This window comes from Streptomyces sp. NPDC060064 (assembly GCF_042736455.1).
Classification (GTDB): Bacteria; Actinomycetota; Actinomycetes; order Streptomycetales; family Streptomycetaceae; genus Streptomyces.
This window is the reverse complement of sequence record NZ_JBHWWF010000003.1, coordinates 341,345-395,813: the sequence shown is the minus strand read 5'-3', so window position 1 is coordinate 395,813 and position 54,469 is coordinate 341,345. Positions and strand designations below refer to the sequence as shown.

General features: G+C 68.7%; 59 protein-coding genes and 1 pseudogene (2 of these 60 cut by a window edge). 35 read left to right on the top strand and 25 right to left on the bottom strand.

The genetic code is table 11. The features are described from left to right. A protein-coding gene (locus ACFWDI_RS06115; RefSeq protein ID WP_385301590.1) for a dihydrofolate reductase family protein crosses the window boundary here: on the bottom strand, positions 1–494 show its 5' portion. Its footprint begins 124 nt before the window's first position; the window shows 494 of its 618 coding nt (coding positions 1–494); it begins with the start codon at positions 492–494; its stop codon lies beyond the left edge, outside the window. A 235-nt stretch (positions 495–729) separates the two neighbouring features. On the opposite strand from ACFWDI_RS06115, the gene ACFWDI_RS06110 reads away from it, so the two are divergent. Then, entirely contained in the window at positions 730–1,458 is a 729-nt protein-coding gene (locus ACFWDI_RS06110) for an SDR family NAD(P)-dependent oxidoreductase (RefSeq protein WP_385301589.1), read from the top strand. 109 nt (positions 1,459–1,567) lie between these two features. Here ACFWDI_RS06110 and alc read toward each other — a convergent pair whose 3' ends face one another. Together alc and allB are read right to left on the bottom strand one after the other, a co-directional pair. After that, positions 1,568–2,683, bottom strand: coding sequence for an allantoicase (gene alc, locus ACFWDI_RS06105; RefSeq protein WP_385301646.1), 1,116 nt, complete (start codon positions 2,681–2,683; stop codon positions 1,568–1,570). Continuing rightward, on the bottom strand, positions 2,683–4,026 hold the full coding sequence (gene allB / locus ACFWDI_RS06100; RefSeq protein WP_385301588.1) for an allantoinase AllB: 1,344 nt from the start codon (positions 4,024–4,026) through the stop codon (positions 2,683–2,685). The genes alc and allB overlap by 1 nt, the downstream gene beginning before the upstream one ends. Before the next feature lie 372 nt (positions 4,027–4,398). Here allB and ACFWDI_RS06095 point away from each other — a divergent pair, with 372 nt between their 5' ends. Beyond that, the gene (locus ACFWDI_RS06095) at positions 4,399–5,199 is read left to right on the top strand and encodes an IclR family transcriptional regulator (protein WP_385301587.1); all 801 of its coding nucleotides are present in this window, start codon (positions 4,399–4,401) and stop codon (positions 5,197–5,199) included. A 68-nt stretch (positions 5,200–5,267) separates the two neighbouring features. Here ACFWDI_RS06095 and ACFWDI_RS06090 read toward each other — a convergent pair whose 3' ends face one another. Further along, a complete protein-coding gene (locus tag ACFWDI_RS06090) occupies positions 5,268–5,840 on the bottom strand; it encodes a TetR/AcrR family transcriptional regulator (protein WP_385301586.1) in 573 nt (190 codons plus the stop codon). A gap of 92 nt (positions 5,841–5,932) precedes the next feature. On the opposite strand from ACFWDI_RS06090, the gene ACFWDI_RS06085 reads away from it, so the two are divergent. Beyond that, on the top strand, positions 5,933–6,352 hold the full coding sequence (locus ACFWDI_RS06085; protein WP_385301585.1) for a DUF1348 family protein: 420 nt from the start codon (positions 5,933–5,935) through the stop codon (positions 6,350–6,352). A gap of 67 nt (positions 6,353–6,419) precedes the next feature. Here ACFWDI_RS06085 and ACFWDI_RS06080 read toward each other — a convergent pair whose 3' ends face one another. Next, positions 6,420–6,743 carry a DUF5955 family protein gene (locus tag ACFWDI_RS06080; protein ID WP_385301583.1) on the bottom strand — a complete coding sequence of 108 codons (324 nt, stop codon included), beginning with the start codon at positions 6,741–6,743 and terminating at the stop codon, positions 6,420–6,422. Positions 6,744–6,861: 118 nt separating this feature from the next. Further along, on the bottom strand, positions 6,862–8,766 hold the full coding sequence (locus tag ACFWDI_RS06075) for a serine/threonine-protein kinase (RefSeq protein WP_385301582.1): 1,905 nt from the start codon (positions 8,764–8,766) through the stop codon (positions 6,862–6,864). Positions 8,767–8,933: 167 nt separating this feature from the next. On the opposite strand from ACFWDI_RS06075, the gene ACFWDI_RS06070 reads away from it, so the two are divergent. From ACFWDI_RS06070 to ACFWDI_RS06055, 4 genes are all read left to right on the top strand, one after another. Continuing rightward, the gene (locus ACFWDI_RS06070) at positions 8,934–9,539 is read left to right on the top strand and encodes an NTP transferase domain-containing protein (RefSeq protein ID WP_385301581.1); all 606 of its coding nucleotides are present in this window, start codon (positions 8,934–8,936) and stop codon (positions 9,537–9,539) included. Between the two features lie 213 nt (positions 9,540–9,752). Beyond that, the gene (gene aceB / locus ACFWDI_RS06065) at positions 9,753–11,375 is read left to right on the top strand and encodes a malate synthase A (RefSeq protein ID WP_385301580.1); all 1,623 of its coding nucleotides are present in this window, start codon (positions 9,753–9,755) and stop codon (positions 11,373–11,375) included. Positions 11,376–11,808: 433 nt separating this feature from the next. After that, positions 11,809–11,973, top strand: coding sequence for a hypothetical protein (locus ACFWDI_RS06060; protein WP_385301579.1), 165 nt, complete (start codon positions 11,809–11,811; stop codon positions 11,971–11,973). Positions 11,974–12,277: 304 nt separating this feature from the next. Then, complete coding sequence (locus ACFWDI_RS06055) at positions 12,278–13,654, top strand: hypothetical protein (RefSeq protein ID WP_385301578.1); 1,377 nt, start codon at positions 12,278–12,280, stop codon at positions 13,652–13,654. Between the two features lie 51 nt (positions 13,655–13,705). On the opposite strand, the gene ACFWDI_RS06050 is transcribed toward ACFWDI_RS06055, so the two are convergent. Together ACFWDI_RS06050 and ACFWDI_RS06045 are read right to left on the bottom strand one after the other, a co-directional pair. Next, positions 13,706–14,170 carry a hypothetical protein gene (locus ACFWDI_RS06050; protein WP_385301577.1) on the bottom strand — a complete coding sequence of 155 codons (465 nt, stop codon included), beginning with the start codon at positions 14,168–14,170 and terminating at the stop codon, positions 13,706–13,708. 247 nt (positions 14,171–14,417) lie between these two features. Continuing rightward, complete coding sequence (locus ACFWDI_RS06045; protein WP_385301645.1) at positions 14,418–14,708, bottom strand: ATP-binding protein; 291 nt, start codon at positions 14,706–14,708, stop codon at positions 14,418–14,420. A gap of 367 nt (positions 14,709–15,075) precedes the next feature. On the opposite strand from ACFWDI_RS06045, the gene ACFWDI_RS06040 reads away from it, so the two are divergent. The 3 genes from ACFWDI_RS06040 (at position 15,076) to ACFWDI_RS06030 (ending at position 16,377) form a co-directional block, all read left to right on the top strand. Next, entirely contained in the window at positions 15,076–15,909 is an 834-nt protein-coding gene (locus ACFWDI_RS06040) for a helix-turn-helix domain-containing protein (RefSeq protein ID WP_385301576.1), read from the top strand. Beyond that, positions 15,906–16,112 (top strand): DUF397 domain-containing protein, encoded by a 207-nt coding sequence (locus tag ACFWDI_RS06035; RefSeq protein ID WP_385301575.1) that lies wholly within the window; start codon positions 15,906–15,908, stop codon positions 16,110–16,112. Before ACFWDI_RS06040 ends, ACFWDI_RS06035 begins: the two co-directional genes overlap by 4 nt. A gap of 136 nt (positions 16,113–16,248) precedes the next feature. Continuing rightward, a complete protein-coding gene (locus ACFWDI_RS06030; protein ID WP_385301644.1) occupies positions 16,249–16,377 on the top strand; it encodes a hypothetical protein in 129 nt (42 codons plus the stop codon). On the opposite strand, the gene ACFWDI_RS06025 is transcribed toward ACFWDI_RS06030, so the two are convergent. Beyond that, entirely contained in the window at positions 16,374–17,321 is a 948-nt protein-coding gene (locus ACFWDI_RS06025; protein ID WP_385301574.1) for a fibronectin type III domain-containing protein, read from the bottom strand. The genes ACFWDI_RS06030 and ACFWDI_RS06025 overlap by 4 nt on opposite strands. Before the next feature lie 288 nt (positions 17,322–17,609). Then, complete coding sequence (locus ACFWDI_RS06020) at positions 17,610–17,825, bottom strand: DUF397 domain-containing protein (RefSeq protein ID WP_385301573.1); 216 nt, start codon at positions 17,823–17,825, stop codon at positions 17,610–17,612. A gap of 166 nt (positions 17,826–17,991) precedes the next feature. On the opposite strand from ACFWDI_RS06020, the gene ACFWDI_RS06015 reads away from it, so the two are divergent. The 3 genes from ACFWDI_RS06015 (at position 17,992) to ACFWDI_RS06005 (ending at position 20,365) form a co-directional block, all read left to right on the top strand. Next, positions 17,992–18,582: a hypothetical protein gene (locus tag ACFWDI_RS06015; RefSeq protein WP_385301571.1), complete on the top strand. Its 591-nt coding sequence runs from the start codon at positions 17,992–17,994 to the stop codon at positions 18,580–18,582. Then, entirely contained in the window at positions 18,536–19,621 is a 1,086-nt protein-coding gene (locus ACFWDI_RS06010; RefSeq protein WP_385301570.1) for a hypothetical protein, read from the top strand. Before ACFWDI_RS06015 ends, ACFWDI_RS06010 begins: the two co-directional genes overlap by 47 nt. A gap of 276 nt (positions 19,622–19,897) precedes the next feature. Then, the gene (locus ACFWDI_RS06005; RefSeq protein ID WP_385301568.1) at positions 19,898–20,365 is read left to right on the top strand and encodes an ATP-binding protein; all 468 of its coding nucleotides are present in this window, start codon (positions 19,898–19,900) and stop codon (positions 20,363–20,365) included. A 108-nt stretch (positions 20,366–20,473) separates the two neighbouring features. Here ACFWDI_RS06005 and ACFWDI_RS06000 read toward each other — a convergent pair whose 3' ends face one another. Both ACFWDI_RS06000 and ACFWDI_RS05995 read right to left on the bottom strand, forming a co-directional pair. Further along, positions 20,474–21,097 carry a hypothetical protein gene (locus ACFWDI_RS06000; RefSeq protein WP_385301567.1) on the bottom strand — a complete coding sequence of 208 codons (624 nt, stop codon included), beginning with the start codon at positions 21,095–21,097 and terminating at the stop codon, positions 20,474–20,476. 10 nt (positions 21,098–21,107) lie between these two features. Continuing rightward, positions 21,108–21,455 (bottom strand): hypothetical protein, encoded by a 348-nt coding sequence (locus ACFWDI_RS05995; RefSeq protein ID WP_385301566.1) that lies wholly within the window; start codon positions 21,453–21,455, stop codon positions 21,108–21,110. 301 nt (positions 21,456–21,756) lie between these two features. Between ACFWDI_RS05995 and ACFWDI_RS05990 the strand changes: the two are divergent. Together ACFWDI_RS05990 and ACFWDI_RS05985 are read left to right on the top strand one after the other, a co-directional pair. Next, positions 21,757–21,936, top strand: a pseudogene (locus ACFWDI_RS05990) (DNA helicase); the annotation flags it as partial. 221 nt (positions 21,937–22,157) lie between these two features. Continuing rightward, positions 22,158–22,994, top strand: a complete 837-nt coding sequence (locus ACFWDI_RS05985; protein WP_385301565.1) for a CAP domain-containing protein — start codon at positions 22,158–22,160, stop codon at positions 22,992–22,994. Positions 22,995–23,000: 6 nt separating this feature from the next. On the opposite strand, the gene ACFWDI_RS05980 is transcribed toward ACFWDI_RS05985, so the two are convergent. Genes ACFWDI_RS05980 through ACFWDI_RS05970 form a run of 3 tightly spaced genes read right to left on the bottom strand, consistent with a single transcriptional unit; the run spans position 23,001 to position 25,383 of the window. Then, positions 23,001–24,305, bottom strand: coding sequence for a sensor histidine kinase (locus tag ACFWDI_RS05980; RefSeq protein WP_385301564.1), 1,305 nt, complete (start codon positions 24,303–24,305; stop codon positions 23,001–23,003). After that, complete coding sequence (locus ACFWDI_RS05975) at positions 24,302–24,991, bottom strand: response regulator transcription factor (RefSeq protein ID WP_385301562.1); 690 nt, start codon at positions 24,989–24,991, stop codon at positions 24,302–24,304. The genes ACFWDI_RS05980 and ACFWDI_RS05975 overlap by 4 nt, the downstream gene beginning before the upstream one ends. A gap of 53 nt (positions 24,992–25,044) precedes the next feature. Further along, a complete protein-coding gene (locus ACFWDI_RS05970) occupies positions 25,045–25,383 on the bottom strand; it encodes a hypothetical protein (protein WP_385301561.1) in 339 nt (112 codons plus the stop codon). Here ACFWDI_RS05970 and ACFWDI_RS05965 point away from each other — a divergent pair. Next, on the top strand, positions 25,373–25,594 hold the full coding sequence (locus tag ACFWDI_RS05965; RefSeq protein WP_362677007.1) for a hypothetical protein: 222 nt from the start codon (positions 25,373–25,375) through the stop codon (positions 25,592–25,594). The two genes, ACFWDI_RS05970 and ACFWDI_RS05965, sit on opposite strands and share 11 nt — an antisense overlap. Before the next feature lie 105 nt (positions 25,595–25,699). Here ACFWDI_RS05965 and ACFWDI_RS05960 read toward each other — a convergent pair whose 3' ends face one another. After that, positions 25,700–26,284 (bottom strand): helix-turn-helix domain-containing protein, encoded by a 585-nt coding sequence (locus ACFWDI_RS05960; protein WP_385301559.1) that lies wholly within the window; start codon positions 26,282–26,284, stop codon positions 25,700–25,702. A gap of 77 nt (positions 26,285–26,361) precedes the next feature. On the opposite strand from ACFWDI_RS05960, the gene ACFWDI_RS05955 reads away from it, so the two are divergent. The 3 genes from ACFWDI_RS05955 to ACFWDI_RS05945 all read left to right on the top strand — a co-directional run bounded on the left by ACFWDI_RS05955 (position 26,362) and on the right by ACFWDI_RS05945 (position 29,731). After that, on the top strand, positions 26,362–27,276 hold the full coding sequence (locus ACFWDI_RS05955; protein ID WP_385301558.1) for a class I SAM-dependent methyltransferase: 915 nt from the start codon (positions 26,362–26,364) through the stop codon (positions 27,274–27,276). Positions 27,277–27,578: 302 nt separating this feature from the next. Beyond that, complete coding sequence (locus ACFWDI_RS05950; RefSeq protein ID WP_385301557.1) at positions 27,579–29,027, top strand: MFS transporter; 1,449 nt, start codon at positions 27,579–27,581, stop codon at positions 29,025–29,027. Between the two features lie 68 nt (positions 29,028–29,095). Next, entirely contained in the window at positions 29,096–29,731 is a 636-nt protein-coding gene (locus ACFWDI_RS05945) for a TIGR03086 family metal-binding protein (protein ID WP_385301556.1), read from the top strand. 32 nt (positions 29,732–29,763) lie between these two features. Here ACFWDI_RS05945 and ACFWDI_RS05940 read toward each other — a convergent pair whose 3' ends face one another. After that, on the bottom strand, positions 29,764–31,878 hold the full coding sequence (locus ACFWDI_RS05940; protein WP_385301554.1) for a HEAT repeat domain-containing protein: 2,115 nt from the start codon (positions 31,876–31,878) through the stop codon (positions 29,764–29,766). A 10-nt stretch (positions 31,879–31,888) separates the two neighbouring features. Between ACFWDI_RS05940 and ACFWDI_RS05935 the strand changes: the two genes are divergently transcribed. Both ACFWDI_RS05935 and ACFWDI_RS05930 read left to right on the top strand, forming a co-directional pair. After that, positions 31,889–32,203 (top strand): hypothetical protein, encoded by a 315-nt coding sequence (locus ACFWDI_RS05935; RefSeq protein ID WP_385301553.1) that lies wholly within the window; start codon positions 31,889–31,891, stop codon positions 32,201–32,203. 58 nt (positions 32,204–32,261) lie between these two features. Beyond that, positions 32,262–32,870, top strand: a complete 609-nt coding sequence (locus tag ACFWDI_RS05930) for an exonuclease domain-containing protein (protein WP_385301552.1) — start codon at positions 32,262–32,264, stop codon at positions 32,868–32,870. Positions 32,871–32,942: 72 nt separating this feature from the next. Here the strand turns inward: ACFWDI_RS05930 and ACFWDI_RS05925 are convergent, their stop codons facing one another. Then, on the bottom strand, positions 32,943–33,725 hold the full coding sequence (locus ACFWDI_RS05925; protein ID WP_385301551.1) for a hypothetical protein: 783 nt from the start codon (positions 33,723–33,725) through the stop codon (positions 32,943–32,945). 587 nt (positions 33,726–34,312) lie between these two features. Between ACFWDI_RS05925 and ACFWDI_RS05920 the strand changes: the two genes are divergently transcribed. From ACFWDI_RS05920 to ACFWDI_RS05905, 4 genes are all read left to right on the top strand, one after another. Continuing rightward, positions 34,313–35,119: a chitosanase gene (locus ACFWDI_RS05920; protein WP_385301550.1), complete on the top strand. Its 807-nt coding sequence runs from the start codon at positions 34,313–34,315 to the stop codon at positions 35,117–35,119. Positions 35,120–35,123: 4 nt separating this feature from the next. Beyond that, a complete protein-coding gene (locus tag ACFWDI_RS05915) occupies positions 35,124–35,561 on the top strand; it encodes a MarR family winged helix-turn-helix transcriptional regulator (protein ID WP_385301549.1) in 438 nt (145 codons plus the stop codon). Positions 35,562–35,729: 168 nt separating this feature from the next. Continuing rightward, entirely contained in the window at positions 35,730–36,839 is a 1,110-nt protein-coding gene (locus tag ACFWDI_RS05910; RefSeq protein ID WP_385301548.1) for a catalase family protein, read from the top strand. A 207-nt stretch (positions 36,840–37,046) separates the two neighbouring features. Then, positions 37,047–37,907, top strand: coding sequence for a chitosanase (locus tag ACFWDI_RS05905; protein WP_385301547.1), 861 nt, complete (start codon positions 37,047–37,049; stop codon positions 37,905–37,907). A 135-nt stretch (positions 37,908–38,042) separates the two neighbouring features. On the opposite strand, the gene ACFWDI_RS05900 is transcribed toward ACFWDI_RS05905, so the two are convergent. From ACFWDI_RS05900 to ACFWDI_RS05870, 7 genes are all read right to left on the bottom strand, one after another. Beyond that, entirely contained in the window at positions 38,043–39,461 is a 1,419-nt protein-coding gene (locus ACFWDI_RS05900; RefSeq protein WP_385301545.1) for a nucleobase:cation symporter-2 family protein, read from the bottom strand. Positions 39,462–39,693: 232 nt separating this feature from the next. Further along, on the bottom strand, positions 39,694–41,070 hold the full coding sequence (locus ACFWDI_RS05895; RefSeq protein WP_385301544.1) for an 8-oxoguanine deaminase: 1,377 nt from the start codon (positions 41,068–41,070) through the stop codon (positions 39,694–39,696). A 148-nt stretch (positions 41,071–41,218) separates the two neighbouring features. After that, the gene (gene pucL / locus ACFWDI_RS05890) at positions 41,219–42,142 is read right to left on the bottom strand and encodes a factor-independent urate hydroxylase (protein WP_385301543.1); all 924 of its coding nucleotides are present in this window, start codon (positions 42,140–42,142) and stop codon (positions 41,219–41,221) included. Positions 42,143–42,147: 5 nt separating this feature from the next. Next, positions 42,148–42,552, bottom strand: coding sequence for a hydroxyisourate hydrolase (gene uraH, locus ACFWDI_RS05885; protein WP_327326844.1), 405 nt, complete (start codon positions 42,550–42,552; stop codon positions 42,148–42,150). Positions 42,553–42,556: 4 nt separating this feature from the next. After that, complete coding sequence (gene uraD, locus ACFWDI_RS05880) at positions 42,557–43,096, bottom strand: 2-oxo-4-hydroxy-4-carboxy-5-ureidoimidazoline decarboxylase (protein ID WP_385301542.1); 540 nt, start codon at positions 43,094–43,096, stop codon at positions 42,557–42,559. Between the two features lie 151 nt (positions 43,097–43,247). Next, positions 43,248–43,625, bottom strand: coding sequence for a helix-turn-helix domain-containing protein (locus ACFWDI_RS05875; RefSeq protein WP_327326842.1), 378 nt, complete (start codon positions 43,623–43,625; stop codon positions 43,248–43,250). Further along, positions 43,622–43,870 (bottom strand): hypothetical protein, encoded by a 249-nt coding sequence (locus ACFWDI_RS05870; protein WP_327328539.1) that lies wholly within the window; start codon positions 43,868–43,870, stop codon positions 43,622–43,624. Before ACFWDI_RS05870 ends, ACFWDI_RS05875 begins: the two co-directional genes overlap by 4 nt. 149 nt (positions 43,871–44,019) lie before the next feature. On the opposite strand from ACFWDI_RS05870, the gene ACFWDI_RS05865 reads away from it, so the two are divergent. The 10 genes from ACFWDI_RS05865 to ACFWDI_RS05820 all read left to right on the top strand — a co-directional run. Continuing rightward, positions 44,020–45,093 (top strand): lytic transglycosylase domain-containing protein, encoded by a 1,074-nt coding sequence (locus ACFWDI_RS05865; RefSeq protein WP_385301541.1) that lies wholly within the window; start codon positions 44,020–44,022, stop codon positions 45,091–45,093. A gap of 56 nt (positions 45,094–45,149) precedes the next feature. Then, the gene (locus tag ACFWDI_RS05860) at positions 45,150–46,211 is read left to right on the top strand and encodes a sigma-70 family RNA polymerase sigma factor (RefSeq protein WP_385301540.1); all 1,062 of its coding nucleotides are present in this window, start codon (positions 45,150–45,152) and stop codon (positions 46,209–46,211) included. Between the two features lie 143 nt (positions 46,212–46,354). Then, positions 46,355–47,314: an ABC transporter ATP-binding protein gene (locus tag ACFWDI_RS05855; protein WP_362677041.1), complete on the top strand. Its 960-nt coding sequence runs from the start codon at positions 46,355–46,357 to the stop codon at positions 47,312–47,314. Then, entirely contained in the window at positions 47,311–48,081 is a 771-nt protein-coding gene (locus tag ACFWDI_RS05850) for an ABC transporter permease (protein ID WP_362677043.1), read from the top strand. Before ACFWDI_RS05855 ends, ACFWDI_RS05850 begins: the two co-directional genes overlap by 4 nt. Positions 48,082–48,083: 2 nt before the next feature. Continuing rightward, positions 48,084–48,911, top strand: a complete 828-nt coding sequence (locus ACFWDI_RS05845) for an ABC transporter permease (RefSeq protein ID WP_326653530.1) — start codon at positions 48,084–48,086, stop codon at positions 48,909–48,911. A gap of 5 nt (positions 48,912–48,916) precedes the next feature. After that, complete coding sequence (locus ACFWDI_RS05840; RefSeq protein ID WP_385301539.1) at positions 48,917–50,188, top strand: MCE family protein; 1,272 nt, start codon at positions 48,917–48,919, stop codon at positions 50,186–50,188. Next, a complete protein-coding gene (locus ACFWDI_RS05835) occupies positions 50,185–51,219 on the top strand; it encodes an MCE family protein (protein ID WP_385301538.1) in 1,035 nt (344 codons plus the stop codon). Before ACFWDI_RS05840 ends, ACFWDI_RS05835 begins: the two co-directional genes overlap by 4 nt. Further along, complete coding sequence (locus ACFWDI_RS05830; protein ID WP_385301537.1) at positions 51,216–52,199, top strand: MCE family protein; 984 nt, start codon at positions 51,216–51,218, stop codon at positions 52,197–52,199. The genes ACFWDI_RS05835 and ACFWDI_RS05830 overlap by 4 nt, the downstream gene beginning before the upstream one ends. 71 nt (positions 52,200–52,270) lie before the next feature. Beyond that, a complete protein-coding gene (locus ACFWDI_RS05825; protein WP_385301643.1) occupies positions 52,271–53,380 on the top strand; it encodes an MCE family protein in 1,110 nt (369 codons plus the stop codon). After that, positions 53,377–54,469, top strand: partial view of an MCE family protein gene (locus ACFWDI_RS05820; RefSeq protein WP_385301536.1) — the 5' portion only. 188 nt of this gene lie beyond the right edge of the window; 1,093 of the gene's 1,281 nt are visible here — the first part of the coding sequence; its start codon is at positions 53,377–53,379; its stop codon lies off the right edge, out of view. Before ACFWDI_RS05825 ends, ACFWDI_RS05820 begins: the two co-directional genes overlap by 4 nt.

Here is a 54,469-nt window from a genome sequence, read left to right as displayed (position 1 = left end):
AAGAGACGGCGGCCCGTGCCCAGGACGACGGGGAAGATGAGCAGATTGAGCTTGTCGATCAGGTCGTGCGCCATGAGGAAGTGGGCGAGACCGCCGCTGCCGTGGACCTGGAGCTCACCGTCCGTGCGCTCCTTGAGCGCCGCGACCTCCTTGGCGAGGTCACCGTCGATGATCGTGGTGCCGGCCCAGTCGGCCTTGTCGAGCGTGCGCGAGGCGACGTACTTCGGCAGGGAGTTGAGCCGCGACGCGACCGGGTCGGCGGGGTCGGTCACCTTGGGCCAGTAGCTCGCGAAGATCTCGTACGTACGGCGGCCGAGCAGGAAGGCGCCGGCCTGGTCGAAGACCTCCGTGATGAACCGGCCGAAGTCGTCGTCGCCGTACGGCACGGACCAGCCGCCGAGCTCGAAGCCGCCGCTGGCGTCCTCGTTCGGTCCGCCAGGGGCCTGCATCACGCCGTCGAGGGTGACAAAGGTGGTGATCGAGAGCTGTGCCATGGCAAGTGCCTGCTTCCTGGATGCGGTGTTCCGTTCATCAACTCGGACCCCGCCCGTGCCGCGAATTCATCGGTCGGCCCGGCTGGAGCGAGATGACAGCCAATCCGCATGGCGGTGCCGACGATCTCTTGCTGAGGGGGTCACACGGGGATTCAACGTCCGTTTGCCGCCAGCACCGAGGAGGCAGGGCCGCTTTCCTTGAGGTCGTAACCACTACTGACAAAAGGGGTACAGGATGTCCAGGACGGCTCTGGTGACCGGTGGCAGTCGCGGCATGGGGGCGGCGATCGCCCTGCGGCTCGCGCGGGAGGGCGTCGATGTGGCGATCACGTATGTGCGCGGCGAGGAGGCCGCCCAGGCAGTGGTCCACAAGATCGAGGCGACAGGGCAGCGGGGTCTCGCGCTGCGGGCGGACGCGGCGGACGCCGAAGCGCCCGGCGCGGCCGTCGGCCGGGCCGCGGACCGGCTGGGGCGGCTCGACATCCTGGTCAACAACGCGGGCGTCGGCGTACTCGGTCCCATCGAGGACCTGTCCGCAGGCGATGTGGACCAGGTGCTCGATGTGAACGTACGGGCGGTGTTCCTCGCCGCGCAGGCGGCGGCCGCCCGGATGGAGCGCGGCGGGCGGATCGTCTCCATCGGCAGCTGCATGGCGCAGCATGTGCCGGGTCCCGGCGGCACGCTCTATGCGATGAGCAAGTCCGCACTGACCGGCCTGACCAAGGCGCTGGCCCGGGAGCTGGGCGGGCGCGGCATCACGGCGAACTTGGTCCACCCGGGCCCGATCGACACGGACATGAACCCGGCCGACGGCCCGTACGCCGAGCCGCAGAAGGCGGACACGGCGCTGGGCCGTTTCGGCAGCGCGGAGGAAGTGGCCTCCCTGGTCGCGTACTTGGCGAGCGACGAGGCGGCGTACATCACGGGCGCGGAGCTGTCGGTGGACGGCGGCCACGCGGCGTGACCGGGCTCCTCGCCGGCGGACATCCCAGCCTCGCCGGCGATTGAGGCGCGGGGTCTGGGGCGGAGCCCCAGTTACAGGAAGGGGCGGGCAGGGGAAAGCCCCCCGGGGCTCAGCCGCCCAGTTCCTGGTGGCGCGCCGCCAGGCGGTCCGCGCCGTCCGCCGTCAGCGAGCCGAACAGCCGCAGGCGCGAGATGCCGCCGTCCGGGTAGATGTCCACCCGGACATGCGTGCCCACCGCCGGGGCAGCCAGCACAAAGCGGTGATTCGTGTCCGGCTGCAGGCGCGTGCGCGGGAGGATCTCCGCCCACTCCCCCGTCTCACCGTCGCGGAGCGAAACCGCCGCCCAGCCCGCGCTGTTGCCCTTCAGATACGCCGTGTCGATCTCCACCGCGCGGATCTCGGCCTGCTCCACCAGCTGGTAGCGGATCCAGTCGTTGCCCTTGTCCCGGCGGCGGCGGGTCTCCCAGCCGTCGTCCATCTTGCGGGAGCGGCCCGGCTGGATGGTGTTGGTGGCCGGGGAGTAGAAGCGGTCGGAGGCGTCCTCGACCCGGCCGCCGTTCTCCAGCGCCACGAGGTCGAAGGTGCCCAGCACGCCGAGCCACGCCGGGTCGGGCGCGACGTCGCCGTAGACCCGCAGGCGGGCGATGCCGCCGTCGGGATGCTGGTTGACGCGCAGGTGCGTGAAGCGCTGCTCGACGTCGACCGCGAAGCCGTTCGCCGCGTGGCCGCCGACGGCGGTACGGGGAACGAGCGTCGTCCACTTCACGTCGTCGGCGAGGAGGTCCTCGGGCGAGGGTGAACCGGACACCGACGCGGCCTCGACCGACACCGCCTGCGGGTAGTTGCCGCGGAAGTGGGCTGTGTCGACGACGATGCCGCGTACGACGCCGGGTGCACCGAGCCGTACCAGCGCCCAGTCGTGGTCCTCGTCGGTCGGGTGCGGCTGCGCGGCGCTCACACCACGGCGACGGCGGGTCTCCCAGCCGTCCATGATCTTGCCCTTGTGGCCGAAGTGCTCCGGGTCGAACTCCGCGGCCTCGGGCTTCAGCATGTTCTCGCGCTCGGCGAAGAACTCGTCGTTGGCGGCGATGACGCCCGCGCCGAGGCGGCGGTCGGCGAGGTCGGCGTAGTGCACGAAGGGAAAGTCGGCCGTGCGGTAGTCGGTGTACGGGTCGCCGCCGCCGAACGGGCCGGCGTCACCGGTGAAGGAAGGTATGGACACGATCAGTTGTTCCTTTCGAGCAGCCGGCCGGTCGGCTCGGCCAGGGTGCCGTTCTCCACGATGCGTTCGCCGCGCAGCCACGTCGACCTGACGACTCCGTGCAGGGTCTTGCCGGCGTACGCCGTGACCTGATTGCGGTGGTGGAGTTCGGCCGGGTCGACGGTGAAGGTCTCGTCGGGCGCAAGGACCGCGAAGTCCGCGTCACGGCCCGCCTCGATGGCGCCCTTCCGGCTCAGGCCCGCGAGCTCCGCGGGAGCCGCCGACATCCAGCGGACGACGTCCTCGAGCGTGCGGCCGCGTTTGCGTGCCTCGGTCCAGATCGCCGGGAGGCCCAGCTGGAGCGAGGAGATGCCGCCCCAGGCAGACGCGAAGTCCGGGGTCTTCAGATCGGTGGTGCAGGGCGAGTGGTCGGAGACGATGCAGTCGATCGTCCCGTCCGCCAAGCCCTCCCACAGCGCGTCCTGGTTCGCCGCCTCTCGGATGGGCGGGCAGCACTTGAACTCCGTTGCCCCGTCCGGGACTTCCTCCGCCGTGAGGGTGAGGAAGTGCGGACACGACTCGACCGTGATCCTGACGCCGTCCCGCTTGGCGGCCGCGATCAGCGGCAGCGCGTCGGAGGAGGACAGGTGCAGTACGTGTACGCGGGCGTTGAGTCGCTCGGCCTGCGCGATCAGGCCTTCGATCGCGGTGTTCTCGGCGTCGCGCGGCCGGGAGGCGAGGAAGTCGGCGTACTTCGGTCCGGACTCCTGCGGCGCGGCGGCCAGGTGGTGCGGGTCCTCCGCATGCACGATCAGCAGTCCGCCGAAGCCGGCGATCTCAGCCATGGCGCGGGCGAGCTGCTCCTGGTCGAGCTCCGGGAACTCCTCCACGCCCGACGGCGACAGGAAACTCTTGAAGCCGAAGACACCGGCGTCGTACAGCGGCCGCAGGTCCTTCACATTGGACGGGATCGCGCCGCCCCAGAAGCCGACGTCGATGTGCGCCTTGCTGCGGGCCACCTCCTGCTTGGTGGCGAGGTTCTCGACCGTGGTGGTCGGCGGGAGGGAGTTGAGCGGCATGTCCAGCAGGGTCGTTATGCCGCCGGCCGCGGCCGCGCGGGTGGCGGTCCAGAAGCCCTCCCACTCGGTGCGGCCGGGGTCGTTCACATGGACATGGGTGTCGACGAGGCCGGGGAGCACGACATCGTCCCCGAAGTCCTCCAGCCGGGCCCCGGACGGCACCTCGGCGTCGTACGGCAGTACCGCCGCGATCTTCCCGGCGGCGACGGCGACCGATGCGGCCCGGGTCCCCTCCGGGGTGATGACGCGCGTGGAGCGCAGTACCAGGTTCACGTCCCTGTCGGACACCCGTATCCTCACTTCCCTTCTGTACCGCGAATCCATTCCGTACAGCGATCCTGTACGGCGATCCTGTACGGCGAATCCGCACTGTGAAATTCAACGAACTGTTGAAGAAGTCTTCACTCCGGACTCCGGTCCGTCAAGACCCTCCCGATCCACCTCCGGACGCCTGGACGTTTCCACAAAGTGAAACTGGAATTTCGCGAAGCAGAAGGTAGATTTGACTGAAGAGACCGGCAGAGGATCGCCGGAGGCGACCGCCGGCACAGGGACAAACGGGCCCTGACCGGCAAGGACGCCTTGACGAGAGCGGTGTGCCGGGCGCAGGCGCCCGGTAGGCTGCTGACTTGTGCCCGCCTGCCCGAAAGGACCGTTGACGTGCCGACGTCCAGCGCCAGCACCACCGACGCCGCCAAGACCGCTTCCAGCGGTGGCGTGCAGTCCCTGGAGCGCGCCTTCGACCTGCTCGAAAGAATGGCCGACGCCGGTGGCGAGGTCGGGCTGAGCGAGCTCTCCGCCAGCAGCGGCCTGCCGCTGCCCACGATCCACCGTCTCATGCGAACGCTGGTGGCCTGCGGTTATGTACGCCAGCAGCCCAATCGCCGCTATGCGCTCGGCCCCCGTCTGATCCGCCTGGGCGAGTCCGCCTCCCGGCTGCTCGGCACCTGGGCCCGCCCCTACCTCGCCCGCCTGGTCGAGGAGACCGGCGAGACCGCGAACATGGCGCTGCTCGACGGCGACGAGATCGTGTACGTCGCACAGGTGCCGTCCAAGCACTCCATGCGCATGTTCACGGAGGTCGGCCGTCGGGTTCTGCCGCACTCCACGGGCGTGGGCAAGGCGCTGCTCGCGCACACCCCGCCGGAAGAGGTACGGGCCCTCCTCGCCCGGACCGGCATGCCGGCCGCCACCGAGAAGACGATCACGACGCCCGAGGCCTTCCTCGATGCGCTCGAGGAGGTGCGGCGCGCGGGCTACGCGGTGGACGACAACGAGCAGGAGATCGGGGTCCGCTGCCTCGCGGTCTCGGTGCCCAACTCTCCGACGGCAGCCGCTGTTTCGATCTCGGGCCCGGCGGGCCGGGTCACCGAGGCGGCCACGGACAAGATCGTGCCGATCCTCCAGGAGGTCGCCCAGGACCTCTCGGCGGCCCTCGCGAGTACGGCGGCGCAGGGCTAGGACCCTCGACGACTGAAGCAGAAGAACGCGACTGCGCCGGCGAATACGAGTCGTCGGCGCAGTCGCGTTCACGGCGTCGGGACCTGCGAGCGATCCGCGTCCAGCAGCATGCGCGCCGCCTCCCGGGCCTGACCTGCCGGCGCGCTGCTCCCGGAGATCGCGGCTGTTGTGATCGCACCCTCCACAAGCAGCAGGAGGGGCTCCGACAACCAGGCGGGGCGCCCCGCCGCAGCCACCAGCTCGGCCAGATACCGCCTCAGCGCATCGACGTGACGGCGGGCCGCAGCCGCGACGCCCTCGGATGTGGCGCCCAGCTCTCCGAATGAGTTGACGAAGGCACAGCCCCTGAAGTCGGGCTCCTCGAACCACGACTCCAGCCAGTCGAAGACCGCCAGGATCCCGTCCTCATGCGAGGGCCGGGCGTCGACATGGCTCGCCAGCGCCGCGCGCCACCGCCCGTCACGTCGGAGCAGATAGGCCTCCACCAGGCGCTCCTTGGAGGGGAAGAGCTGGTAGAGGCGTTTGAGGGACACCCCTGACGCGTTGCGGATCTCATCCATGCCGACCGTCTGCAGTCCGCGCGCGTACAAGAGCGTCTCGGCTGCGTCGAGGACTCGGGCCTCGAGTGCTGCGGCTTCCATGCCAACCCCCGCCTTGCGTGAGAATCACCGTTCTCCTAGGCTACGGCACAGAAGGGAGAACGCACGTTCTCCCGGTTTCGAAGGGGAGAGCCATGACCGCGGACAGGCCGCCGTTCCCGCCGTTCACCGCCGAAACCGCACTGCAGAAAGTCAGGGCGGCGGAGGACGCGTGGAACAGCCGTGATCCCGAGCGGGTCGCGCTCGGCTATACCGAGGACTCCGAGTGGCGCAACCGCGATGTGTTCCTCTGCGGGCGCGCGGAGATCGTGGAGTTCCTGCGCGACAAGTGGCAGTACGAGCTGGACTACCGGCTGCGCAAGGAGCTGTGGGCGTACACCGACAACCGCATCGCGGTCCGCTTCGAATACGAGTGGCGCAACGAGGACGACAGGTGGTTCCGCAGCTACGGCAACGAGAACTGGGAGTTCGACGAGCACGGTCTGATGCGGCGCCGGTACGCGAGCATCAACGACTTCCCGATCGCCGCGGACGAACGGCGCATCTCCCTCTGAGCCTCGGGCCCGGCTGCCGGACGGACGGACCCGGCCCTCAGACATGGCTGCCGGACGGACCCGGCCCTCAGGCGCGGCGCTGCGGCGGTACCTCGCCGAAGAGGTCGACCGCGTTCCGCACCCCCATCAGCGCCGGCGCCAGCGCGCTGACCGAACCGATCGCACCGGCGATCAGCAGCAGCGAGCGGCGCATACGCGGGATCTCCGGACCGCCGTGGGCCACCATCGCGGCCAGCACGGCCAGTTCGTCCTCGGCGATACCCCGGTCGGGGAACTCCGCAGGATGCCCGGCGAGTTCACGGCGGAGCCGGGAGACGGCGAGACGCAGCTCCGTCGCCCTCGGGTCCTCGCCGCTCCCTGTCACCCGCGTCTGCCCCACGCTCCGCAACAAAGTCTCCCCCTCGCACATCGGTGTGCCGGCCGGTGACCCATCGGTGTCGGTCAGCCACCCTGGGTCGCGGGCCAGTTAACGCCATCCGATGCGGTGGGCGCCACTCCGTGGACGTAATTCAGGACGACGGCTGTACGGAGTCGTTCGCACCGCGCCAGACCGTCACATCAAGGGTGATGTAGTGGCTGGGGTCCGACTCGGGCGACCTCCCCTGAAAGGTGACCAGGCCGACGTTCCCCGTCTCGCTCAGCACACAGAACTTGGCGCCCTTCGACAGGTTTTCGATCTTGAGCTGAGTGGCGAACCGGGTCTCGCTCCGGCAGGTCGCCAGGTCGGCGCTCTGGCCGGTGCGCAGCAGGACGAGCTTTCCGTTCTTGGCGTCGATCGTGCCGAGGAAGTACTCGTGCTCGATGTCGCCGTTGTTGGTGTCACCGGGAATCGGCTTGACCGGATCGTCGCCGAGGCTGATGCCGTAATCGTCCGTCACATTGAGGCCGTTGTACGTTTTGGGCGTCGGGTCCGCGACCGGTTCAGCGGGCTTGGAGGACTGGTCGCCGCCCGGGGTCTGGGACGAGGGTGTGGAATTCCCCGACGGCGTCGAGCCCTGACCCCTGTCCTGATTCTGCGACTCGTTGCTCTTGTCCTTGTCCTTGTCGGACAGCGCGACGTACACGCCGCCGCCGGCCAGCGCGCCGACCACCAGCGTGGCCACGACCGCGATGGCCAGATTCCGGCCGGTCTTCTTCTTCGGCGCGACGGGCGCGACCGGCCCAGTGACCATTTGGTAGGGCTGCGGGGGCTGGACGTACTGGGGTGCCGTCTGCGCGTGCGGGGTGGCATGCGCGTGCGGGTAACCGTAGGTCGGCGACTGGGGCGGCGGGCCGAAACCCGGCGGCGGGGTCGCCGGTGCGGAGGCCGCGGTGGGCGGCGGAACCGGAGCGGGCGCGTGCATCTGCGCCTGGGCGGCGGGCTGCGTGGGCGCGTGGTGCGGCGGGACGGCAGCCGCGGCCGGGGCCTGTGCAGGGACCTGAACAGGGGCCTGCGCGGGTGGCTGGGCCGGAGGCTGCACCGGAGCCGGGGCCTGCCCTGCGGGCGGAGTCACCGGCGGCGCGGGGGCCGCCTTGCGCGTGGTGATCTCGGCGGCGACGGCGCCCGGCAGCCACTCCTCGGGCCGGCGCAGCACTGTTTCCGCATTGGCGGACTGGCAGATGGCGAGGAGGTCCGCGACCGAAGGCCGGGCCTCGGGGTCCTTCGCCAGGCAGCGGTTCACCAACTCGCTCAGCTGCTCGGGCAGTTCAGTGAGGTCGGGCTCCTCGTGCACGATCCGGTAGAGCACGCCGTGCGAAGTGCCTTCGCCGAAGGCCGCCTTGCCGGTCGCCGCGTACGCCGCGACCTGGCCGAGCGCGAAGATGTCGGTGGCCGGGGTGACCTGGCTGCCGGCCGCCTGCTCCGGGGCCATGAAGGAGGGGGTGCCGATGGTGACGCCGCTGCTGGTGAGCGAAGTCGCGTCGGCGGCCCGGGCGATACCGAAGTCGATGACGCGCGGTCCGTCCGATGCGAGCAGGACGTTGGCCGGTTTCAGGTCGCGGTGGACGATGCCCGCGCCATGGATGACGTGCAGCGCCTCGGCGATCCCGGCGACCAGCAGCAGCACGGTCTCCACCGGCAGCTTGCCGTGCTGGATGACGGCGTCGGCGAGGGAGGGCCCGGGGACGTAAGCCGTGGCCAGCCAGGGCTGCTTGGCCTCCGGGTCGGCGTCGATGACCGGCGCGGTGTACAAACCCTGGACGCGCTGTGCGGACTGCACCTCCTGCGCGAAGCGGCGGCGGAATTCGGCGTCTTGGGCGAAGTCGGGCCTGATCACCTTGATGGCGACCGGGCGGCCGCCGGGCGTGTACGACAGGTACACCTTGCCCATGCCACCGGCGCCGAGCCGGGCGGCCAGCCGGTATCCGGCGACGTTCTGCGGATCTTCTTCGCCCAGCGGCTGGAAGACCGCTCCGTCGTGCGCACGCCCACTCATCGACTCTTGTCCCCCATGGCCAACTTCAGTATCGGAGGTGCACCTTATCCAAGCGCACGCCTCACTCTCCACGTCGGACGAGCCTCGTGACCCGGCCGGTTGCAAGCCGTTGCCGACGGACCGCCACCGGCTCGGCACTTCGACCGCATATGAGGTAAGGAGTCCTTATGGCACAACCACCGAGGGAACCGATCGTCGCCGGACTGCTGCTCGCGGCGGGCGGCGGCCGCCGGCTGGGCGGACGCCCGAAGGCGCTGCTCGAGCACCGGGGCAGGCCGCTGGTCGAGCACGCGGTGCGCGTGCTGCGCGAGGGCGGCTGCGGACCCGTGCATGTGGTGCTGGGCGCGGCGGCCGATCGCGTACGGAACGTGGCCGACCTCTCCGGCTGCGTACTGGTGGACAACCCGGAGTGGGAGGAGGGCATGGGCTCCTCACTGCGAGCGGGTCTGGAGTCGCTCGGCACCACGGAGGCGGACGCGGCGCTCGTCTCTCTCGTGGACCAGCCGGGGATCGGCGCGGCGGCTGTGGCCCGCATCCGCGCCGCGTACCGATCCCGGGATTCGCTCGCGGCGGCCGCGTACGAAGGCGAGCGCGGGCATCCGGTCCTGTTCGGCGCGCACCACTGGAGGGATATCACTGCGAGCGCGGTCGGCGACCGCGGCGCACGCGCGTATCTGAAGTCGCACGAGGCCTCGCTCGCGCTGATCGAGTGCGGCGACATCGCCGAGGCGTACGACATCGACACGGCCGAGGATCTGGCGCACCTTGAGTAAACGGCGTGGCACTCAGCGCCATGATCTGTCGACCCGGAGAATCTCGATATCAACAAACCATTGAACTTCCACCATGAGGAAACTACTATCCACTGGTCAGAAGCGCCCGACTCTCCAGACGGCGCCCGCGACCGTACCTCGGCTCTTGCGGCACCGAGTGCCGTGTACGCCCGGCGGCCGCCAGGCACCGCCCGCTGAAGGAAGTGACAGCTCATGTCCGCACCAGCGCCGTCCCCGCTGGCCATCGTCGAAGCCGAGCCCCTGCCCCGGCAGGAAGAGGTCCTGACCGACGCGGCCCTCGCCTTTGTGGCCGAGCTGCACCGGCGGTTCACACCACGGCGTGACGAGCTGCTCGCCCGCCGCGGTGAACGCCGTGCCGAGATCGCTCGCACCTCCACGCTGGACTTCCTCCCGGAGACCGCCGCGATCCGCGCGGACGACTCCTGGAAAGTCGCCCCGGCCCCGGCGGCGCTCAACGATCGCCGTGTCGAGATCACCGGACCGACCGACCGCAAGATGACCATCAACGCCCTGAACTCGGGCGCGAAGGTCTGGCTCGCGGACTTCGAGGACGCCTCGGCTCCCACCTGGGAGAACGTTGTCCTTGGCCAGCTCAATCTGATCGACGCCTACGAGCGCCGGATCGACTTCACCGACCCCCGCTCCGGCAAGTCGTACGCGCTGAAGGCCGCCGACGAGCTCGCGACGGTCGTCATGCGCCCGCGCGGCTGGCACCTGGAGGAGCGTCATCTGCAGCTCGACGGAAGCCCGGTCCCCGGTGCGCTGGTCGACTTCGGCCTCTACTTCTTCCACAACGCCAAGCGCCTGATCGAGCTCGGCAAGGGACCGTACTTCTACCTCCCGAAGACGGAGTCGCACCTTGAAGCCCGCCTCTGGAACGACATCTTCGTCTTCTCGCAGGAGTACGTCGGCATCCCGCAGGGCACCGTCCGCGCGACCGTCCTGATCGAGACGATCACTGCGGCGTACGAGATGGAGGAGATCCTCTACGAGCTCCGCGACCACGCGGCCGGCCTGAACGCGGGCCGCTGGGACTACCTCTTCTCGATCGTCAAGAACTTCCGTGACGGCGGCGAGAAGTTCGTGCTCCCGGACCGCAACGCGGTGACCATGACCGCGCCGTTCATGCGCGCGTACACCGAGCTGTTGGTCCGCACCTGCCACAAGCGCGGCGCCCACGCGATCGGCGGCATGGCGGCCTTCATCCCGTCCCGCCGCGACGCCGAGGTCAACAAGGTCGCCTTCGAGAAGGTCAAGGCGGACAAGGACCGCGAGGCGGGCGACGGCTTCGACGGCTCCTGGGTCGCGCACCCGGACCTGGTGCCGATCGCGATGGCTTCGTTCGACGCCGTGCTGGGTTCGAACCCCAACCAGAAGAACCGCCTCCGCGAGGACGTCTCGGTTGCGGCGGGCGACCTGATCGCCATCGACTCGCTGCACGCCAGCCCGACGTACGACGGTCTGCGCAACGCCGTCCAGGTCGGCATCCGCTATATCGAGGCATGGCTGCGCGGCCTCGGCGCGGTCGCGATCTTCAACCTGATGGAGGACGCGGCCACCGCGGAGATCTCCCGGTCCCAGATCTGGCAGTGGATCAACGCGGGCGTCGTCTTCGAGAACGGCGAACTCGCCACCGCGGACCTGGCCCGCAAGGTCGCGGCGGAGGAACTGGCCGCGATCCGCGAGGAGATCGGCGAGGAGGCCTTCACGTCGGGCAACTGGCAGCAGGCGCACGACCTGCTGCTGAAGGTGGCGCTGGACGAGAACTACGAGGACTTCCTGACGCTGTCGGCGTACGAGCAACTGGTCGGCTGATTCACGCCACTTCACCACGACGCCCCCGGTACCGCACAGGGGGCGTCGTGCTGCACCCCGGCGGTGGGTCCAGTCCGGGCGCCCGTCAGGAGCCGAGACCTGCCATCTCGTCGGCTCCCCCAACACGGCCTGCCCGCCCTTCACATCGGAGAATCTGATCGCGAGCTTCGGCGACGCGGGGCGGCAGTGCCTCGGCGAACTTCAATCCGACATCCCGGACGGGGCGATGGCGCGCATGCACACCACCGGGTTGGCCAAGAATTCGACATGGCCGGCAGCAGTTCGGTCAAGCACTACGACCTCGGCAGCGCCGCCCCTAACGACAACGCCCTGCCACAGCCCGACGAACCAGGCCGCCACGAACTACTCCCCCGCGGTCGGCTTCTCCCACCTGGGAATCCCGGAGCCGGAGACGCTCGTCGAAGGCATGCGCATGGGAAACGTCTGCCGTGGTGACGTCGACACACCCGACGGCAAGAAGGTCCAGTATTGCGCCAAGCTCTTCGCCCATCGGTCCACAAGCGGCACTACGCGGATCTTCACCAGGACCGGCATCGAGCCGAGCCTGACCCCGCCGCCCGCCAAGCCGAAGGCGTAACGCGGGCGCTTGCGCTGCCTGGCTTCGGCACAACCGCCGCCGCCCCGCGGCGGAAGGGTGTGTACCACGCGTTGAGAGGCCCCCGACGGTCCCTGTCGAAGTCGAAAAGGCCTGCCACTGCTTCGTCTTGGCCAATGAAGTGGTTCGAACAGGCCAAGCTGAACCCCACCCCCGGATAAGCGCTCAACAGTTCGATAAGTCTTGTGGCGACCAGGTGATCGGCGCCAAGCCCATCGCCGGCTAGCTCGGGGGTACTTCCATGCGAATACCGTGGTTCCGTCATGCCCGTAGACGGACACTCATCTTGCTCACGATCGCTGCACTCCTGCCCGTCGCGGCGCCGGCCGCGACTGCTGCGGGCAATCAAACGGATCTGCGCGTCGAGACCTACATGCTGCCCTCAGGAGCCGCGAAGCCGTCACTGGACGAGCTGCGTTCCCGCCAGGGCATGGAGACTCTGCGTCACAAGGTGCGGGCCATGGAGTCGGATGCCCGGCTTGCGGCGGAGACGGTGGGGCCTGCCGCCTCATACGCGCCGTCGGCCACCGAGCCGTCCGGCTCCGCTCCGGCCGCATCCAGTCGCTCGGCCTCTCAGGTGACACCGTTCGCCACGTATCCAGAACCTGCGCGCACGATGACGTACGAGGAGTGCAGGAAGGGCCTGGGCAGCAGCAAGAAGTTCTTCATCAAGTCCAGGTTCGCCGTCTGCTCGGGTGCGACGTTCCTCCAGACCTGGATCCGCAACAACCGGCCCGTCGGCGAGAGCATGTTCAACGTCCGGGTCGTGGGCACGATCGCCAAGAACAGCCGCGAGATCAAGTTCCAGTACTACTTCACCGAGATGGAGCGCACCGGAACGACCGCCACCGCCGGCATGAAGATCACGACCAAGGGCGCCATCCCGCAGAGTTGGCCCTCGGGTGTCCGGTACGACCAGGGCGGCAGCATGCCGGGCACCAAGAGCTTTGACGAGCTCAAGCAACATCGGACTTACCTGCACACGGTGAACGCCAAGCCGGGACAGGGCAGCAGCGGATCCACCGACCTCGCCTTCGCGGTGTACGAGCCCTCCATATCCATTACACCGCCGCCCGGTTGGCGGCTGAGCGGTGCCCTGAGCGGCAAGCTGTTCATGCTCGCGCCGCGATGGGACGCCGCCACGTATCTGGCGAACTCCACCGGCGGTGGCAACCCTGCGCGCAGGGGCGCCGCGACCTTCAGCTATCTGACCACCCTGTCCTACAGCACCAAGGCGGGGGCCGAGGAACGGGCCGTCGCCGAACACATCCGGACCGCGTTCACCAAGCCGCTCGACACCAAGCCCTACATGTCGGCCAAGAAGGTACCCGGCCAGGCAGCACAGGAGCCGCTGCATCGTCTGGTGCAGCAGACCCGTAAGGACGACAACCGCAAGGCGGCCGTCAAACAGTGCAAGCGGTACTGGGGGGCCAACTACTCCCAGGGCGGTGCCAGGGAGTGCGACGAGTATCCCTTCGCCACCACCTACGAAGGTGCCGCCCAGGCCGACTACGACCCTGATGCCAAGAAGTTCAACTTCTCCGTCAAGCCCGTGGCCAAGGCCGACAACGGTGCCGCGGGAAGCCTGCTGCTCGGGTTCTACGCGAAGAACCGCTTCATCGACGGGCTGCAGGACGGGTTCCTGGTGAAGATCACCTCGTGAGCCGTTGGGGCGGCAGCAGGATGCTGCTGCCGCCCTCCACGGCGACTGCTGTCACGCCTTGGGCCAGAAACGGACGAGATATCGCTCAGCGCCCTCGGCCGTACCTGTCTGCTCCGACAGACGTTCGGCCTCCTCCCGGCCCACGCAACAGACCTGCACGCGCCAGGCGCCGCCGCTGTCCGAGAGTGTGACGACGGCGTCGGTCCGGCCCAGGCTCATCGACCACAGAGCCACCTCACCGCTGGTCGATTCGAAGTCGACCTCACCGTGCTCGTCCCACCGCGTCCAGTCCTCTTCGGGCGGGGGTCCGTTCCACACCTCGACTGCCACCGAAGCGGTGTGCGTGTGGCCTGCGCTGAAAATGTCGATGCGCCCAGGAAACGTAGTGAGGAACTGGCCGAACACGGAGTCGTCCGGGTAGGGCACCGGCAGATCGCCGTCGTCGGATTCCTGGAAGCAGAAGCTGTGATAGCCGACATCCGCGTCAAGTTGTTGCTGTCGGATCAGTTCCGCCACGCCAACTCCTCACCATGAACTGCCGCCTGGTCATCGAGCGTGATGGTAGTAGCTCGCACGTGCCGAGGGTTCGCTCAAGGACCCGACGGTGGGGGCAGGACGGTACCCCTCCGCCGTGAACATCAACGCGCTTGCCGCGGGCTCACCCGACACGGGGTGGTCTCCGCGGGTCCGTGGCGAACAACGCAATGTCTTGGCGCCCGCGTCACGCCGCACCCTCTGGTGGTCGCTGAATAGCCGCGTCGCCTCAGCGAATGGGCGGCAGTCGCAGCTCCGCCCACACATGCTTTTCGGGGGCACCCGCGTGGGGCGCGACGCCCCAGCGGTGAGCGAGCTGGGAGACGAGGTAGAGGCCTCGACCCGATTCAGCGTCCATGGGTGGGGCGGTCAGTTCGCCGGGCGCGGGGCGTCGCTCGGTACGGGTGTCGGCGACCTCGAGGCGGAGGGTGGCCTCGGCGGTCGCGGTGAGGCGGAGGTGGAAGTCCCGGCCGGGGACGTGTCCGTGGCGTACAGCGTTCGCCGTGAGCTCGGCGGCGATGAGAGTGACCGTCTCGTTGGGGGTGGAGTCGTATGGGTAACCCCAGTCGTCGAGCCGGTGCGAGACGAGCCGGTCGGGCGAGGCGTGCGCCGCGCAGGGTGGAGGTGAACTGCATCGAGACCTCGCGTGTTGGCGTGGGGAGTTGCTGACACGCCTCGTGAGGGGTAATCGCTCGGTTCATGAGGAAAACGCTGGCGGTGCGTGCGTAGCGTTGACCAGGAGGGACGAGCGGACGGGCGCGGGCTGTACGCGTCCTGGGGCGTCGATGTACGCGACTGGGAGCGTGCCCCTCTCGGGGATGGTGCGTTGGCCGCGCAGGTGCGGTGAGTAGGTGTGCGGGCGGGACGGTACGGGAGGTGCGCGGGTCATGGACGATCAGCAGCAGCCGGAGCACGAGTACGAGTCGGGATCGGGCATCCTGCACGTCTTCGGGCAGCAGTTGAAACTGTGCCGGGTACGGGCCGGGCTGGAGCGGCCGGAGCTCGGGTCGATGACGGGGTACTCGGCTTCGACGATCGCCTCGTTCGAGCAGGGGCGCCGGATTCCGCCGCCGAGGTTCATCGACAAGGCGGACGAGGTGCTGGACGCGGGCGGGTTACTGCGGGCGAGCAAGGAGGAGGTGGCGCGGGCGCAGTATCCGGCGTTCTTTCGTGATGCTGCGCGGTTGGAGGCGCAGGCCGTTGAGCTGCACGTATATGCCACGCACGCGGTACCTGGCCTGTTGCAGACCGAGGAGTACGCACGGGCAGTGTTCGCCATGCGGCGCCCGCTGCTGGACGAGGAGACCGTCGCCCAGCGGGTAGCCGCCCGCCTCGCCAGGCAGGAGATCTTTTCGCGCACACCTCTGCCCACTATCAGCTTCGTCATCGAGGAATCCATGCTGCACCGCCCCTTGGGTGGACGGAGCGTGATGCGCGGCCAGCTGGAGCAGATGCTGCTCTGCGGACAGCGTCGCAATGTCGAGCTGCAGGTGATGATGACCGACCGCGAGGAACACGCCTGCTTGGCTGGCCCGTTCACCTTGATCGAGACGAAGGATGGGCGGAGGATCGCGTACGTCGAGGCGCACAAGGACAGCCGTCTCTACACGGAGCGACAGCCGGTCAGGGAGATCGAGGAGCAGTACGGGATTCTCCGGGCGCAGGCACTCACTCCGCGCGAATCGCTGGCCCTCATCGAGAAGTTGCTTGGAGAGAGATGAACGTCAAAGCGCCCATGCAGACCGTTCCCGAGTCGGCCTGGTTCAAGAGCAGCTACAGCAGTGGCGAGGGCGGCGAATGCGTTGAGGTCGCGGCCTGCCCCGGCACGGTTCATGTCCGCGACTCGAAGGACAAGGCGGGGCCGACCCTGCACGTTGCTTCCGAGGGCTGGGCGGCCTTCGTGGAGTTCGCCGCGCAAGGCTGAGCGCGCACGACCCAAGGCTCCCGCCACGGAGGCGATCCGGCGGCGGGGAGCCTCTTTTGTTCGCGCCTGAACGTAAGGCTCAGTCGAAGGACCTAGTCTTCAACAGGTCCACAACGCATACAGAGGTCACCTACTCATCCGCAACACGTACAAGGTACTTCTGACGCGCGGCATGATCGGCACAGTGATCCACTCAACGGATGCCGAGACCCGGGCCAAGTTGCGCGAGTTGGTCGCGAGCAGGCAATTGGTGTCAGCGATCTAGAGGACCACCACCGTGCGCTGCGCCGAGAAGTCACCCCACTTCCCGTCGGGCAGCTTGGCCCGGAGCTTGACGCTGTAACGAGTGCCGGGCCTGTCCGTGACCATGAAGGTGTATGTCGCCTTCCCGGTCGGCGCGGCACCCCAGACGATGGTGGTCGCCAACTTCCCGTTCAGGAACAGTTGGTGCTCCTTGACCGGTCCGTCCGTCTGCGGCGGCGTCCAGCTCAGATCGACGTTCCCCTTGCGGGTGGTCGTCTTGAGATCGGTGGGTGCCGTGCTGGGCCCCTTCCCGGGGGCCGACGCGGTGGTGAGGTCCACGGCGTTACTGTCCGGTGAGGATTTCTCGGCGGCGTCACGTGCCCGAACGGTGAAGGTGTAGACGGTGCCGGGCCGCAGGCCGGTGACGCGGGCGGTCGTCTCGGTGCCGCTCACGCTGTGGATGCGCGAATCCTCCTGGTAGATGTCGTACGAGGTGACGCCTATGTTGTCGGCAGCCTTCTCCCAGCTGAGGGTGACCGCCCGGCCTCCGTCGACCTTGCCCCGCAGCTTGGCCGGCGGCGTGGGCGCCTTCCTGTCCTCCGGCGTGGGGGCCGGGGTGGTGACAGTGATCGCGGGGCTGGGCTTCGAGAGATTCCCCGCGGCGTCCCGCGCCCGCACGGTGAAGCTGTACGCGGTCCTCGGGCTCAGCCGGTCGATGTCCACCATCTGCTTGGCGGCCGGCAGCGTCTTGACCCTGATGCCTTTCTGGAACACCTCGTATCCGGTGACCGCCTTGTCATCCGTGGCCTGCTCCCACATGACATGAACGGAGGTGGCACTGCCCGCCTGGGCGGTCACGCCGGAGGGTGCACTGGGGATCGTGGTGTCCTTCTCCTCACCACCGCAGGAGGTGAGGAGAAGTGCGACCGCGCAGGCCAAAGCGGGGAGTGTGGGGGGACGTTGCACGGTCGGGCCTCCGCGGACGATGGCAATGGTCCAGACCTATATGCCACAGGCTGTGCGCACCCACAAGGGGTACGCCCGCACGGCTCTATGCTCGCCACAAGCGAGTGAAACCGACCGCGAGACCGAGATGCGGGTCGCGCACGCGCACTTCCAGGCGCGGCTCGAGGCGGAGATCGCCGCCGGCCGCTGGTCCCCGTCGGGGCCCACCCCGGTGAACGCCTGGCGCAAACGCCGTGGGGCGGTTCCCAAGTACCTCGGGAACCGCCCCACACCAAGACAACCACGCACCTACACAGCACCGCTGCACCCCGCGAACCCGACGAAGGCGTCCCAGGTCTGCGCCTGGACACTGAGCATCGGCACCGAGGTGTCTTTCGAGTCTCGGACATGCACAACCCCAGGGCGGGCCGCGACCTCTACGCACTCGCCGCCGGCACCGCTGCTGTAGCTGCTCTTGATCCACGCCAGTTCAAGCGCGTTCGGCACAGTCTCTTTGCCGTTCATGTCTCTCCAAGCAACTTCTCGATGAGGGCCGGAGATTCGCGCGGTGTGAGCGCCTGGCGGCGTGTTCGGCGGTGCCTTCGGAGGTGCCGCAGGAGCGTCCCGTGCCGCGGGAGAAGTCGGCGGGTTCCGTAACCTCTTCGCGGGACAGGACATTCCCATAGGCGTAGTGAACCCGAATCTCGCCGGAGTCGGGCGGCTGCCGTCGGCGCTCGACAACATGGGGAAACGACGCACCTGGGACTTCTTGCGGAGCGAGGACTCGAAAATACCCGCGCCTCCGAGGGTGCCGGGCGACCATGCGCTTATTTCCGGCGACCCTGTTTATTTCGGTAAGCGGACCACGACCATCGGATATGACGAGCGCACGCTGGGAAACGCGCAACGCGTCGCACGCGAACCCGGGAAGCACGACGTTATCGTCCATGGCACGAACGAGGGCGTCTTTCTGCCCGGCCGGGTGAACAGCCAGGGCAAGACCCTCATGGATTTCGAGGTGCATCCGACCCATATCTCGGACGCCATCCGCAGCAACCCGAACTACGACGGCGGCCCGGTACGTCTCATCTCGTGCCACTCCGGCTACGCCGCGCCGAACTCCGTGGAACTCCCTCTCGCCCAGCGGGTGGCCAACGACCTCGGGGTGCCGGTGAACGCACCGACCAACAAGGTGGGAACATCGCCCAACTTAGGCCCGGGGCAGACACCTCAGATTGGCAACGACGGCTATTGGCGAATATTCTTGCCGATGGCCGAATAGCGGAACGATCAACGGAGACACAATGATCAAGCGAGTGGGGTTCTTTCGCGAGTTCGAGCCTCAGGACGCGGACCTCTCCGCTCCGTCGATTCATGATGCTGTACGACCGCATGGGATGGACGACGAGTCCGGAATCCTGGCGTACCTTTCATCGGGGACCGAGATCTTCAGCGCCATGGGGGCGGAACGGGATGTCATTACGGGTGACGAGTGGCTTCCTGGAGCCGGATCACTCGTCACCGACGGCACTTGGATGTGGCCGATCGAACTACACCATTACGTGAAGCGGCACCACGCAGAATTGCCGGAAGATTTCCTGGCGACTGTGCGCTCCACGCGCTACACCGCTCCGGCAGTGTCACGCGACCGCGTCGAGGAGATCGTTCGGGAAGTCTTCGGCGGACTTCCCTTCGCCACTGGGGCGAGCGGCAAGGAGGACACGGGCGGTTTCTTCTCCTGGTATCTGTCCGATCTGACCCCGCAGAGCTGCAGCAGGCTGCTGAAGATTCTGGATACCGCGGGGCTGAAGGCCCGGCATCCGCTCACCGGCGACATCTCCTTTTCCCGTACCGGGAACGGCGGTGGGGATGCCCGGCCCGTGCGCGACGCGGGGGACCTGGCCGACCTCCTGGCCGATCCCGGTGACGTCGACATCGCCCCCCACCTGTGGTTCGCGTCGGACACCTTCACATTGGTCCGGGTGCGTCGACTGGACGACGCCACGGCGGTTGTCGTCCACGAACTCGGCGACCTGCAAGAGCCGGAACGTGAGCAGGTGGTAGCGGCACTGGTTCGAGCCCTCGACCAACTCCGTGACCACTGCCGGGGATTCGTGCTCGACCGCGCAGGGCGTAGCTCACGCGTCGCCTGGGACTCGGTGATCTGCGAGGGCGCGTCGCCGACTGCGCCTCTCCCCGACAGCGTCGCGCTCGATGCGACACGCTTCGCGCAGCTTTCCGGGTTCAACACCATGACACGCACCTCGTACGGACACCTGACGGTCTTCACCAGGAATCCTATGGTCGAGGGCCAGCCGTAACGTCGCAAACATTCTCAGCGTCGAGCCGCAACATCGAGCCGCCAGGTACGGGTTCACACTGGCGCACGGCAGTTGACGGCCACGGCAGGCCGCGGCTCTCGCGGAGACGGGGCCGGCCGGGGGCCTCCGACGGCCTCGCCGTCGGCGGGGGGTTTCGGGGAGCCGGGCGGGGCACTTCGTACGCCGCGTACATTCGGCCGACACCCGCGTACACCGTGTGTCCGTCCGCGCGTTGCCGCTGGTCAACGATGGTGGCGAGGCGGAAGCGTTGGCGGCATGAAACCGGCAACCACCCCGCCTGCGGGACTCGTTCACGACCCCGCCACCACCCACGAGTTCACGATGCAGTTCACCTCGACGCCGCGCGGGGCACGGCTCGCCCGTCGGCTGGTCTCGCACCGGCTGCACGACTGGGGCCACCCGTACGACTCCACCGCCAACGAGACGATCACGCTGATCGCGGCCGAGCTCGTCGCGAACGCCGTGCGTCACGGGCACGTACCCGGGCGGGACTTCCACCTCCGCCTTGCCGCGAGCCCGGCCGCGCTGCGCGTCGACGTCACCGACACCCGTACGGAGAAGCGCCCGAGTCGGGTCCTCCCTCCCGTGGCTGTCGAGGAAGAATCGGGCCGAGGCCTTGTCCTCGTCGACGCGCTGGCGACCAACTGGGGCATCTCACCGCGCACCGCAGCGCCCGGCAAGACGGTCTGGGCCTCGGTGGACCTTGTCCCGTTTCCGTCGTGATCCGCGTACCGTCCGCCTGTGGTCCATGTCATCGCGCTCGACACCTGGGAACTGCGGCGGACACGGTCAGTTCGAGAGGATGCCGGCCGATCATGCCAGCCGCAGCTATTACTTAGTGGTCGCCGGGGGTGGCGTCACGCCGGGCTCGATGGTCGACCTGACATAGATGCGGGTAGTGCCCGGCTTGAATTCGTGCGCAAAGAGGTCGACGCAACGGCGGAGGTACTGGCCCTCAGGAGTGTTGAGGTCATCAGGGCAAAGGCTGACCTGCCGCAGCCCTTTGACGAATATCTCCGGCTCCGGCAGCTCGAGGTGGGCGAAGGCGGCCGCCGGACGGTAGTCCTTCTTCTGGGGATGGAAGTTCCGGATCATCTCCGTACCCTTCCGAATCAGCCGGGGGGTGTACGCGTCCGCCTGCTGACTGGGAAGGGTGAAGGCGAGCAATCCCGTGTCGTAGCGGCTGCCGGTCTTGTATCCGGCCCGCCGGTCCGAAGCCGTCTTCGGGATGCGGATGCCGATCTCCTCGCTCATCCAGGCAGGAGTGGCGCCGCTTTCCCAGCAGCAGTTCATCTCCTCGTCGGTCTGGTCCGACGGCACTTCGTCGGCAACATACGCGAACACGCCGACTGTCACGGCAACACAGGCGATTACCGCCAGCACCACAACACCCAGGACCTGCAGGCGACGACCTGCAGTCCGCTCGCGGGAGGATTCACTGCTGGGGCTCTTCATGTGTAGCCCTCTACCGGCCTTCCTGCTGTTCACGCCCGGGTTCCGATTGCCCGCCCTCACGCCCCGGCGCGTCGGGCTTCGGGAGCGGGTCGCCGTTCGGGGCGGAGGTGCCCAGGTCGTAGTGCTTGACCGAACTGCTGCCTGACATGTCGAACTCCTGGGCAATGCCAGTGGTGTGCAGGCGGGCCATCTGCCCGTCCACCACCGGATCAGCCTTCGTCCCCGAACCGGACCCGCCAGGATCGGGAGCCGCCGCATTGAGTCGCATCTGCGCAGGTTGCCTGTCCTGAGCCTCGGACTTCAGCTGTGCCCACTCATCGTTGAACGTCGTCGTTGCCCCCGCCCCGATCTGCATCAACGGCCAACATTACCTATGATGTTGTGGGAGTTCACTGCAGTTGCTGGCCAATGGGATCGCGTCAGCAAACGACTGAGATCGCACCTGCGCCTGGCGAATCAGCGTGCACATGATGAGGATCCGACGTGCCTGCAGTCGTGCGCGAGGTGACATACCCCGCATCACCGAGGCACGCGCGACAAAACCCCCGGCTCGCGCTGGAGCGGTGCCTCGACCATCCGGAGAGCGGGATCTTTCGGGCCGTAGCTGCGGATCAGGACACCGTTCCACACCGCGCGAGACGGGCGGCAGCGCCATCTCGGGGCTTGTTCCACGCGAGGCGATCCTGCGCCTGCGGTCGGTCGACGCGCTGCGCCACCGCAAGAAATTGCAGCGGGCCCGCTCTCTGCTCTTCGTCGCCGCAACGCGGGCCCGTGACAGCCTCGACATCTTCTGGCACGGCAGTCCGAGCCAGTTCCTGCGGCCACTCCTCTCCGCCTGAGCACGCGGGGCATGTGAGCCGTCATGCTGCCGCGGAGTGTCCGGGCGTAGCCGAACGGAGTCTTAGGGCTTTCTTAGGGCTTCTTGAAGAAGGCCTGGCAGGAGGCCTTCTCGCGCCGAATCGGGCCTACGCTCTCGTCAACCCCCCACAATCCCGGCGGGCGCGGTCGCGCCTGCCGGGGTTTCCCTGCTTCATTCGACTCCTCCCGAGGTGCCGTACGCATGAGTTCCCGCCGAGCCGCTCGACCCCAGCCCCGCTCCCACGCCCGCCCCAAGGGCGGATTCCGAGCGCGCAATGTCGTCCTGGCAGTGGGTGCACTCACCGTGACGGCCGGTGTCGCCGTCACTCTTGCCACCGGCGGTTCAGATCCGAGCGGCGGCACGGCGGATCGGGTCACGACCAACGCTGCCGGGGATGTACCCGGAGGCACTGATGCCGGCGCGGACAGCGCTGATCCCCTCGCGCTGCCCTCCGCGAGCCCCAGCGTGGCTGCCTCTCCCACCCCGAGCGTGAAGGCCTCCGCCAAGCCCAAGCAGCCGGCGAAACCGGCCGCGTCGCCGAAGGTGGAGGCGAAGAGCGGGAGCGGCACGGGTGGTTCGGGTAGCGGGGGGCGGACGGCCGTCACGCCTCGCAGCGGCTCGGGCTCCGGGTCCGGCGGCTCAGGCGGATCCTCGAACGGCGCCGAGGCCCAGGTCCTCGCGCTCGTCAACAAGGAGCGTGCGTCGGCCGGTTGCTCGCCGTTGACGTCGAACGCAAAGCTGGTCGAGGCCGCGGACGACTACAGCGATGTCATGGCCGGCAGTGGCGTGATGTCCCACACCGGCCCCGACGGTTCCACCATGTCCGGCCGGGTGGACGCCGCCGGATATGTCTGGTCCACGCTGGGCGAGAACATAGCTCGGGGCCAGTCCGACGCGGCAGCGGTCATGGACGCGTGGATGCACAGCCCCGGCCACCGCGCCAACATACTGAACTGCTCCTTCAAGGAGATAGGCATCGGCGTGCACTTCGGCGACGGCGGTCCGTGGTGGACGCAGGACTTCGGGGCGGGCCGCTAGGTTTCGTCAGCGGTCGGCGCCCGCCAGCCCGAACGCCACCTGCACCCGCGCCCCGCCCATGGGAGCGCGGGTGATCTGCATCGCTCCGTCGGCGGCGCGGGCGGCACGGGCCACGATGTCCAGGCCGAGGCCGGTGGAGCCGCCGACGCTGACTCCGCGGGTGAGCGCGGCGTCCGGATCGGCGACGCCGGGACCCGCGTCGTCCACCGTCAGAAGCACATGCCGGTCGGTGCGCTCCACTCGTACGGCAAAGGCGGTGCCCTGCGGGGTGTGCCGAAAGACGTTGCCGATCAGGGCGTCGACGACGGCTGCGAGATCGTCCTCCGGGAACCGGACGGGGGTCGGCCGCGGCGTGAAGGAGCGTTCGCAGGGCCGGTCCTGCTGGGTGGCGAGCACCGACCAGAAGTCGAGCCGGATCGCGACCACTTCGGTCACGTCGCACGGCCTCGCCGGTACTGTCCCGGTGGCCGGTCCGGCGGCCAGTGGAGTGCGGGCCGCGGTGATGATCGAGTCGAGTTCACTCTCCAGCTGCGCGACCGCTTCCGTGACCCGCCGGGCGCCGGGTGAGCTGCCCATCAGGTCCGCTTCCAGATACAGGGCGGTCAGTGGCGTCCTGAGCCGGTGCGAGAGGTCTGCGACCATCTCCCGTTCGATGGCGAGGAGTTCCACCACCCGGTCGGCCATGGTGTTGAACGCGACGCCGGCCTCTTTCAGTTCCGGTGGCCCGTCGGGTTCCACCCGTACGTCCAGGTCCCCCGACCCCAGTGCCAGCGAGGCGCTCGACAGGCTCCGGGAGGAGCGGACCACGCGGGCGCCCAGCCGGTCGGCGACCAGTACGGAGCCACCCACCAGGCCCAGCGCGAGCAGCGACATGACGCCCCACGAGGCCCACACGCCCCGGGTCAGATCCGCACCCGGCACATAGGCCTCGACGACCGCGACGCGGTCCTTGGCGAGGACGACCGGCTGGAGATAGACCCACCCCTGAGCGGTGTCCAGAGCCAGCGTCTCCCGGTGGGCGACCGCACGCCGCAGAGCCTCCGGCGGTGCGTGCAGCGTGCCGACGAGTCCTCCGTCGGGAAGCCGTACGGCGAGCCGGTCGTCGGAGCCCAGCCCCGAGACCGCCTGCTGGACATCGGCGGGCCGGGTGGTCAGGGCGAGGACCGGCGAGAGAGCGGCGGCACGCTGTTCGGCGGCGGTGGTCACCCGGTCCCGCGCCTGTTCGCGCACGAGCAGGGCGAGCGGGATGAGGAAGGACAGCGCGACCATCAGCGTCGCGGACAGGGCGATCCCCGCGAGGGCACGTCTCATGAGGAGGTGACCAGTTTGATCCCGATACCGCGCACCGTGTGCAGATAGCGGGGGTCCGAGGGTCTTTCACCCAATTTCCTGCGCAGCGCGGAGAGATGGACATCAACCGTCTGATCCTCCAGATACGGCTGCTGCCACACCTCGGCGAGTATGCGTTTGCGGGATATGACCTGGTCGGCGTTTGCCGCGAGGTAGGCGAGCAGGTCGAACTCCCGCCGGGTCAGCGACAGCTCACGGTCGGCGAGATGCGCGGTGCGGGCCAGCGGGTCGATCCTGAGGTCCGCGACCTGCATCACCGGCTGTCGGCCCCGGTCGTCCGCGGCCGGGACGGACCGCCGCAGTACCGCGGCGAGCCGGGCGGCGAGCTGGCCGCCCGAAAAGGGCTTGACCATGTAGTCGTCGGCTCCGGCGTTGAGCAGCTTGATGATCTCCGTGTCGTCGTCCCGGGCCGTGGCGACCAGTACGGGCAGCCGCGAGATGCCCCGGATCATGCGGAGCACGTCGAGGCCGTCCAGATCGGGCAGCCCCAGGTCGAGCACCACGATGTCGGGCGGGGACTGGGTGATCTCGCGCAGCGCCTCGAAACCCTGGTGCGCGGTCTTCACCGCGTAGCCGTGCGCGGTGAGCACCTCGATCAGCGCGGCCCGGATCACAGGGTCGTCCTCGACGACAAGTACGGAGGCCATGAGCAGGCACGTTAGCGGGTCCGCCACTATGGTGTCGTGTCCCGGTATCTGCGCTACCTGCTCATCTGGCTGTCGTGCACGGCGGCCAGCGTCACGGCCGTCATCATCACGGTCCACTTCGTGGTGGGATCGACCAGACCGACCGCGCCGGTCGCGCAGTCCGCGCCAACGGACTTCGCCGCCTCGGCGACACCGCGCCCCAGCGTCTCCCCGAGCCCCACGCCCGCACGGAGCAGCTCCGCGCCCGCCCCGGCGCCGTCCAGGAAGACCGAGAAGCCTCGTAAAGAATCGCCGACTCCCGTGGCGCGGAAGACCCTTCGCCCACCGGACGAGCCGTCCGGGGCGAACCAGGTGCAGGGCTGCGAGGAAGGGGGCTCGGGTGTGCACACCATTTCGTCCCAGGGTGGGACGGTCACCGTGCGCTACGGAAGTGGCGGGGTGTGCCTCATCTCGGCGGTGCCCAACCAGGGCTTCACGGCGAGCACCACACAGAGCGCGCCCGACACCCTGACGGTGACCTTCGCGGGCGACCGGCATCGCTCGGAGATCACGGCGACAACAGTGCCCGTGGACCGGGCGAGTGTGCGGGAAACATCCTTCTAGTGCTCTGACCGGCGCCTCCCCGAACCCCGGACGGAGCCTCGGACGCCTGCCCACATCCAGCCGGTCCGGACCGTGCCACCGCCGGCCCGGTGAACCCATGCTCCGTCATGCGCGGGGCTTCGCGCGGACGTGCATGCGCTCCCCCTGTCTCCCGAAGAGGCTGAGGATCTCGACGGGCCGCCCGTCCGCGCTGCTGAACCAGTGGGGCAGCCGGGTGTCGAACTCGGCGGCCTCGCCGGGGCCGAGGACCAGATCGTGCTCGGCGAGGACGATCCGTAGCCGGCCGTCCAGCACGTACAGCCACTCGTAGCCCTCATGCGTACGGAGATCCGGCTCGGCACCCCGGTCGGAGATGATCATCTTGTACGCCTGGAGGGGGCCCGGGCTCCGGGTCAGGGGGACGAACGTCCCGCCGCTCGGCAGGGGGTGAGGTGTCAGCCGTACCCGGGGATCCCCCACTTCGGGGGCGCCGACCAGGTCGTCCAGGGGCACGTCGTACGCACCGGCGAGCGGCAGAAGCAGTTCCAGGCTCGGGCGGCGCTGTCCGGACTCCAGCCGGGAAAGAGTGCTCTTGGAGATGCCGGTCACCTCGGAGAGCGCGGCCAGGGTGAGGCCGCGCTTGGCGCGCAGCCGTCTGAGCCGGGGGGCGACCTCGTCGAGGACCGCTTGGTAGGGCGGTGGTTTGTCCATGCGGGCATTCCACCCCGCTGTCCCGGAATCAGCAACAGGAGTTGCCGTCGCCACCCGGCGGCTGCACGCTCCTCGGCATGAGCCCACACAACGATTCCGGACACGGACACCACCACACCGACATCGACTGGGAGGTCATGGCCACCCAACTGGAGGACAGCGGCGAACTGCAGCTCCCGGTCCTCCGCCGGACGGCGGCCCGCCTGAAGGAACTGCTCGCCCCGGAGAAGGAGGTCCGGCGCATCCTCGACATCGGCAGCGGGCCGGGCGTGATGACCTGCGTGTTCGCCGAGGCCTTCGCGGACGCCGAGGCGGTCGCCGTGGACGGGACGCCCGGGCTGCTGGACCGCGCCCTGGCTCGCGCCGAGCGGCTCGGCCTCGGCGGCAGGGTGGCCGTCCGGCACGCGGAGCTGCCCGAGGGCCTGGACGGCGGTGACGAGCACGGGGAAGGCGGCCTCGGCACGGCGGATCTGGTCTGGAGCAGCAAGGCGGTGCACCATCTCGGCGATCAGCAGGGGGCGTTGAACGCGCTCGCCGGTGCGCTGAGGCCGGGCGGCTTGCTCGCCGTGGCGGAGGGTGGCCTGCCGATGCGCTTCCTCCCCCGCGACATCGGCATCGGCAGGCCGGGCCTCCAGGCCCGGCTCGACGCCGCCCTGGAGCACTGGTTCGAGATCATGCGCGCCGAGCTGCCCGGCAGCACCACCGTGGTCGAGGACTGGCCCGCGATGCTCAGCCGCGCCGGGCTCACCCGCGTCGGCAGCTTCACTTCCCTCCTCGACCTGCCGGCGCCTCTGGGTGAGACGGCCCGTGCCTTCCTGCACACCCAGCTGACCCGGCTGCAGGAGACGATGGGCGATTCCCTGGACGTGGAGGACCGCAAGACACTCGACGTGCTGATCGATCCCCGGGCACCGGAGGGCATCCTGCGGCGGCCCGACGCCTTCCTCCTCTCCGCCACCACGGTCTTCACGGGCGTGCGCTCGGCTCGGTGACCGTGCCGGACACGCGGGTCGGCGGCGCCCGGGCCGGAACGGGCCTGCGCACGCAGAGGGTCGGGCGCAACGAACCCGTTGGCGAAGGCGATGGCGTCCGGCGGGCCCTCGGAGTCGGTCGTGGCCACTGCCCGGCACACCCGCATCCCGGGAATCCGGTCGGACTCCTCCGGCCATCCCCTCAGCCTTGGGCCACAGCTCAGCCTTGGGCCGCAGCGTCCACCACCTGCCGGCAACGTCCGGCTGCCCTGTCCGCCGTCATCCGACGTCCGGGCTTCGGGAGTCACCAGAGAGCGGAGTTCATGTTGAAGCCAATCAGTGCAGGACAGAATGAGGCAGCAGCCAGAAGTGCGGAGCAGGCGCCTTCGGTTCGGTGGGCGCTCGTCGGCCTTTCGCTGTCCATGTTGCTGTCCTCGCTCGGCACCAGCATCGCCAATGTTGGCTTGCCGACGTTGGCAGAGGCGTTCACCGCCTCCTTCCAGGAAGTCCAGTGGATCGTCCTCGCATATCTCCTCGCCATCACCACCTTGATCGTCAGCGTCGGACGGCTCGGTGACATCATCGGCCGCCGACGGCTGCTACTGGCCGGAATCTTGCTGTTCACTGTGGCCTCGGTCCTGTGCGGCGTCGCGCCCACGCTCTGGCTGCTGATTGCAGCCCGGGCGGCGCAGGGCCTCGGAGCGGCCGTCATGATGGCCCTCACCATGGCGTTTGTTGGTGAGACGGTTCCGAAGGCAAAGACCGGCAGCGCCATGGGGCTGCTCGGAACGATGTCCGCGATGGGCACCGCTCTCGGTCCATCGCTGGGCGGCGCTCTGATCTCCGGACTCAGTTGGCGGGCAATCTTCCTGGTCAACGCACCGCTGGGTATCCTGGCTCTTCTTCTCGCGCACCGCTACCTGCCCGTTGACCGGCGGCAGCCCAGGACCGATCGGGCCGGCTTCGACAATGTGGGCACACTGCTGCTTGCTCTGACACTCGCGGCTTATGCACTCGCCATGACAATGGGGCGTGGCAGTTTCGGTTCGCTCAACATGGCTCTGCTGTTGGTCGCTGCCTTCGGAGTCGGCCTCTTTGTGCGCGCCGAGGCGAGAGCGGCATCACCCCTGATCCGATTGGCGATGTTCCGCGATCCAGTGCTGAGCGCGAGCCTCGCCATGAGCGCCCTCGTCTCGACGGTGATGATGGCTACGCTGGTGGTCGGGCCGTTCTATCTCTCTCGTACGCTCGGGCTCGATGAGGCTCTTGTCGGACTCGTCCTGTCGGTCGGTCCGCTTGTCACTGCGCTGACCGGGGTGCCGGCCGGTCGCATCGCCGACCGTTTTGGCGTACAACGCATGACCATCATCGGGCTCATTGGAATAGCGGCCGGTTCCTTCAGTCTGTCCATGACATCGGCGACGCTCGGCATCTTCGGCTACATCGCCCCCATCGTGGTCATCACCGTCGGCTACGGGGTGTTCCAGACTGCCAACAACACCGCCGTCATGACAGATGTCCGCCCGGATCAGCGGGGCGTCACTTCCGGCATGCTCAACCTGTCGCGCAATCTCGGGCTCATCACCGGCGCATCGGTCATGGGCGCTGTGTTCGCGCTCGCGTCGGCGTCGACCGACGTCACAACGGCGCGTCCCGAGGCCGTTGCCACCGGTATGCGGATCACGTTCGTAGTCGCGGCGATTCTGATCATCGTCGCGCTCACCATTGCGGTGGGAAGCCGTGCTCTCTCGCGACACATTTCGAGCGGATGACGGTAGATGCGGAGCAGCAAGGCGGCCGCCGGCCCCACCCGGCCACGCATGACTCGGTCGAAGGAGCGATGACTTTCGAAGGTCCGAAACGTCTGCACTGTATGGACACCACTTCACAGACCTCCTCCCCCGACCTCCATCCCGCCGCCCGCGCCGTGGCTCAGCTGATCGACGGCGTCGACGACACCCGGCTCGATGACCCGACCCCTTGTCCCCAGTACGCCGTACGGGAGCTGCTGGGCCACCTCGTCGGGCTGTCCACCGCCTTCCGGGACGCCGCACGGAAAGACTTCGGGCCGTCGACCAACACCGACCCCGGGTCGGTGCTGCCCGTCCTCGACGACGACTGGCGCACCGTCCTTCCCCAGCGGCTGGAGGAGCTGGCGCAATCCTGGACGGCGCCGACGGCGTGGGACGGCGACACCCAGGCGGGTGGCATCACCTTCCCGGCCGCGATCGCCGGGCGGGTCGCCCTGAACGAACTCGTCATCCACGGCTGGGACCTGGCTCATGCGACCGGGCAGGAGTACGCCCCCGGGGAGGCAAGCCTGGAGGTGTCGTACAGCGTGCTGAAGCCGGCGGGCGACGACCCGGGCCGGGGCGGGCTGTTCGGCCCCGTCGTGGAGGTGCCCGAGAATGCGCCGCTGCTCGACCGGGTTGTCGGGTTCAGCGGCCGCCGCCCCGACTGGCAGCCGGGGGACTGACCGCCCGTGGGGCGCAGGAGGCGTCCGCCGCCTCAGGCGCCCAGGATCGCCCGGGCCCGTTCGCGGAGGCGTTCGTCCGCGGGGACTATTTCGGGCTCCAGGCCCGAGGTCACCACCCGCAGGTCGCGTTCGGCGAGCGCCGTCAGTCGGGCCCTGCACTCCGGGGTCAGCGCCTCGGGGCCGAGCGCGAGCAGGGCGTCGAGTGCCGTTTCCGGGTCGGCGTTCCGTTCGGCCGAGTCCAGGAGGAGGCCGGCCGCGCGGGTGCGGTCGAGGTCGTGGCCGAGTGCGAGGAGGGCGAGGATCGCGGCCGGGGACTGGTCCGGGTCGTCGAGGAGGCCTTCGAGCGCGGGGGCCAACGCGCGGGCTTCGGGTCCGAGTTCGGCGGCCGCCCGGGATGCGTGGCGGGCTGACCAGCGGGTCCAGGGACTGTCCGCCGCCTCCGAGAGGACTCCCGCGAGGACCGGGACCGCCTCGTCCGCGGCACCGGTCAGCCGCCACAGCGCGAGGGCTATCTGTACGTCCGTGTTGAGTTCCGGCGTGGTGCGCTGCTTGCCGGGGGCGGCCAGGGCGGCCCGCAGCTGCGGCAGCAGAGCGATACCGTCCGGGCCCAGACCGGCAGCCGCCTTGGGCGTCTCCGGGCGGATCGTGTCCGTCAGAAGGCCCTGGAGCTCTCTCACCAACGGGCCTGTCTCGCCGGTCAGTTCGCGAAGGGCGTCGGCTGCGGCGAACCGGCCTTCATTCGGCCCCGACTCGGCTGCCCGGCGCAGCACACCGGCGGTGCGGTCGCGGCTCTCCGGCGGGCAGACCGCCGCGAGCGCCCCGGGGGCGAGGGACGGAAACCGCTCCAGCGCGGCGGTCAGTTCGGGCAGCGCGGCTGCCGCCTTCGCGCCCCATCTCGCCAGCAGCGCGGTCAGCCACACCGGTTCGTTGCCGGCCAACCCGTCGGCACTCAGCCGGGTGCGGATCGCGTCGAGCAGCTCGGAGTCGTACGAAATCGAGGGCGCCGGCCGGACTCCCCGGAAGCCGCACGCCGCTCCAAGCGCGCGGGGCCGGTCCGCCAGGTCGCGGGCGAGCAGCGGGGCAGCCTGCTCCGGAGCCACCCGTACAAGCACCTCGAGCGCACGGTCGGCGAGCTCACCGTCCGCAGCCACGATCGCGGCCAGCGCGGGCGCAGCCGGGGCGGCGTGAACGCCCAGCTTGTCGAGGATCGGCAGCAGCGACGCGGTGTGCGTGGACGAAGGATCCGCCAGCAGCGCGAGAATCGCCTGCGCCAGCCGTGCCGGGGCGCTTCGGGAGATCATGCAGGCGTGCTCGACCGCCCACAGCGCCTCGCGCCGCGTATCGAGGTCCTCAAGGCGGAGCGCCGCCTCGATCAGCTCGTACGCCGACGAACGGTCCTCGGCCGTGTCGCGGCGCAACAGCGCGTCCACGACGCAGTGCAGCGGCTCGGTCCGGTCCTGGTCGAAGCGGCCGGAGACGAGCGGATCTGCCGGGAGCAGCGACAGCATGGTGTCCCGGTGCGCAGGCGACCACGGCAGCCCCGCGTCCAGGCACGCCAGGACGGCGACGATGCGCAGTGCGTCCGGCTCATCGGGCGCGATCGCCGCCAGGGCCGTCGCCGCGGCGGCCTCCGGGTCGAGGCGGACAAGCCCGGCGAGCAACTCCGCCCGCACGGCAGGATCCTGCTCACCCACCCATCGCTCCCGCAGCGCAGGCAGGGCCTGTTCGGCACCGGTCCGCCCTGCCGTCCAGACCGCGGCCTGGCGCACATCCGCCTCCGGGGAGGCGATCAGCGGGAGTATCAGCGGCAGTTGAGCCGCGGCGGCGGCCCGGCACGCCCCGGGCTCGTCGAAGCCGTACTCGTCCTCACTCTCCGCTATTCCGCCAAGGAGGACCAGCAGATCCACGGGCCTGACCCCGGCCGCGACCATCTGCGCGAGGAACGGCACGGCCGAAGCGGTCGCTGCGTACACAGTGCCCTGATGCAGGATGCTGCCCCACAGCTCGTCGAGCGCTTCAGCCGCCTGCTCCTCGTCGCCCGCCAGCGCGCGCAGCACGCCCGGCAGATCCTCGGCGCTGCCGTACGCATGCTCCAGCTCGGCCCAGCTCACGCTGTCCAGATCGGCGAACACCCGTGCAAGTTCCATGCCAAGGATCATGGCAGCAGGGTCTGACAACGCCCTCCCGGCCAGGGCTCAGGCGGGCTCAGGCCACGCCGCGCTTCTCGTCGTACGCCGCGCGCGACTTCGCGATCGTCACGCGTTCCGGTCCGCCCACTCGGTCAGTGTGGGGAGCGTGCAGTGCAACTCCCAGGGCTATCACGTCGCCTTCGGGACGGCGTCCGCGGTGGCGACGGTCGCGCTGAAACTGGCGGCGGTCCTGCTCCGTACGCCCCGCCGGACGGCAGCGGACGCGGCACCGGACACCGGACCGACGGGAGTCGCCCGGGCGTCGGAGCCGGACGGGGTGTGAGCAGTCCGCACCCAATATCCGGATGTGCCGGGAGCAGCGCCGATGCGATGCTCCCGGCATGGCACGTCACGTAAAGCCCAGCCTCTATATCTCCGTCGACATCGAGGCCGACGGCCCGATCCCCGGCCCGTACTCGATGATCAGCTTCGGCGCGGCGGTAGCCGGCCGCCAGGACGCCGCAAGCTATACGCCGACCGACCCCGAGGCGCACACCTTCTATCGCGAACTGCGGCCCATCAGCCAAGACTTCGTGCCCGAGGCCCTCGCGGTCAGCGGGCTCGACCGGGACCGGCTGACCGCGGAGGGCAGTGAACCGGCCGCCGCGATGGCCGAGTTCAGCGCCTGGGTGCGCGAGGTGAGCAGCACGGTGGGCGAGGGCGCGCAGCCGGTGATGTGCGGCTACCCGGCTTCGTACGACTGGACCTTCCTGTACTGGTATCTGATGCGCTTCACCGGGGCGAGCCCCTTCGGACACTCCGGATGTCTGGACATGAAGACGTTGTACGCAACCAAGGCGCGGCTCCCCCTGCGCGCCGTCGCCAAGGGCACCATGCCGCGCGGACTGCTCTCCAAGCGGCGGCACACCCACCACGCGCTGGACGACGCGATCGAGCAGGCGGAGCTGTTCAGCAATCTCATGACCTGGGATCCCACGCCGTCGGCGTAGCGACAGCCGGGACAGCGGGCGCGGCGGCGAAGCCGCCTGCTGCCCCGCCTCCCCGACCACGGCGGACTGCCCTCACACATCCACGACGGATGAGACTCGAACGTCGACGCGTTCCGTCGTGCGATCGAACTCGACGCGCAGTGTGTATCCATCCGCGGGGTTGTGCGCGATGATCCTCCCGCCGCTGCCGCCGCTTTCTCCGACCGCCCAGCACTGCCGGCGAAGGAAATCATTCACCCGATCATATCCAGCAGACTGGCTACAAGCCGTCACGCCCTCCATCGACCAGGAATGAACAGAGAATCCAGCGGGGTCGGCCAAAATCTCGCCGCCGCTCACACGTCCGCGGAGATCCAAAGCGTCGTACACCCTGCTGGAATACTCGAGGAGTCGACCTTCGATCTCCGCTGAACCGAACAGTTCCGAGCCGTCCTTGGTTTTCTTCGACTTTGCAGGCTGCACGCAGGGCGAGGTGACCGTGATGGACGCGCGAGTATCCCCGTTGCCCTTACCCAGGTCGCCGGCCACAGCGTTGAGCCAAAAGTTGTCCGAAGAGGTCTTCATATGCAGACTGGGCGACTTGGCTTTTTTGTCCACGTCACGGTCGAGCACGTACCCCTTCTCCTTCCAGGCATCGCGTGCCTGCTCGACGAGCGAAACACCGGCGCCTCCAGGTACACCATCCAGCCAGTAACTCCGCCAAACAGTGACGCGGTCCAACGAACCGCCGTCGCTCGGGTCCAAGCACGGGCGGGTGCTGACATCGTGACCGACCAAGCGGGGCTTGGGGCTCATCGATGCGACCGCCTGGGCAACCAGCTCGTCGGCCCGCTCGGCAGCCTCATCCTCTGTCATCTTGAACTCTCCATCCGAGCTCCCGCATCCGCCAATGACCGCCACGAGCAGAACGGCAGCAGGGACACCAAATGGCCTGAATTTCAAGTGCACTCCTTTCCGACGTCTCCTATGCGGCCTCCCAATCGTCACGGACCCGTCTCCGCTCTTGCCGCCGCTCGGCACGTCGTCCGCGCGGTTCAGACGCATACTGACGCCGGTCGTGGCCGCGCGCGCTGATGCCCACTCGTCGTCGAATGACATTGACTCCCCCGATGTTCCTTACTGCTAAGGATCACGAGGCTATCCGGGCTCACCCCCGAATGAGCAAGTGCGAAGTGGAAGCACCGGCGTACTTGAGGCCGACCCATACCACTCAACGCCACCTGCGGGTAAGGGGGTTCGGGCTCACATGCGCCCACGCGGCACGCCGCCCAAGCTCAGAAGGTCGGGGGCTGCCGGCATCGATTCGGACACGGCAGCCTCGCTCACCTCGATGCGGGGGAACACGCAGCCGCGAATCCGAATGGCCTTGCCCCCAGCGGCAGACGATCGTTCAGTAATCTCATGGCGTGGCCGGGGCGCTGACCCCGGGAGGGGGAAACGTCATGAAGTCCTTGTTCAGAGCGCTGCTCGCGCTGGTGCTGCTGATGCTTGCCGGGTGCGCGGGGTCCGATGAGAAGCCGGCCGCCGCCGGGCTGGACGATCCGGCGAAGAAGGAGATCGCCATGCGGCTCGTCTCCAGCGCCGAGAACTCCTCGCTGGACTGGAAGGCGCAGTACAAGTACATCGAGGACATCGGCGACGGCCGCGGCTACACCGCCGGCATCATCGGCTTCTGTTCCGGCACCGGCGACATGCTCGCGGTCGTCGAGCGCTATACGAAGGCGCGGCCCGGCAATGCGCTGGCGCCGTTCCTGCCCGCGCTCCGGGCGGTCCGTGGCAGCGATTCGCACGAGGGCCTCGGCCGTCCATTCACCGACGCGTGGGCGCGCGCCGCCGTCTCCGACCCGGCTCTCCGGGCCGCGCAGGACGCGGAGCGGGACCGGGCGTACTTCACGCCCTCGGTGCGGCAGGCCGAGCGGGACGGTCTTGGCGCGCTTGGGCAGTTCATCTATTTCGACGCGTATGTGATGCACGGGTCGGGCGACACGAAGGGGTCGGTCGGCTTCCGCACGCTGCGGGAGAAGGCCCTGAGCACCGCGAAGCCGCCGGCGCGGGGCGGCGACGAGAAGGCGTATCTGAACGCGTTTCTGGACGCGCGCGTGGAGGCGATCCGGCGGGAGCCTTCACACACGGACACCAGCCGCATCGAGACGGCTCAGCGCGTCTTCGTACGGGAGGACAGGCTCGGCCTGGAGCCGCCGCTGCGCTGGAGGGTGTACGGCGACAGCTACCGCATCGACGCAGAATAGGGCCATGGGTGAGAACCGGACAGGCTCAACCGTGCTCGACGACCAGCTGTGCTTCGCGCTGTACTCCGCCTCCCGGGCGGTGACCGCGGCGTACCGGCCGGTGCTGGCGGAGCTGAAGCTCACCTATCCGCAGTATCTGGTGATGCTGGCCGTCTGGGAGCGCGGCGAGGTCCCGATGAAGGAGCTCGGCGCGGCACTCGGCCTCGACTACGGCACGCTGTCGCCGCTGCTGAAGCGGCTGGAGTCGGCCGGGCTGCTGCGGCGGGAGCGGCGGACGGACGACGAACGGCTGGTCATGGTGGCGGCGACGGAGCGGGGCGAGGCGCTGCGGGAGCGGGCCGAGCGGGTGCCGACTGCGATGGGCCGGAGGTACGGGCTGACCGCGGATGAGGCCGACCGGCTGCGGGACCAGCTGCGGCAGCTGGTCGACCGCCTGAGCTGAGCCCGGACAGAAGCACGGCCGACCAGAAGCACGGCCAGAAGCACGGCCAGAGGCAAACCAGAAGCACGCGGCGATTCGACGTGGCGACTGTCACAACCAGTTACATCGTGCACAATTTAATTGCAGGCTATCTTTCTCTCAGGACACGCGACAGAGGAGAGGCCCGCCATGGATTTCGTCAGGTACGAGACGTACACCCCCGTCGAGCGACCCACCTACCAGCAGGAGCTGGACGAGGTCGTCAGCAACGTCGCCCGGCGCACCCGGAAGTCCGTCGAGCGGCAGGGCGTGGGCCGCGCGGTCAGGACGGCGCACGGCAAGACGTACGGACTGGTGAAAGCCACCGTCACGGTGGGTGAGCTGCCGGGGCCGTACGCCCAGGGGATCTTCGCCGAGCCCGGTACGTACGACGCCGTCGTCCGCTACTCCAACGGGCTCGGGCATCTGCGGGCCGACTCGCTGCTCGGTGCGGCCTGCGGCATGGGAATCAAGATGTTCGGGGTGCCCGGCGACTCGCTGCTCACCGATGAGGCCGAGGCGACGACCTTCGACCTCAACCTGATCAACAACCGGGTCTTCTTCGCCAATACGGCGTACGACTACATGGTCATCGAGGAGCTGTTCGGCGAGCTGCCGGACGCGCTGGTGAACCCGGCTCGGCGGAAGTCATGGATGGGCGAATTCCTCACCAGGCGGGGGACCTTGGAGACCTCGGACGAGTGGCTGTGGGACGAGCTGTTCGCGATGTTGTCCTTCACACAGGTCCCGCGGCAGAACCTCCTCTCGTACACGTACAACAGCATGGGAGCCTTCCGGTACGGCGACCACATCGCGAAGGTGCGGACCGTCCCCGTCTCGCCCGTCACGCATCTCACGGTCGATGTGCGGGCGGACGGCGAGGCGTTCCGCAACACGCTGGTGGCGGAGGCCGGTGAGCGCGACCACGAGTTCGAGCTGCAGGTTCAGCTCAACACCGATCTGACGCGGATGCCGGTGGACAACACCTCGGTGGAGTGGCCCGAGCAGCTCTCGCCGTGGGTGACCGTCGCCCGGATCGCGATTCCGCGGCAGGACATCGGCGGCGAGGAGAATCTGACCGCCGCGGACGGTACGTCGATCACGCCCTGGCGCACACGCGAGGACCACCGGCCGATCGGTGAGATCCAGCGGGTGCGCGAGGAGGTCTACCGCCGCTCCTCGATCGAGCGGCACCGCATCAACGGGCAGCCCCGCGTGGAGCCGGCGAGCAGCGCGGAGCTTCTGGACCGGGACAACTGAACCCGGGCAACTGGACCGGGGCAACGGAACCGGGACCAACTGAACGGGACCAACCGAACGGGACCAACTGAACCCGGGCAACCGAGGCGCAGGGCGGTGCGGAGGGCCCCAACTCCCGCACGCAGAAGGGGTGTACGCCGCTTCCTCACTCTGATAGGAAAGCTTCCTAACAGAACACCGGAACGACGAACTCCCTATGGAGGCAAGGTGCCCACCCCCCACGTACGCGCCCCACGTCCGCTCAGGTTCCTCCCCCGCATCGCGCTCGGCGTGGCGCTCCTCGCCGTGCCGGCCACCGCCGTCGCGGCCACCTCCGACGAGCCCGCCGAGCATGTCGGCGCCACCGCGGCCCCCGCCGCCATCGGGCTCGACGACCCGGCGAAGAAGGAGATCGCCATGCAGATCGTGTCCAGCGCGGAGAACTCCTCGCTGGACTGGAAGGCCCAGTACAAGTACATCGAGGACATCGGCGACGGCCGCGGTTACACCGCCGGCATCATCGGCTTCTGTTCCGGCACCGGCGACATGCTGGATCTGGTCGAGCTCTACACCGACCGCAAGCCCGGGAACGTCCTGGCCAAGTACCTGCCCGCGCTGAGCCAGGTCGATGGCAGCGACTCACACGCCGGTCTCGACCCGAACTTCACCAAGGACTGGAAGAAGGCGGCGCAGGACTCGGAGTTCAAGAAGGCACAGAACGACGAGCGCGACCGGGTCTACTTCAACCCCTCGGTCGACCGCGGCAAGCAGGACGGTATCGGCGTCCTCGGCCAGTTCATCTACTACGACGCGATCGTGATGCACGGCGACGGTGGCGACAGCACCAGCTTCAGCAACATCCGCAAGAAGGCTCTCGCCAAGGCCAAGCCGCCGGCGCAGGGCGGCGACGAGAAGACCTATCTGAACGCCTTCCTCGACGCCCGGGTCTGGGCGATGAAGCAGGAGGAGGCGCACGAGGACACCAGCCGGGTCGACACGGCCCAGCGGGTCTTCGTCAGGAAGAACAACTTCAATCTCAACACGCCGCTGGACTGGAAGGTCTACGGCGAGAGCTTCCACATCGACTGAGCGCCAAGCGAAGGGCCGGGGCCCGAACGGCGAACGGGACCCGGCCCTTTCGGCCTTCGGGGATCCGGGCGGCACCGCCGGCGCCACTCAGGAGATCACCGTCAGGCGTGGCCGACCGCCTGGTCAGCAGATGGATCAGTGGACCGCGACGGGCTCCGAGCCAGTCGTGGTGGACTCCGGCTCCTGCGAACTCGTCTTCCTTCCCAGGTGGTTGAAGGCCAGGTTGAGGACGATCGCCACGATGCATCCGGTGGAGATGCCCGAGTCGAGAACGACGAGCGCGTCCTTCGGGAAGGCGTGGTAGAAGTCCGGCGCGGCGATCGGGATCAGGCCGATACCGACGGAGGCCGCGACGATCAGGGCGTTCTCGCCCTTCTCCAGAGCGGCCGAGGCCAGCGTCTGGATACCGCTGGCGGCGACCGAGCCGAAGAGCACGATGCCCGCGCCGCCGAGGACGGGCAGCGGAACGAGCGCGATCACGGAGGCGGCGACCGGGCAGAGGCCCAGCAGGATCAGGATGCCGCCGCCCGCGGCGACGACGAACCGGCTGCGCACCTTCGTCATCGCGACCAGGCCGATGTTCTGGGCGAAGGCGCTGCACATGAAGCCGTTGAAGAGCGGGCTGATGGCGCTGCCGAGGGTGTCGGCGCGCAGCCCGCCCTCGATGATCCGCTCGTCCGCAGGCCGGTCGACGATCTTGCCGAGTGCGAGCATGTCGGCGGTGGATTCGGTCATACAGACCAGCATCACGATGCACATCGAGACGATCGCGGCGATCTCGAACTGCGGTGCGCCGAAGTGGAACGGCGTCGGGAAGCCGACCGGATCGGCGTTCTTGATGGCGTCGAAGCTGGTCATCCCCATCGGAATGGCGATGAGTGTGCCGGCGGCGAGTCCGAGCAGGATGGCGATCTGCTGCAGGAAGCCGCGCAGCAGTTTGCGCAGCGCGAGCACGATCACGAGGGTGAGGGCCGCCATGCCGATGTTCTTCATCGAGCCATAGCCGTCGGCGGTGGGGTTGCCGCCCTGCGACCAGTTGAAGGCGACGGGGAGCAGCGAGACACCGATCAGGGTGATGACGGTGCCGGTGACGACAGGCGGGAAGAAGCGGACCAGTTTCGAGAAGTACGGAGTGAGGACGAAGCCCAGCACGCTGGCGACGATGATCGCGCCGAAGATGACGGCGATGCCGTCGGCTCCGCGGTCCTTTCCGATGGCGATCATCGGGGTCACACCGGCGAACGAGACTCCGTTGACGAACGGGAGCCGCGCTCCGACCTTCCAGAAGCCGAGCGTCTGCAGAAGGGTGGCTATGCCTGCGGTGAAGAGGCTCGCCCCCATCAGGAAGGCGGTCTCCTTGGCGCTGAGGCCCACGGCGGGCCCCACGATCATGGGCGGGGCCACCACGCCCGCGTACATCGCGGCCACATGCTGCAGCCCGCTGGTGAACATTTTCAGAGGAGGCAGCGTCTCATCGACCGGATGCTTCTGCTCCGGTGCCGCGACTGCATCTTCTGCGACTGCATCTTTCGGAAACCTGGGCTGTGCGACCACGGGTGGTTCCTCCGGTCGGGTACACGTCGGCGGTGACGCGGGTGTCAGGGAGGTGGTGCGAATGGTGCAGCGGTGAGCGCGGGCTTCTGGGGTGTGAAGACACGAGTCACCGTCCCGGGAGGTGCGGCACCGATGGGCGGTGCCGCACCTCCCGGTCACGGCTGCCATGGACCCCGCTCGGGTCCACGGCCGCCGGTCGAGGGCCGTCCCCCTCGACCGGACTTCCTTCGGGTCAGTCCTGCGCGGCGATCCGCGCCAGGCGCTGTGCCTCGTCCCGCGCGGAGCGGGCGATGGCGTTCTCGTCCACCGTGGTCAGGTGGTTGTCCTCGACGACGGTCTTGCCGTTGACGAGGGAGAGCGAGACGGGGGCGGCCGCGCCGAAGACGAGAGCGATCACCGGGTCGGCGATGGAGGAGTGGGCGAGTGTGTCCAGCTTCCACAGCACCAGGTCGGCGAGCTTGCCGGCCTCGATGGAGCCGATCTGGTCGGCGCGGCCGAGGACCTGGGCGCCGCCGTACGTACCGAGGCGCAGCGCCTGCCGCGCGTTCAGAGCGGCTTCGCGGTGGGCTCCGAGGCGGTTGATGAGGAGCGCGTTGCGCAGCTCGGTGTGCAGCTCACCCGACTCGTTGGAGGCGGTGCCGTCGACGCCGAGGCCGACCGGGACGCCGGCCTTCAGCATGTCGGGGACCCGGGCGATACCGGCGGCGAGCCGGGCGTTGGACGACGGGCAGTGCGCGACGCCGGTGCCCGTACGGGCGAAGGCGGCGATGTCCGAGTCGTTCATGTGGACGCAGTGCGCCATCCACACGTCCGGGCCGAGCCAGCCGGTCGACTCGAAGTAGTCGGTCGGGCCCATCCCGAAGAGCTCCTTGCAGAACTCCTCCTCCTCGATGGTCTCCGAGCCGTGGGTGTGCAGCCGAACGCCCTTGCGGCGGGCCAGCTCGGCGCCCTGCCTGAGCAGTTCGGTGGAGACGGAGAAGGGGGAGCACGGCGCGACGGCGATCTGCGTCATCGCGTCGAAGGAGGCGTCGTGGTGCTTGTCGATGGTGGCCTCGGTGGCGGCCAGCGCGCCCTCGAGGGACTCGACGGCGAAGTCCGGCGGCAGGCCGCCGTCCGACTTGCCGCGGTCCATGGAGCCACGGGCGAGGGTGAACCGCACACCCATGTCCGAAGCGGCGCCGATGATCGCGCCGGACAGGTCGCCGGAGCCCTGCGGGTAGACGTAGTGGTGGTCCATCGCGGTGGTGACACCGCCGCGGGCCATCATCGCGAGGGAGCCCTGCGCGGCGGCGCGGACCATCGGCTCGTCGATCCGCGCCCACGTCGGGTAGAGCGCGACCAGCCAGTTGAAGAGGTTGTGGTCGGTGGCCAGACCGCGGGTGATCCACTGGTAGAAGTGGTGGTGCGTGTTGATCAGGCCGGGGGTGGCGAGATGGCCGGTGCCGTCGATACGGCGGACCACGTTCTCCAGGTCGGCGGGGGCCTTGCCCGCTCCGACCGACTCGATCCGGTTGTCCGCGACGACGATGTAGCCGGAGGCGTACTCGGTGTCGTTCGCGTCCACGGTCGCGACGGAACAGTTCTCGATGACGATGCGCGAAGCCGCCATGGCGGGTCCTCGTTCTTCCCAGTTGATTGAACGGACCCGGGGGGCGAGCGGGGTGACGACCGGGTCCGGGGTTCTGTTGTTGCGCAGATGCCCCCGCTCTCCCCCTGGGACTGACGCCGGCGCAAACGTCGGGGGTACAGCAGAACAACTACAGGTTGGTCATGTCCACCGGGATCCGCGGCTCGATGCCGTCCCGCAGGATGGTGGCCTCGATCAGGCCGTACGGGCGGTCGGCCGCGAAGTACACCTCATTGTCGTTCTTGAGCCCGAAGGGCTCGAGGTCGACCAGGAAGTTGTGGTTGTTCGGCAGCGAGAAGCGGATCTCGTCGATCTCACTGCGGCTGTTGATGACTCGCGAACCCATTTGGTACAGGGTCTGCTGCAGCGAGAGGGAGTACGTCTCGGCGAAGGCCTGCAGGATGTGCTTCTTGGCCTGCTCGTACGACTTCTCCCAGTTGGGCATCCGGTCTTCGTCGCTGGTCCAGTTGTAGCGCCAGGCGGCGGAGACATCGGTGCACAGGATGCGGTCGTACGCCTCCTTGAGCGTCGTGTACTTGTCCTTGGCATAGCCCCAGAACTCCGAACCGGTGGAGTTCATGACCGTGAGGTCCTTGAGACCGGAGATGATCTCCCAGTTCTCACCGTCGAAGGTGATCTGGCTGGTGCGCAGCTCCTGGCCCTTGCGGACGAAGGAGTGCCGGACCTCGTCCGAGCCGATGAACTTGGAGTTGGCGTCGGAGGTGGCGATCCGCTCCCAGGAGTACTCCTCGATGCGGATGCGCGCCCGGTGGATCGGCTCCTGGCTGGTCACGAAGTGACGGGCGAGGTGGATGCCGAACTGCTCGGCCGACTCGATGCCGTGCTCCTTGGCGAACGCGTACACCGTGTTCTTGGTGGTGTCGGTCGGCAGGACGTTGGCGTTGGAGCCGGAGTAGTGGACGTCGTCCATGTCGCCGGAGAGGGCGACGGAGACGTTCAGGTCCTTGATGTGGTGGGTGTCGCCGTCCCGCGTGATCTTGACGACGCGGTTCTCTGCTTTGCCGTACTGGTTCTGGCCGAGAATCGTGGGCATGTCTGCTAGCTCCCTCGGTAAACGGAGTAGCCGAACGGGTTGAGCAGCAGCGGTACGTGGTAGTGCTCGCCCGGCTCGACGGCGAAAGTGATCGCCACCTCCGGGAAGAACGCACCGCTGTCCCTTACGCGGGGGGCGTCCTGCTGCGCCTCGGCTTGCTGGTTGGCACTGTGCTTGTCTGAGAAGTACGCCTCGGTCTCGAAGTCGAGACGTACATGGGTCGTCCCTTCCGGCAGCGCCGGCAGGTCCTTGCAGCGCCCGTCCGCGTCGGTCTTCGAGCCGCCGAGCGCGACCCACTCCGCGTCGAAGCCGCTGCGGGCCGCGAGCGAGATGGCGACACCCTCGGCGGGGCGTCCGATGCTGGTGTCCAGGATGTGCGTGGACACCGACGCGGTGGTCTCGGTGCTCAAGACGTCATTCTCCTTCTTCTGCGAGGCGGGCCAGCCGGATACGGTTGATCTTGCCCAGCTCGGTGCGGACAATTTCCCGCTCCTGCTCGGGCGAGTTGCCGATCCGGGTCCTGAGCGCCTCGAGCATCTGCTCACCGGTCGCGCCGGTGGCGCAGATCAGAAAGACATGGCCGAACCTGTCCTGGTAGGCCAGGTTCCGCTCGAGCATTTCGGCCTTGAGCTCCTCGGAGGCGCCGGCCATCCCACGCTGCTCGCGGGATGAAGTCGGGTCCCCGGGCTTCGGCCGGCCGATCGGCGGGTGCCCCGCCATCGCCTCGGCCAGATCACCGGCGCTCAGCTCGGCCATGGCGGCGTCGCCGGCGTCGAAGAGGGCTTCCACGGTGGCGTACGGGCGCTGGGCGAGCAGCTTGCTCCCCCACGCCGAACTGGCGCACACCTCGTGCAGTGCGGCCAGGGCCGTGCTGTCCTGTGAGGTGTTGAACCGGGTGAGTCCCGCCGGGGGATCGGGGGCCTCCCCCGGCAAGCGCTGTGGACTCGAAGTCACGCGAGCCTCCGTGGCTGTTTTCCGCTGTGCGTTGGACGGGCTGCGGACAGCTAACGCCCTCCGGCAACACAACGTCAACACTTTGTTGAAAACTCGGCAACGCAAAGGCCGCCGCCCGGACATCCGAACGGCGGCTCGCGACGGTGGGTTCTCAGCCGTTCTTCGCGGCGTTTTCCCTGTTCAGGTAGTTGTATACGGTGAAGCGGCTGACCCCGAGGGCCCCGGCCACCGTCTCCACACCGTGTCGTACGGAGAACGCGCCGCGCGCCTCCAGGGTCCGTACGACCAGCTGTTTGGTCTTGCGATCCAGCTCGGACAGGGGCATGCCGTGCCTGCGCTCCATCGCCGCCAGGATGTGGTCGAGGGAGTCCGCGAGCTGCGGGAGGCGTACGGCGAGGACCTCCTCGCCCTCCCAGCTGAGTATGACGTCGTCCTCGCGGGCTTCAGCGGGTGCGAGCAGCTCTCCGCCCATGGCGTCCACGAGCGGCTTGACCGCCTGCGCGAGTGCGTGGTCGGCGGGCCCGGTCATTCCTCGCCCTCCACCACATTGACCTGCAGCGAGACCCGGGTGGCCCCGGCGTCCAGGGCCCTGCGCAGCAGCGCGTCGACCGCGCTCAGCACCTCATCGGCGCCACCCTCGGCCGTATTGCCGAACGGGCCGACGTCCACCTTGTCCAGATCCGCGCCCTGGACGACCTCGCGGACGGCCAAGGCGTGCGCCGGCGGCTCGTCCAGGTCGAACGGCTCGGTCGTGAACTCCACTCTCAGTCGCACCATGCCCCCACGTTAGCCGCGCGCTTCCGCGCCGTCGTCGGCCCTCCCGGCACGGAAAAGTACGACTCCGTGCGACGGACCTGCGCCGGTGCCGCGTAGAGCAGGTGAAGAAACGCCGCGCGACAGCGGCACTGGGAGGGGGCTGCATCATGACAGGGCGCAAGCGCAAAGGTGTCAAGGCGACAGCGGTCGTTACGGCGGCCATGGCGGCACTGACCGCCTCGCAGGCCCCGGGACCGGCGGCACACGCCGCGGCCCCGGCGACGACTCACCCGGCCTCGCCGGGACCGAGCGTCTCCGGCGACACCCCGTACCGCACCGAGTTTCCGCCGCTGAGGGCGCGCGGAGCGGCAGGCGGCGCCGACGCCACGGAGGCCGCGGAGGGCTCCGGAGCAGCGGTCGGCGGCGTGCTGCCGGCCACTGTGCTGGCCGCGTACCGACAGGCCGAGAAGGAGCTCGCGGACAGCAGGCCGGGCTGCCGGCTGCGCTGGCAGCTGCTTGCCGCGATCGGCCAGGTCGAGTCCGGGCAGGCGCGCGGCGGCCGGGTGACCGCGGACGGCACGACGCGCACACCCATCCTCGGCCCGCGGCTGGACGGCAACGGGTTCGCCGCCATCGGGGACACCGACGGCGGGGTGTACGACGGGGACGCCGTGTACGACCGTGCTGTCGGCCCGATGCAGTTCATTCCGTCGACCTGGGCCGTCTGGGGCTCCGACGGCAACGGCGACGGACGCCGCGATCCGGGCAATGTCTACGACGCGGCGCTCGCTGCGGGGCGCTATCTCTGCGCCGGCGGGCGGGACCTCTCCGAGGCGGCGGACCTGGACCGCGCGATCCTGGGCTACAACCACTCCACTGCGTATCTGCGTACGGTCAGGGCTTGGTTCGCGTACTACCTCGAGGGTCACCGGGTCGTGCCGGACCACGGCTCCGGACCGGCCGTTCACCCCGAGCCGAAGCCGTCGGACTCGCCTCGGCCGCGGGTGTCCTCCGCGGCTCCCGCCCGCCCGGCAGACCATGACGGCGAGCCCAAGTCCTCCCCCACGCCCGCCCCTTCGCCCTCGCCCTCCAAGAGTGCGGGCGGCGGCGCGGAGCCTGCAGCGCCGCTCCTTCCGGTCCCGAGCTCCGTCGCCGGGCTGCCCGGCGTCGGTGCGTTGACCAGCAACGGAAAGGACTCGATGCGCGCCTCCCCCTCCACAAGCCCGGATACCGGGCGGTAATCTCCCCCGCGCCGGGCCTGCGCCTGCCCGGCCGGGGTGAGCGCGAAGGGGCCCTCATGACGATGGATACGAACGCGGCCCACAACCGGTGGCAGCGCGCGTGGAGCCACCGTGAGCAGCTGCTCAAGGTGGCGCGCCGCAGATCCATGAGTCAGGAGGACGCCGAGGACGCCGTGCACGAGGCGATGCTGCGCGCCGCGGAGCACCCGGATCTGGACGACGAACGGCTGGGCGCGTGGCTCACGACAGTGACGATGCGGCTGTGCGTGGACCGGTACCGGCAGGTCAACCGCGAGAGCGAGGTGCGCAGCAGCCCCACGCTGGTCACCCCGGTCCCGGTGCCGGTCGAGGAGGCGGTCTGCGACCGGGCCGAGGCAAGGTGGCTGGCGCGCCGGAGCGGTGAGCTGCCCGCCCGCCAGGCCGAGGCCCTGTGGCTGAAGTCGGAGGATCTGGACGTCGGCCAGGTCGCCGTGAAGATGGGGCTGAGCTACCGGACCGTCGAGTCGCTGCTGGCACGGGCACGCCGGACGCTGCGCAATTCGCTGGCCGCCACGCTGGGTCTTGCGCTGTGGCTGATCGGCCGTGGCCGCCCACGGGGCGGGAACGCGCAGGCGGTGGCGGTGGCTTCGACCGCGGCGACGCTGGCGGTCGCGGGCCTGATCCTGCCGTACGCCCACGACGGGGACGGGCCGCACCGATCGCGCCCGGCGATCCCCGCCGTCTCGGAGTCCGCGGATGTGCGGTCGCCGGCGGCGGGTGGCGTGACGCCGGCCCCCGGCAGCCGCACGGACGCGGGCCAGGGTGCCGGGCCGGCCGGGACGCAGCGGTACGGCGGCCCGGGGCTCACCGTGCCCGCGCTGCCCGCGCTGCCGGAACTGCCGCTGCCCACGCCCGACATTCCGGATGTGTCGACCCTGCCGAAGGTCCCCGTCCCGGACCTCACGGGAGTGCCCGACGTCGCGTCCGCGCCGGACCTTCCCGCCGTACCGGATCTGCCGGCCGTGCCCGACCTGCCCGCGGCGTCGGGCGAGCCGTCCGCGCCCCTGCCGAAGCAACCGGTCCCCACGGATGTGCCGGAGGCGAAAACGTCGGTGCCGCAGGTGCTCCCGAAGCCCTAGCACACCAGCGTGCATCTCCTGTTCCACCGTGATTCCGCCCTGATTCCAGGCCCGTAAAAAAATCTTCGCCTCGTCGCGACGGACGGGCCCGCCCTCCCCGTAGAGCAGATGTCGGACCGCTCCACGGCTGAAGGGTGAACCGGATGGGTGTCGAGATCTGTGTGGAAGGGCTGACCAAGTCCTTCGGCCACCAGGTCATCTGGCAGGACGTTTCACTGACGCTGCCCGCCGGGGAAATCTCGGTGATGCTCGGCCCTTCGGGCACGGGCAAATCGGTGTTCCTGAAGACGCTCGTCGGGCTGCTGCGGCCCGAACGCGGGTCGATCCGGATCGCAGGCACGGACATCACCGCCCTGCGCGAGCACGACCTGTACGAGGTGCGGAAACTGTTCGGCGTGCTGTTCCAGGACGGTGCGCTGTTCGGCTCGATGAACCTGTACGACAACATCGCGTTCCCGCTGCGAGAGCACACCCGCAAGCCGGAGAGCGAGATCAGACGGATCGTGCTCGAGAAGATGGACATGGTCGGACTGATCGGCGCCGAGGAGAAGCTGCCCGGCGAGATATCCGGCGGTATGCGCAAGCGAGCCGGTCTCGCGCGCGCCCTGGTACTCGATCCGGAGATCATCCTTTTCGACGAGCCGGACTCGGGGCTCGACCCGGTGCGGGTGGCCTATCTCAACCAGCTGATCGTCGACCTCAACGCACAGATCGACGCGACCTTTCTGATCGTCACCCACGACATCGCGTCGGCGCGGCAGGTGCCGGACAACATCGGGCTCCTCTTCCGGCGTGAGCTGGTGATGTTCGGCCCCCGGGAGAAACTGCTGACCAGTGAGGAACCGGTCGTACGGCAGTTCCTCAACGGCCGGATGCAGGGTCCGATCGGGATGGCCGAGGAGAAGGACGCGGCCCAGGTCGAGCAGGAGCTGGCGCAGCTCGGCGCGGGCGCGGATCCCACTCCGCCGGGCATACCGGACCTGACGCCGCGTCTTCTGCCCACTGCGGGGATCACCCGGCCGCCTCGCTGGGAGGCGATCGCCGAACGGGAGTCGCTGCGGCAGGTGCGGGCCACGGTGCGCGGGAAGGCGGCCGGCGCATGAGCCTGTCCCCCACCGGAGCCCTCAGGCATACGGGCAGCCTGTTCGCGATGGGCCTGGATGTCGTACGGACCCTGCCCAGGCGCCCGTTCCAGATACGCGAGTTCATCCAGCAGGCCTGGTTCATCGCGAGCGTCACGATCCTGCCCACCGCGCTGGTCTCCATCCCCTTCGGGGCGGTCATCGCCCTGCAGATCGGCAGCCTGACCCGGCAGCTCGGCGCCCAGTCGTTCTCGGGCGCGGCTTCGGTGCTCGCAGTACTGCGGGAGGCCTCACCGATCGTCACCGCACTGCTGATCGCGGGGGCAGGGGGCACGGCGATCTGCGCGGACCTCGGGGCGCGCAAGATCCGCGAGGAGATCGACGCGATGCAGGTGCTGGGCATCGACCCGATCCACCGACTGGTCGTGCCGAGGGTGCTGGCCTCGATGGTGGTGGCGGTGCTGCTCAACGGACTGGTGTCGGTTGTCGGTGTGGCAGGCGGCTACTTCTTCAACGTCATCCTGCAGAACGGCACGCCGGGTGCGTATCTCGCCTCCTTCACCACCCTCGCCCAGCTGTCGGATCTGTGGGCGGCCGAGCTGAAGGCCCTGGTGTTCGGCGCCATCGCCGCCATCGTCGCCTCGTACAAGGGCCTGACCGCCAAGGGCGGCCCGAAGGGCGTCGGCGATGCGGTGAACCAGTCGGTGGTGATCACCTTCATGTTGCTCTTCGTGACGAACTTCGTGATGACCGCGGTGTACTTCCAAATCGTTCCGCAGAGGGGCTGACCGTGGCGCTCATCAGTCGATTCGTGGGGCTTCCGCTCCGCTCCCTGGAGGAGCTCGGCACCCAACTGTCCTTCTACGGGCGCTCGCTGGCCTGGACCGGCCGCACCCTGCGCCGCTACAAGAAGGAGATCCTGCGGCTGCTGGCCGAAGTGAGCTTCGGCCGCGGCGCGCTGGCCGTGGTCGGCGGCACCGTCGGCGTCATCGCCTTCCTGTCCTTCTTCACCGGCACCGAGGTCGGCCTGCAGGGGTACGCGGCGCTCAACCAGCTGGGCACCTCCAACTTCGTGGCGTTCCTGTCGGCGTACTTCAACACCCGTGAGATCGCCCCGCTGGTGGCCGGCCTCGCCCTGTCCGCGACGGTCGGGGCCGGCTTCACCGCGCAGCTCGGCGCGATGCGGATCAGCGAGGAGACCGATGCCCTCGAAGTGATGGGCGTTCCCTCGCTGCCGTTCCTGGTGACCACCCGGATGATCGCCGGTTTCGTCGCCGTCATCCCGCTGTACGTGATCGGGCTGCTGTCCTCGTACTTCGCCGCACGCACCATCACCACCGGCTACTACGGCCAGTCCGCGGGCACGTACGACCACTACTTCCAGCAGTATCTGCCGCCGGTCGACGTGCTGTGGTCCTTCGGCAAGGTGATCGTCTTCGCCGTCGTGATCATCCTGGTGCACTGCTACTACGGCTACTACGCGAGCGGCGGCCCGGCAGGCGTCGGGGTCGCGGTCGGCCGTGCCGTGCGGACGTCCATCGTCGCCATCAACCTTCTGGACTTCTTCCTCAGTCTGGCGATCTGGGGCGCCAACACGACCGTACGGATTGCGGGGTAGTGCCGATGCGCATTCCAGGACTCGTCCCGACGCGCGGCGCGCGACTGCGGCTGTACGGCATCGTCTTCATCGCCGTCATCGCGCTCCTGCTGTCGCTGTCCGTCGCCGTCTATCAGCAGGCGTTCACCTCCGTCGTACGGATCACTCTGGAGGCCGACACCCTGGGCAACCAGCTGGATCCACGGGCCGACGTCAAACTGCGCGGGCTGCTGGTCGGCGAGGTGCGAGAGGTGCGGGCCGACGGTGAGAAGGCGACGCTCGACATCGCGCTCAAGCCGGAGCACGTCTCCCGTATCCCGGCCGATGTGCAGGCCCGGCTGCTGCCCAAGACGCTGTTCGGCGAGAAGTTCGTCGATCTGATGCCGCCCCAGGGGTCGTCGGCCCGGCACATCCGCGCCGGGGACGTCATCACGCAGGACCGCACCAAGGCCGGTATCGAGGTGCAGCAGCTGCTGAACGATCTGCTGCCGCTGCTGCGGAGCGTGCGGCCGGCGGATCTCAACGCCACGCTCTCCGCGTTCTCCACCGCTCTCGAAGGGCGGGGTGACCGGATCGGCGCCAACCTCACCCGTCTGGAGGGCTATCTGAGCAAGCTCAATCCGCATATGCCGTCCCTCAAGGAAGACATTTCACGGTTCGCCGATGTGGCCGAGGTGTACGGCGACGCGGCGCCCGACCTGATGCGCGTCCTGCGGAACTCCGTCACCACGAGCCGCACCCTCGTCGAGAAGCAGGACCAACTGGCCTCGGCGCTCACGGCGACCGCCACCACCGCCGGTACCGCCGACGCGTTCCTCGACGAGAACGGCAACCGGCTGATCACTCTCGGCCGCGTATCCCGCCCCACGCTGGCGCTGTTCGCCCGCTACGCGCCGGAGTACCCCTGTCTCCTCGACGGCCTGGTGCGGCAGGAGGCCGCATCGGAGAAGGCCTTCAGAGGCGGGGAGATGCGCATCACGCTCGAATTCGTCCGCCCACGATCCGCGTACCGACCCGGCGAGGAACCGCGCTATGCAGAGCGCTCAGGACCCGATTGCAGAGGTCTGCCCCACCCCCAAGTGCCCGCACCGGACGTCAAGCTCAATGACGGTACGTCGGGGTCGCACTCGGGCGGTGCACTGCCCGGCGGGGCCAATGTGTCCGCCACGGAGGCCGAGCAGCGGGCCATCGGCTCGCTGGTGGCCCCGGTCATGGGAGTTCCCGCCGACCGGGTTCCGGCGGTCGCCACGCTGCTGTTCGGCCCGATGGCACGCGGAACGGCGGTGAGTGTCGCATGAAGGTGAGCCGAGCCACAGACACCGCTGCACCGCTCGTCAAGTTCATTCTCTTCGCTGTGGTGACCGTGCTGGCGACAACGCTGCTCGCGGCGACGATCGTCAATATCTCCTTCGCCCCCGAGCACACGTACCGCGCGGTCTTCAGCGATGTCACCAGCCTGGAGGAGGGCGACGACATCAGGGTGGCCGGAGTGCGGGTCGGTGAGGTCCAGGAGGTGAAGATCAAGGACCGGACGCTGGCCGAGGTGACCTTCAGCGTCACCGACGACCGCCCGCTGCTCACCACCACGGGCGCCGTCATCCGCTACCGGAGCCTGGTGGGGCAGCGGTACATCGCGCTGACGGAAGGTGCCGGCAGCGGTACGCGGCTGAAGCCCGGCGGCCGGATCCCGCTGTCCAGGACCCAGCCCGCACTCGATCTCAATGCGCTGCTCGGCGGTTTCAAGCCGCTGTTCGCGGCACTGAGCCCGAAGGACGTCAACCAGCTCGCCACCGAGATCATCAAGACCCTGCAGGGCGAGGGCGGGACGGTCAACAGCCTGCTCGCCCACACGGCGTCGCTGACCACCACACTCGCCGGCCGCGACAAGCTGATCGGGTCCGTGATCGACAACCTCAACGAGGTGCTGAAGACCGTGGACAAGCGCGGCGCCCGCTTCTCCGCCCTGCTCAAGCAGTTGCAGCGGGTGATATCCGGGCTGTCCGCCGACCGCAAGCCCATCGGCGAATCGCTGGTGAACATCGGTGCCCTGACCGACGCCACCTCGGGGCTGCTCGAGGACGCCCGTCCGCCGTTGCGGGACGACATCGCCGGGCTGACCGACCTCACCGGAACGCTGAACGACAACGAGAAGACCGTGGAGGGCGTGCTGAAGCGGCTGCCGAGCAAGCTCAACAAGCTGACAGGGACGGCCTCGTACGGCTCCTGGTTCAACTTCTACCTCTGTGACTTCGACGGCCGGATCGTGCTGCCGAAGACCAGGCAGGTCATCACTCCAGAGCTTCACGTCGCCCGGGCGAGGTGCTCATGATTCCCTTCCGTGAGCGCAATCCCGTGGTGATCGGGGCCGTCGGCGTCGCCACGCTCGCGCTGTTGGCCGCGACCGCGTTCAATGCCGACAGCCTCCCGGTGATCGGCAACGGTGACACGTACACCGCGGCCTTCTCCGAAGCGGGCGGGCTCAAGCCCGGCGACGAGGTGAGGATCGCCGGGGTCAAGGTCGGCAAGATCGACGAGGTCGATCTGGACGGCGACCATGTGAAGGTGACCTTCCGGGTCAAGGGCGACCCGGAATTCGGCACCAGGACCGGAGCGGCCATCCGGATCAAGACGATCCTGGGCGCGAAGTACCTCGCACTGCAGCCGAAGGGGACGGGCCAACTGCGGCCGGGCAGCGAGATCCCGCTGAACCGGACGGTACCGGCGTACGACGTCGTGGCGGCATTCAGCGATCTGACGACGACCACGGAGAAGGTCGACACGGCCCGGCTGGCGACCGCCCTGGACACCATCTCCACCACCTTCGAGGACTCGCCCTCCGAGGTCCGGGCCTCCGTCAAAGGTCTCTCGAAGATCTCCCGGACGGTGGCCTCGCGCGACCAGGCCCTGCGTGAACTCCTCGACCACGCCAACGGAGTCACCGGAGTGCTCTCCGACCGCTCCGGCGACCTCGGCGTTCTGATCAAGGACGGCGACAAGCTGTTCAAGGAGATCTCCAGGCGGCGGGCGGCGATCCACTCGCTGCTCAAGAGCTCCGCCGCGCTCGGCATCCAGCTCTCCGGCCTGGTCGCGGACAACCGCAAGGAGATCGGCCCGGCGCTCAAGGGCCTGAACTCGGTGGTCACCATGCTCGAACGCAATCAGGCGAGCCTCGACCGGAGCGTCAAGCTGCTCGCACCCTATGTGCGCGTCTTCACGAACACCCTCGGCAACGGCCGTTGGTTCGACAGCTACATCCAGAACCTGGTCGCACCCACTCCGGTGGCTCCGCGGACTGGAGGCTCACGATGAACGGCCGCTACCTGCCGAAGGGGCGCTACCTGCCGAAGAGGCTCGTGCCGAAGGGGCGTCTCGCGCGCTGCGTGGCGCTCGGCGTCGCGCTGGCACTCGTCGCCGGCACGGCGGTCGTGCTCTGGCCACGATCGTCGCCGGTCCGCGTCACGGCGTACTTCCCGCGCACCGTCGGCATCTATCCCGGCTCGGACGTACGGGTGCTCGGTGTCCGAATCGGCGAGGTCAAAAAGATCACGCCGGAGGGGAAGCGGGTGCGGGTGGAGCTCGAGTACGAGTCCGGGCGCAGGATCCCGGCGGATGCCCAGGCGGCCATCATCAACTCCTCGGTCGTCAGCGACCGTTACGTCCAGCTGCTCCCGGTGTACCGGAAGGGGCCGGCCATGCGCGACGGGGCTGTCATCCCCGAGAGCCGCACGGCCGTGCCGGTCGAACTGGACCGCATCTTCGACAGCCTGCATACGACTGCCGAGGCATTCGGCCCGCGCGGCGCGAACGCGGACGGTTCACTGGCCCGGCTGCTCGGCGTGAGCGCGGACAACCTCCAGGGCCAGGGTCAGCAGCTGAACCAGACGGTCGAGGACCTGTCGCTGGCGGTCACCACACTGTCCGACGGCCGGAAGGACCTGTTCGGCACCATCCGGAATCTGCAGGTGTTCACCGCCGCGCTGGCGTCCGACGACACCAATGTCCGGTCGTTCAACGACAGCCTCGCCAAGGTGGCCGACCAGCTCTCCGGGGAACGCAAGGACCTCGCGGCGGCGCTGCGGAATCTGGGGCCGGCGCTCGCGGACGTGGCCGACTTCGTGAAGAAGAACAAGAAGGCGCTGACAGCGGATGTGAAGGGCCTCAGCAAGGTCACCAAGGTGCTGGTCACCCAGCGCGCCGCGCTCGCGGAGCTGATGGAGGTCGCACCCACCGGCATTTCGAATCTGCAGAACGCCTACAACCCGTCCTCCGGCACCCTGGACACCCGCAACAATCCGGACACCCCGCAGGACCCGGCCGCGCTGCTGTGCTCCCTGCTCAGGACGACCGGAGACGCCGGAGGGAAGAACCCCGACTGCGGAGAACTGACGAAGCTGTTCGACTCCCTGCCGGAACTGCCGTCGGCCAAGCCGGTGTCGGGCACGGGTTCGGTCGACAGGACGCTCGGCGGAATCCTGGAGGCCCGAGCATGAGCGTACGGCGCAAGACCGTGGTGGCCGCGTGGGCGGCTGTCGGTTCGGTGCTGCTCACCGGCTGCGAGTTCAACGGCCTGTACGACGTCCAACTGCCTGGGGGCGCAGCCGCCGACGGCAACGCCTACCGGGTCACGGTCGAGTTCAGGGACGTCCTCGATCTGGTGCCGCAGTCGGCCGTGAAGGTCAACAACGTCACGGTGGGCAGCGTCGAGAAGGTGGAGCTGGTCGGCTGGCACGCCCGGGTCCGGCTGCGGGTCGCCGACTCGGTGAAGCTGCCCGGGAACGCGATCGCCGAACTGCGGCAGACAAGCATGCTGGGCGAGAAGTACGTGGCGCTGTCCGCCCCGACCGGCACCTCGCCGGCCGGCAGGCTCGCCGACGGCGACCGGATCCCGCTGTCCCGCAGCGGCCGCAACCCGGAGATCGAAGAGGTGCTGTCGGCGCTGTCGGCGCTGCTCAACGGCGGCGGGGTGGCCCAGCTCAAGACCATCACCACGGAATTGAACAAGGCCCTCGAGGGCCGGGAGAACCGGGTCAAGTCCCTGCTCACCGAGCTGGACACCTTCCTCGCCGGCCTGGACAGCCAACGCGCGGAGATCATCCGCGCGCTCAAGGGCATCGACCGGCTGGCCGCCCGACTCGGCGGTGAGAAGAAGACGATCGCCCTGGCCGTCGACACCCTGCCGCCGGCCCTGAAAGTGCTGGACGGCCAGCGCCGCAATCTGACCCGGATGCTCACCTCGTTGTCGAAACTCGGAGTGACGGGCACCAAGGTGGTCAATGCCTCGCGGGACGACGTGGTCGCCAACCTGCGGAGTCTGCGGCCGATTCTGGAGCAGCTGAACAAGGCGGGCAGCGATCTGCCCAACTCCCTGGAACTGCTGACGACGTATCCGTTCCCGCGCAATGTCTCGGACGCCATCAAGGGCGACTACGTCAATCTCAAGATCACCGCCGATCTCGATCTGGCCAGTATCTACGGGAATCTCGCCGACAAGCCCAAGAAGCCGGGCGCCCCGGCGAAGCCCGAACTCCCGAAGGTCCCGGAGATCCCCGGTCTCCCCCTGCCCACCTCGCTGCCGGACG

Coding starts and splice junctions, on each gene's coding strand:
- ACFWDI_RS06110 (WP_385301589.1), top strand. CDS start 730: ATGTCCAGGACGGCTCTGGTGACCGGTGGCAGTCGCGGCATGGGGGCG.
- ACFWDI_RS06090 (WP_385301586.1), bottom strand. CDS start 5,840: ATGGAAGCCGCAGCACTCGAGGCCCGAGTCCTCGACGCAGCCGAGACG.
- ACFWDI_RS06085 (WP_385301585.1), top strand. CDS start 5,933: ATGACCGCGGACAGGCCGCCGTTCCCGCCGTTCACCGCCGAAACCGCA.
- ACFWDI_RS06075 (WP_385301582.1), bottom strand. CDS start 8,766: ATGAGTGGGCGTGCGCACGACGGAGCGGTCTTCCAGCCGCTGGGCGAA.
- ACFWDI_RS06070 (WP_385301581.1), top strand. CDS start 8,934: ATGGCACAACCACCGAGGGAACCGATCGTCGCCGGACTGCTGCTCGCG.
- aceB (WP_385301580.1), top strand. CDS start 9,753: ATGTCCGCACCAGCGCCGTCCCCGCTGGCCATCGTCGAAGCCGAGCCC.
- ACFWDI_RS06060 (WP_385301579.1), top strand. CDS start 11,809: ATGGGAAACGTCTGCCGTGGTGACGTCGACACACCCGACGGCAAGAAG.
- ACFWDI_RS06040 (WP_385301576.1), top strand. CDS start 15,076: ATGGACGATCAGCAGCAGCCGGAGCACGAGTACGAGTCGGGATCGGGC.
- ACFWDI_RS06035 (WP_385301575.1), top strand. CDS start 15,906: ATGAACGTCAAAGCGCCCATGCAGACCGTTCCCGAGTCGGCCTGGTTC.
- ACFWDI_RS06020 (WP_385301573.1), bottom strand. CDS start 17,825: ATGAACGGCAAAGAGACTGTGCCGAACGCGCTTGAACTGGCGTGGATC.
- ACFWDI_RS06005 (WP_385301568.1), top strand. CDS start 19,898: ATGAAACCGGCAACCACCCCGCCTGCGGGACTCGTTCACGACCCCGCC.
- ACFWDI_RS06000 (WP_385301567.1), bottom strand. CDS start 21,097: ATGAAGAGCCCCAGCAGTGAATCCTCCCGCGAGCGGACTGCAGGTCGT.
- ACFWDI_RS05985 (WP_385301565.1), top strand. CDS start 22,158: ATGAGTTCCCGCCGAGCCGCTCGACCCCAGCCCCGCTCCCACGCCCGC.
- ACFWDI_RS05980 (WP_385301564.1), bottom strand. CDS start 24,305: ATGAGACGTGCCCTCGCGGGGATCGCCCTGTCCGCGACGCTGATGGTC.
- ACFWDI_RS05975 (WP_385301562.1), bottom strand. CDS start 24,991: ATGGCCTCCGTACTTGTCGTCGAGGACGACCCTGTGATCCGGGCCGCG.
- ACFWDI_RS05970 (WP_385301561.1), bottom strand. CDS start 25,383: ATGGTGTGCACACCCGAGCCCCCTTCCTCGCAGCCCTGCACCTGGTTC.
- ACFWDI_RS05960 (WP_385301559.1), bottom strand. CDS start 26,284: ATGGACAAACCACCGCCCTACCAAGCGGTCCTCGACGAGGTCGCCCCC.
- ACFWDI_RS05955 (WP_385301558.1), top strand. CDS start 26,362: ATGAGCCCACACAACGATTCCGGACACGGACACCACCACACCGACATC.
- ACFWDI_RS05950 (WP_385301557.1), top strand. CDS start 27,579: ATGTTGAAGCCAATCAGTGCAGGACAGAATGAGGCAGCAGCCAGAAGT.
- ACFWDI_RS05945 (WP_385301556.1), top strand. CDS start 29,096: ATGACTTTCGAAGGTCCGAAACGTCTGCACTGTATGGACACCACTTCA.
- ACFWDI_RS05940 (WP_385301554.1), bottom strand. CDS start 31,878: ATGGAACTTGCACGGGTGTTCGCCGATCTGGACAGCGTGAGCTGGGCC.
- ACFWDI_RS05935 (WP_385301553.1), top strand. CDS start 31,889: ATGGCAGCAGGGTCTGACAACGCCCTCCCGGCCAGGGCTCAGGCGGGC.
- ACFWDI_RS05930 (WP_385301552.1), top strand. CDS start 32,262: ATGGCACGTCACGTAAAGCCCAGCCTCTATATCTCCGTCGACATCGAG.
- ACFWDI_RS05925 (WP_385301551.1), bottom strand. CDS start 33,725: ATGACAGAGGATGAGGCTGCCGAGCGGGCCGACGAGCTGGTTGCCCAG.
- ACFWDI_RS05920 (WP_385301550.1), top strand. CDS start 34,313: ATGAAGTCCTTGTTCAGAGCGCTGCTCGCGCTGGTGCTGCTGATGCTT.
- ACFWDI_RS05915 (WP_385301549.1), top strand. CDS start 35,124: ATGGGTGAGAACCGGACAGGCTCAACCGTGCTCGACGACCAGCTGTGC.
- ACFWDI_RS05910 (WP_385301548.1), top strand. CDS start 35,730: ATGGATTTCGTCAGGTACGAGACGTACACCCCCGTCGAGCGACCCACC.
- ACFWDI_RS05895 (WP_385301544.1), bottom strand. CDS start 41,070: ATGGCGGCTTCGCGCATCGTCATCGAGAACTGTTCCGTCGCGACCGTG.
- pucL (WP_385301543.1), bottom strand. CDS start 42,142: ATGCCCACGATTCTCGGCCAGAACCAGTACGGCAAAGCAGAGAACCGC.
- ACFWDI_RS05875 (WP_327326842.1), bottom strand. CDS start 43,625: ATGACCGGGCCCGCCGACCACGCACTCGCGCAGGCGGTCAAGCCGCTC.
- ACFWDI_RS05865 (WP_385301541.1), top strand. CDS start 44,020: ATGACAGGGCGCAAGCGCAAAGGTGTCAAGGCGACAGCGGTCGTTACG.
- ACFWDI_RS05860 (WP_385301540.1), top strand. CDS start 45,150: ATGACGATGGATACGAACGCGGCCCACAACCGGTGGCAGCGCGCGTGG.
- ACFWDI_RS05855 (WP_362677041.1), top strand. CDS start 46,355: ATGGGTGTCGAGATCTGTGTGGAAGGGCTGACCAAGTCCTTCGGCCAC.
- ACFWDI_RS05850 (WP_362677043.1), top strand. CDS start 47,311: ATGAGCCTGTCCCCCACCGGAGCCCTCAGGCATACGGGCAGCCTGTTC.
- ACFWDI_RS05840 (WP_385301539.1), top strand. CDS start 48,917: ATGCGCATTCCAGGACTCGTCCCGACGCGCGGCGCGCGACTGCGGCTG.
- ACFWDI_RS05835 (WP_385301538.1), top strand. CDS start 50,185: ATGAAGGTGAGCCGAGCCACAGACACCGCTGCACCGCTCGTCAAGTTC.
- ACFWDI_RS05830 (WP_385301537.1), top strand. CDS start 51,216: ATGATTCCCTTCCGTGAGCGCAATCCCGTGGTGATCGGGGCCGTCGGC.